Genomic DNA, 57,671 nt, shown 5'->3' with positions numbered 1-57,671 from the left:
AGATAAACTCATCCGTCCTCTCCGCCAGCTTTCCGGTGGCGAGTGGCAGCGGGTGCGGCTGGCGGCGGTGTTCGGCCAGATGGCTCAGCCAGAAGGACAACTGCTCCTGCTGGATGAGCCACTGAGCGGGCTGGACCTCGCTCAGCAGGCCGCGTTTGATCTCTATCTGCAGAGCAGAGTAGCGGCGGGGCTGACGGTGATCATGAGCGGCCACGACATCAACCACAGCCTGCATAATGCGCAGCGCGTATGGCTGCTGAAAAACGGCGAACTGGTGCAGCAGGGGAGTGCCAGTGAGGTGCTTCAGCCGGAAATACTGAGCGCAACCTATGGCGTCTCTTTCAGAAGGCTGGCCGTTGAAGGTCACGAAATGCTGACCACATTCCTCTGAGGATATTGCCTGTCAGCCTGTTTTCCAGGTAGAGTAGTCTTCTCTTCTGAAGGATCTCCTTTATGCGCTACTGGCTTCTGCTGATCATTGTTATTCTTGCGGGTTGCAGCAGCCATGCGCCGCCGCCAAATGGACGCCTTTCCGATTCTATTACCGTGATTGCCCAACTTAATGAACAGCTCAGCCAGTGGCGTGGCACACCTTACCGCTACGGGGGCATGAGCCGGGGTGGGATTGACTGTTCCGGCTTCGTTTATATGACCTTCCGCGACCGCTTCGATTTGCAACTGCCCAGAACCACGGTGGCGCAGACCGATATCGGTACCCGCATCAGCAAGGATGATCTGTTACCTGGCGACCTGGTTTTCTTCAAAACCGGAGGGGGAGATAATGGGCTGCACGTGGGTATCTACGATACCGATAACCAGTTTATTCATGCTTCTACCAGCCAGGGGGTTATTCGCTCATCTTTAAATAACATTTACTGGAAAAAAGTTTTCTGGCAGGCAAGACGCATTTAATTTCGACTTATTTATAGTCTGCTAAGCATTTGGGAAAATGCTCATTTATTCGGCATTTGATTTATGGGATGATAATAAGCAATAACCACGTTTCTCCTGCATAATTGAACCAATTGCCCTTAAGGGTGTTTCCGGAAACAACCTTATGTCAGATTTTTGTAAAGGGTGATTAAAGTAAATGTATGAATGGCTCTGAATCGCTAGTTTGTGATTTAATCGTTAAGCATCTTTCATGTGGGAGTTGTGGTAGCTTAGCGTTTTAGTCAGGGTTTTTCGCCCTGTTTCTGCATTCTGACGACAATTGAAATTTATAATGGCACTGATTGGGCCATGACAATGTCGATTCAGGCTGCGCGAATTGCCACTTCATCACGGCTGAAATAAAAATGAAAATCCATCTGGAAGCGGATTATAAGAGTTACACAGCATTCTACCCGGTCTACAGCTTCGACGGTCAATTGATCTCGGTCGAGCTGCTGACACATTTCTCGCACAGTACCGCAAACGTGGCGATCCCTCAGCATATTCTGCTGCCCCAGCTTACTACCGATCAGCGAATCACCCTGTTGCAAACGCAAATCAACAGCATTGAAAAACACCATGACTTCTTTCGTCAGCAGGGCGTTAAAGTTGCCCTGAAAATAGACGATATCCTTGCGAAAGCGATCCTGGAAAGTGAATTTCTGGCCCGTAAACTGGATGCGCTGGAATGGCTGGAACTGGAAATTAACGAAAGTTTCCCTGACCTGAAATTGGGAAAAGACAATCCCAGCCTGATGGCTCTGAGTCAGCGCTTCGACTTAAGTCTGGAAAATTACGGTGCCGGTAAGGCGCCTTCAAAAGCCGTATATGACGATCTGTTTTCCAGGATCAAACTGGACAAAGGCTTTATTCAACATAATATCAATCGCCTCTCCTTCAGGCCATTCATTAGTACAGTTCTGGATCACATTAAACCTCATTGCCAGCAGGTTATCGTGCAGGGAATTGATGATTTACCCGGGCTGGAAAAAATCAGCCATTACGATTTTGACGGTATTCAGAGTTCTCTTTTCTCTCCGGTGGGAGAAGATGCGCTTTCATCTTTGATTGATCCCCCTAAAGAGTTGGTAGGCGACCCGCACTAATACCCCCTTAATGAGTCCGTGTTTACCTCCTCTCAGGAGGTTTACACTGGGCGTCATGCCAGAGCACGGTAACCACGATGGTCGCGGCAAACGTAAGGGGAAGTCATGCAATTCAACAATACCTGGTATCAGGAACTGACGGGTTTCTATACGGCGTTGCAGCCAACGCCGCTAAAAAATCCGCGCCTGCTGTTCCACAGTCCGGCTCTGGCACAGGATCTTGGGCTGGATCAGAGTTGGTTCTCGGAACAAAAGACCGCGCTCTGGAGTGGACAGGCGCTGCTGCCTGGCATGCAGCCTCTGGCGCAGGTCTATAGCGGGCATCAGTTTGGCGTCTGGGCGGGGCAATTAGGTGACGGGCGGGGTCTGTTGCTGGGTGAGCAGCAGTTGGACGATGGTCGCAAAATGGACTGGCATCTGAAAGGGGCTGGTCTGACACCTTATTCCCGCATGGGAGATGGCCGGGCAGTACTGCGCTCCACCCTGCGTGAGTTTCTGGCCTCTGAGGCGATGCATGCCCTTGGCGTGCCGACGTCTCGTGCGCTGACGGTGGTGACCAGCGATGAGCCGGTCTACCGTGAAACTTCCGAACGTGGTGCAATGTTGCTGCGCGTGGCGGAAAGCCATGTCAGATTTGGTCATTTTGAGCATTTTTTCTATGCCGGACAGCCTGAGAAAGTGCGTGAGCTTGCTGACTATGTGATCCGCCACCACTGGCCGCAATGGCAGGAAGAGGCCGATCGTTATCTGCTGTGGTTCAGTGATGTGGTCAGGCGAACGGCACGGCTGATTGCTCACTGGCAGAGCGTGGGTTTCGCCCATGGGGTGATGAATACCGATAATATGTCGATTCTGGGCCTGACGCTGGACTACGGACCTTACGGATTCCTGGATGATTATCAACCGGGCTTTATCTGCAACCATTCTGACTATCAGGGGCGTTACAGTTTTGATAATCAGCCGGTGGTGGGGCTGTGGAACCTGAATCGCCTGGCGCATTCGCTGTCGGGGTTACTGGATATCGCACAGCTGAAGCAGGCGCTGGCAGAGTACGAACCAGAGCTGATGCGCAGCTGGGGCGAGCAGATGAGGGCCAGGCTGGGGCTGAAGACCCAGGATCGTGACGACAACGATATTCTGACCGGGCTGTTAGCGCTGATGACCAAAGAGAGCAGCGATTACACTCTGACGTTCCGAAAACTGAGCGAGACGGAGCAGCAGCAGTTGAAGTCGCCGTTGCGGGACGAATTTATCGATCGTGAGGCGTTTGACAGCTGGTACAACATTTACCGGCAGCGGTTGATTAAGGAAGATCGCAGCGATGAAGATCGCCAGCAGGAGATGAAACAGGCTAACCCGGCGATAGTCTTGCGAAATTATCTGGCGCAGCAGGCGATTGAGCTGGCGGAAAAGGATGATATCAGCATGTTAACGCGGCTGCATCAGGCGCTGAGCAAACCATTCGACGATGCGCCGGAATTTGCTGATTTGATGCGGCGGCCACCGGACTGGGGCAAGAAGCTGGAAGTGAGTTGTTCGAGCTGAGCAAATTTGGGGGCTGAGTCAGGTCGCTGAAATGTCCGGTGATAGCTGGAAGGGTTATCCGGAGTAATGTAGCTGCCATGTTCTGTGTCAGCAGGAGGGGTTATCCGGAACACGGACATGCCGTGAAATCATCCCTGATGGCTTGAGTCGCGCGTCCCTGCGCGACACAGTCCGCTTATCCGGATAACCCCTCCTGCCAATAGCTACAGAGTAGCTGTTTTGATAACCCCTCCTGCCTGTAGCTACAGAGTGGCTGTTTTGGATAACCTCATCAGCCAGCAGCAAATGAGTGGCTGTGTTGGAAAACCTCTCCGGGCAGCGGCCACGGAATGGCTGTGACAGGAAGCTTCTTCTGCCAACAACCGCAGTGTTGATGAGTAAGAGGGGGGCTTTTAAACTGGATTTTTTAACTCACCAACAACGCGGAAATTTGTGGGGGGCGGTGAGGGGGAACTCAGCCGGGTGTTTGCGGCATGGACGCCGCAATCAAGCCCCCACGGACGGGTTCACGGCGTCCCGGATGAGTTCCCCCTCACCGACGTCGATCACAGAGGCCGGTTTTGGCTTCACCAGCATCGATCATCAGAACAGGTTTTGACCTTACAGGCACCAATTACCGGGGCCGGTTTTGATCTTTTAAGAACTCACCAGCTCCGATCGCCCCTCAGAAACGTGAATCAACAGCCTCAGCCAGCAGCGCCAGCACCTCCTCGCTGTCTTCCCAGCCCAGGCACGGATCGGTAATCGACTGGCCGTAAACCAGCGGCTTACCCGCTTCAACTTTCTGCGTGCCTTCCTGCAGGAAACTCTCAACCATCACGCCCGCAATCGCCCTCGACCCGTCACGGATCTGCTGTGCAACAGATTCCGCCACGTTTTTCTGGCGGCGATGTTGTTTCAGGCAGTTCCCGTGGCTGAAGTCGATCACCAGCTGTTCCGGCAATCTACACTGGCGCAGGCTCTCTGCGGCAGCCGCGATATCTTCCGGATGATAGTTAGGCTGCTTGCCGCCGCGCATAATCACATGGCCGGAAGGGTTACCGCTGGTCTGGTAAATAGTCATCTGACCATGCTTATCCGGCGATAAGAACATATGGCTGGCACGGGAAGCGCGGATCGCATCAACAGCGATCTGAATATTGCCATCCGTACCGTTCTTAAAGCCTACCGGGCAGGAGAGAGCTGACGCCATTTCCCGGTGGATCTGACTCTCCGTCGTGCGGGCACCAATTGCGCCCCAGCTGATAAGATCGGCAATAAATTGACCCACCACCATGTCCAGGAACTCGGTGGCCGTTGGCATCCCCAGCGCATTAATATCGAGTAACAGCTTACGGGCGATCTCCAGTCCATTATTGACGCGGAAACTGCCGTCAAGATCGGGATCGGAAATCAGGCCTTTCCAGCCGACCACGGTGCGTGGTTTTTCGAAGTAGGTCCGCATGACGATTTCAAGGCGCGACTGATATTTTTCACGCAGCCCATTCAGCCTGGCAGCATACTCCACTGCGGCTTTGGGATCGTGCAGCGAGCAGGGACCAATCACCACCAGCAGGCGGCGATCTTCACCAGAAAGAATACGGGCAATCCGTTTGCGGGAGTCGGTGACGCTGGCTGCAATGGCCGGGGTGATCGGGTGCCGCTTCGCCAGCTCATCAGGCGTAATCAGGCTCTCGATGCGCGCGGTCCGCAGTTCATCTGTTTTGTTCATAACCATCTCTGAAATTTTTTTCTTCGCAGCGGCAGGAGTACCGGGAAGTGATGGGGATCACAATAAACCAAACAGCGGTGATTTCAACCCGAAACGCCCGCAATTCGGGCGCAACGGGATAAATATCACTCTTTCTGCAGAACGATCAATAAATGCACTGGCTCAGCGTCAGTACATTCTGCGGGTCAGCCCCATGATATCGAGGATTTTAGTGGCAATCTCTTCCACCGAGTAATTGGTGCTGTTCAGATAGCGGATTTGATTGGTGCGGAACAGCGCTTCCACTTCGCCCACCTCCAGACGACACTGGCGCATTGAAGCGTAGCGGGTGTTCTCTGCACGTTCCTGGCGGATCGCGGCCAGCCGTTCCGGATCGATGGTCAGGCCAAACAATTTATTCTGAAAGGGCTTCAGTGCGGGCGGCAGTTTCAGGTTATCCATATCGTCAGCAATAAAAGGATAGTTTGCGGCACGGATACCGAACTGCATTGCCAGATAGAGGCTGGTGGGCGTTTTACCGCAGCGCGAGACGCCCAGTAAAATAACCTGCGACTCTTCCAGCCCGCGTAATGAAATCCCGTCATCATGGGCGAGGGTGTAATCAATCGCCGCGATACGCGCATCATACTTACCGAGGTTGCCCGCCGTCAGCCCGTGCGTCCGGTTTGCCACCGGTGCCGGATCGATCCCCAGCTCCTGCTGCAACGGTGCCACCAGCGACTGCACGATGTCCTGGCAAAACCCGTCGCTTTGCAGAATGATTTCGCGGATCTCCGGCGTGACGATGGAAATGAACACCAGCGGGCGCACGCCGCTCTTCTGATATAAAGCATTGATCTGAGCCTTCACCGCCTGTGCTCGCTGCACGTTCTCAACAAATGGCAGGGTGACGCTGTTAATGCCCACGGGAAACTGCGACAGCACCGCGTGCCCAAGCACTTCAGCAGTGATCGCTGTGCCGTCCGAGATATAAAAAACACTTCGTTCGCTGTTCACGTCCATTTCGTCTCCCAACAGATTGTTCTTAGCAGACTAAATTAATCGGTCACGAGAAAGCAAATAGTGACTTAGTTTAAAATCAAAATAAAAACTTCATAAGTTAATGATATGGACTCTTTATTTTTATAAAATGACGCTATGGGTAAAAAAAGCCGCATTAATGAAATGATGTTTCCTTTTAGTATTCGTAAAAATAGAGCTTAATCTAAAAAGCATTCTGAATACGAATCAAGTTTGGTTGCGCAAACAGATTGCGCTGATAACGTCAGGAGTGTGAGCAGGTTGATGATAGATAAAGAGTTATATCATTCAATTTGTTGCGCAACGTCCTGAAAGCAGGCGGAGTTTTCTTAAAAGTGTTTTTTTTATCTGCTAGAACGATTCAACAGTTTCTTTCCTCCACCGTAATGTGCCAAGCTCAAAAAGTATCACTCTGTCCTCATTACTTAATTAAATCTCAAAAGGATTGCTTCAATGTCCAATAAAGGCGAACTGCCGCTTGTGCTCTGGTATAACCAGCTTGGCATGAACGATGTTGATCGGGTGGGAGGCAAAAATGCCTCTCTGGGTGAAATGATTACTAATTTGTCCTCGCTCGGCGTTTCCGTTCCGAACGGTTTTGCGACGACCTCAGATGCATTCAATCAGTTCCTCGATCAAAGCGGCGTCAATCAGCGTATCTACGACCTGCTTGATAAGACCGATATTGATGATGTTGACGAGCTGGCCAAAGCAGGCAAACAAATCCGCCAGTGGATTGTGGACACTCCCTTCCAGCCGCATCTGGAAGCCGCGATCCGGGAAGCGTATCAGCAGCTTTCCTCCGACGATGCAGAAGCCTCATTTGCCGTGCGCTCCTCCGCCACTGCAGAAGATATGCCTGATGCTTCGTTTGCCGGGCAGCAGGAAACCTTCCTTAACGTGCAGGGTTTTGATGCCGTGCTGATTGCGGTGAAGCACGTTTACGCTTCGCTGTTTAACGACCGTGCAATCTCTTACCGCGTGCATCAGGGTTATGACCATCGTGGCGTGGCACTGTCTGCTGGTGTTCAGCGTATGGTGCGTTCAGATGTGGGCGCGGCGGGCGTGATGTTCACCATCGATACCGAATCTGGTTTCAATCAGGTGGTGTTTATTACCGCGGCTCTGGGACTCGGAGAAATGGTGGTCCAGGGGGCGGTCAACCCGGACGAGTTCTACGTGCACAAACCGACTCTGGCAGCAGGCCGTCCGGCCATTGTTCGCCGCAATATGGGCTCTAAAAAAATCCGCATGGTCTATGCCGATTCGCAGGAGCATGGCGAGCAGGTGAGGATTGAGGACGTGCCGGAAGCCGAACGCGATCGTTTCTGTCTGAGCAGCGAAGAAGTGGAAGCGCTGGCGGCGCAGGCTGTGCAGATCGAAAAACACTACCAGCGTCCGATGGACATTGAGTGGGCGAAAGACGGTCACACCGGCAAGCTGTTTATCGTGCAGGCTCGTCCGGAAACCGTCCGTTCCAACGGCCAGGTGATGGAGCGTTACACATTGCAGGGCAATGGCAAAGTAGTGGTGGAAGGCCGCGCCATTGGCCATCGTATCGGTGCCGGTGAAGTAAAAGTCATCCATGACATTAGCGAAATGAACCGGATCCAGAAAGGCGACGTGCTGGTGACTGACATGACCGACCCGGATTGGGAGCCGATCATGAAGAAAGCTTCAGCAATCGTCACTAATCGCGGCGGTCGTACCTGCCATGCGGCAATCATCGCGCGTGAGCTGGGTATTCCAGCTGTGGTGGGTTGCGGCGATGCCACTGACCGGCTGAAAGATGGCCACAAGGTCACGGTATCCTGCGCGGAAGGCGATACTGGCTATGTCTATGACGATTTACTCGACTTCGAAGTGAAAAGCTCTCAGGTCGATGATTTGCCGTCTCTGCCACTGAAAATAATGATGAATGTGGGTAACCCGGACCGCGCGTTTGATTTCGCCTGCTTACCAAACGAGGGTGTTGGCCTGGCGCGTCTGGAATTTATCATTAACAGAATGATTGGCGTGCATCCTAAAGCGTTGCTTGAGTTTGATCAGCAAACGCCAGAGCTGCAGAAACAGATCCGCACAATGATGAAGGGTTTCGACGATCCGGTCGAGTTCTACATTGCCCGCCTGACCGAAGGGATTGCCACATTGGGGGCTGCCTTCGCGCCGAAGCGGGTGATTGTGCGTCTCTCCGACTTCAAAACCAACGAATACGCTAACCTGGTGGGCGGCGAACGTTACGAGCCGGAAGAAGAGAACCCGATGCTGGGCTTCCGTGGCGCGGGTCGCTACGTGGCTGACAGCTTCCGTGACTGCTTTGCTCTGGAGTGCGCCGCCGTTAAACGTGTGCGTAATGAGATGGGGCTGAACAACGTTGAGATTATGGTGCCGTTCGTCCGCACCGTGGCTCAGGCGAAGGCGGTAGTGGAAGAGCTGGAGCGTCAGGGCCTGAAGCGCGGTGAAAACGGTCTGAAAATCATCATGATGTGTGAGATCCCGTCCAATGCTCTGCTGGCTGAAGAGTTCCTGCAGTACTTCGACGGCTTCTCTATCGGTTCCAACGATATGACGCAGCTGGCGCTGGGTCTGGACCGTGACTCTGGCGTGGTATCCGAACTGTTTGATGAGCGCAACGATGCGGTGAAAGCACTGTTGTCGATGGCGATCAAAGCGGCGAAGAAACAGGGGAAATATGTCGGTATTTGTGGTCAGGGACCGTCGGACCATGAGGACTTTGCCGCGTGGCTGATGGAAGAGGGAATCGACAGCCTGTCACTCAACCCGGACACGGTGGTACAAACCTGGCTGAGCCTGGCAGAAATGCCGAATAAATAGCACAGTTGGCGGTGACATACGCTAAAGGCCAGATTATCTGGCCTTTTTACTTTTCTGCAGGCAAAAAAAAGCCCATCACATGGGATGGGCAAAGACTACACACAGCAATTCTTTACTTTACTCAGGGGAAAAAGGTTGTTTAGAAATCAGCACTTTGATCGTAAACGTAGGATTCATACTATTCAGACGGGGAGACCGAGTCATTAAGAATCCTCTTATTAGTTTAAAATCCATAATCTTTTGTGACAGAAATGTCGTCAGTTAAGCTGCGAAACTGTACTGATGGTAATCAATTCACCATAAGAGAGACTGAAAAGGGCGGAATGAGGGGATTTCTGGTAAAAGTTATTTATCAAAAGTATTTAAAACGTGACGTGAGGTTTTTTTGCAGAAAGGGCGGTCAGGCAGGCTGACCGCGCTGAAAGGATTATTTTAACGGGGTTCCTGATCGAATTCGGCCAGTTCTTCCACCACATCCTGTGGATCTTCTTCCGGTGCCCGAGCCTCATGGACCCAGACAGAGACGAGGCGGTAAGAGACTGCAAGAACCACCGGGCCGATAAACAGGCCTATCATGCCAAAAGCGATCAGACCACCGATAACGCCAGAAAGTATCAGGATCATCGGTAAATCTGCCCCCATGCGGATCAGCATTGGACGCAGCACGTTATCCAGCGTACCCACTACGCAGCTCCATACCAGCAGCACAGTGCCCCAGGTGGTGTCACCGCTCCAGTAGAGCCAGATGATCGCCGGGATCAGTACCACCAGCGGACCAAGCTGAACCAGGCAGGAGAAAATCATCAGCACCGTCAGCACCGTGGCGTAAGGGATGCCGGAGATCGCCAGGCCGATGCCGCCCAGCACGCCCTGCACCAGCGCCGTCACCACCACGCCCAATGCCACCGCGCGAATAGCCTGACCGGCCAGCAGAACCGCCGCATCTCCGCGGCGGGATGCCAGGCGATAGGCAAAATGGCGGATGCCATGACCAACCTGTTCACCGCGCCAGTAAAGCAGCACGCTGAACAGCAGCATCACGCCCAGATGCATCATAAAGCGGCCAAAGTGACCGGCCTGGGCAAACAGGAAGCCGCTGGTGCGCCCGATATAAGGTTGAATACTGGCCATCAGTGCGCTGCCGCCACCCTGCACCATGTTATGCCAGAATGAGGCGAGTTTTTTACCGACCAGTGGAATGCTTCTCAGCCAGTCCAGTTCCGGCAACTGCAGATGCTTTGAAGTGGCCCAGGCCACTACTGGCCCGCTATTTTCAATCAGGCTGTTGACCAGCACTGCGATCGGAATAATAAACAGCAGTAGCAGGATCAATGTCATGGCGACCACCGCCAGCGAGCGTCTTCCCCATAACCAACCCTGAATTTTGATCATCAGCGGCCAGGTGGCTATGACCACCATGCTGGCCCAGGCAAACCCCAGCACGAACGGCTGCACCACCCAGAAACAGGCGACGATCATCAGCGTAGTAAACAGCAGGGAGAAGACGATTTGCGGCAAATCCCATCCTTTGTGCGCATTCTTCATTTATAAACATTAACCTCTGGTAAAAAAACGGGTGGTCCCTCACGGACGCAGGCATTTCTTATGCCTGGCACCCTAAGCATGATGTATTAGACGCATTTTCGACAGAAACGGCACGTTATTCTTTTCACGTGCTTTTTTAAATCGCGGCAGGTCATAAAAAAATGTGATAAAACTTTTGCCAAAGAGCATTCGTTATACACAACATTTTGGTCACCCGATAATGATCCCACAGATTTCCCAGGCGCCGGGCCTCGTTCAACTGGTGCTGAATTTTTTGCAGGCGTTGGAGCAGCAGGGTTTCACCGGCGATACCGCTACCAGCTATGCTGACCGTCTTACGATGTCCACCGACAACAGCATTTACCAGCTTCTCCCGGATGCTGTGCTGTTTCCCCGCTCCACCGCCGATGTCACTCTGATTGCCCGGCTGGCGGGTGAAGAGCGTTTCCGCAGCCTGGTGTTTACGCCACGCGGTGGCGGTACCGGCACCAACGGACAGTCGCTGAATCAGGGCATCGTGGTGGATATGTCCCGCCATATGAACCGCATCCTGGAAATTAACGTTGAGCAGGGTTGGGTGAAAGTTGAAGCTGGCGTGATTAAAGATCAGCTCAACGCTTACCTGAAACCGTTCGGCTATTTCTTCTCTCCTGAGCTGTCTACCAGTAACCGCGCCACGCTGGGCGGGATGATCAACACTGACGCTTCCGGGCAGGGCTCGCTGGTCTATGGCAAAACGTCCGATCACGTGATGGGACTGCGTGCCGTGCTGTTGAGTGGCGAAATTCTGGACACGCACAGTATTCCTGTCACTCTGGCCGAGCAGCTCGCCGCAGAGCAGAACAGCGAAGGGAAAATCTACCGTACCGTGCTGGAGCGCTGCCGTGATCGCCGCCAGCTGATCCTCGATAAATTTCCTAAGCTCAACCGCTTCCTGACCGGTTATGATTTGCGCCACGTGATCAGCGACAACCTGCAGCAGGTCGATTTGACCCGCCTGCTGTGTGGAGCGGAAGGAACCCTGGCCTTTATTACGGAAGCTAAACTGGATATCACGCCGATCCCGAAAGTGCGCCGTCTGGTGAACATCAAATACGATTCGTTTGATTCAGCCCTGCGCAGCGCGCCATTTATGGTCGAAGCGAAGGCGTTGTCGGTGGAAACGGTCGATTCCAAAGTCCTTAATCTGGCGCGCGAAGATATTGTCTGGCACTCGGTCAGCGAACTGATCACCGATGTGCCTGACCGCGATATGCTCGGCCTGAACATTGTCGAGTTCGCCGGGAATGATAAGGCGCTGATCGACGGCCAGCTTGAGTCGCTTTGTGAGCGGCTGGAAGGGCTGATGGCAACCCAGCAAGCAGGGGTAATTGGCTATCAGCTGTGTGATGACCTGGGCGGTATAGAGCGTATCTATGCGATGCGCAAAAAGGCGGTGGGCCTGCTGGGCAATGCCAAGGGTCGCGCCAAGCCCATCCCGTTTGTGGAAGACACCTGCGTGCCGCCTCAGCATCTGGCCGACTATATCGTTGAGTTTCGTGCGCTGCTGGACGGGCATAACCTGAGTTATGGTATGTTTGGCCACGTGGATGCCGGAGTGCTGCACGTGCGTCCCGCGCTGGATATGTGCGATCCGCAGCAGGAGATACTGATGAAGCAGATCTCCGATGAGGTGGTTGAGTTGACCGCCCGCTATGGTGGCTTACTGTGGGGCGAACACGGTAAAGGCTTCCGTGCTGAATACAGTCCGGCTTTCTTCGGCGAAGAGCTGTTTAATGATTTGCGCCGGATTAAAGCCGCTTTCGATCCTGCTAACCGGCTCAACCCGGGGAAAATCTGTGCGCCGTTTGGTGTGGATGACCCGATGATGAAAGTGGATGCGGTCAAGCGCGGTACCTGGGATCGCCAGATCCCGGTCAACGTCAGAACCGACTGGCGCGGGGCGATGGAGTGTAACGGTAACGGCCTGTGCTTTAACTTTGACGTAAAAAGCCCGATGTGCCCGTCGATGAAGATCACCGGCAACCGCATTCATTCACCAAAAGGCCGTGCAACACTGACCCGCGAATGGCTGCGCCTGCTGGCGGAGCAGGGCGTTGATCCGCTTGAGCTGGAAAAGCGCCTGCCTGAAGCGAAGGTCAGCCTGCGCGGTATGATCGAGCGCACGCGCAACAGCTGGTACGCAAAGCGCGGCGAGTATGATTTCTCCCATGAAGTGAAAGAGGCCATGTCAGGCTGCCTGGCCTGTAAAGCCTGCTCCACCCAATGCCCTATCAAAATTGACGTTCCGGGCTTCCGTTCGCGCTTCCTGCAGCTGTATCACACCCGCTATCTGCGCCCGGCCAGTGATTATCTGGTTGCCACCGTGGAAAGCTACGCGCCGCTGATGGCCAAAGCGCCCAAATTCTTTAACTTCTTCCTGCGCCAGCCGTTGGTGCGGGACATGAGTCGACTGCATATCGGCATGGTCGACCTGCCTCTGCTTTCTTCACCAAACCTGAAGCAGCAGCTGGCCGGGCAGCGCGCCATCAGCATCACGCTGGAACAGCTGGAAGCGATGGCTGCCAGCGATCGCCAGCGCCATGTGCTGGTGGTACAGGATCCGTTCACCAGTTATTACGAGGCGCAACTGGTCACCGACTTCGTCTCGCTGATTGAAAAACTGGGTTATCAACCGGTGGTACTGCCGTTCTCACCTAACGGTAAAGCCCAGCATATCAAAGGATTTCTGCAGCGCTTCGCGCGCACGGCGCAGAAAACGGCTGACTTCCTGAACCGCGTGGCAAAACTGGAGCTGCCGCTGGTGGGTGTCGATCCGGCGCTGGTGCTGTGCTACCGCGATGAATATAAGGAAATCCTTGCTGAGAAACGGGGCAATTTCCACGTTCAACTGGTGCACGAATGGCTACAGCAGGCGTTGCCTGCAGCTGAAGCAGCAGCCAGCAGCCAGAGCGGCGAAGCCTGGTACCTGTTCGGACACTGTACCGAGGTCACCGCATTACCGGCTTCCGGTAAACAGTGGGAAGGCATATTCGCCAGATTTGGCGCAAAACTGGAAAATGTGAGCGTGGGCTGCTGCGGAATGGCCGGAACATATGGTCATGAGGCGAAAAATCTGGATAATTCGCTCGGTATCTATGAGCTCTCATGGCACCAGGCGCTGCAGAAACTGCCGCGTCAGCGTTGTCTGGCTACCGGTTACTCCTGCCGCAGTCAGGTGAAGCGCATTGAGGGGAACGGGATGCGTCATCCCCTGCAGGCTTTACTGGAGATTATCTGATGGCTATCTGGAAACGGAACAGCACGCTGGAGCAGATAAATCAGCGCAGCCAGGGTACAATGGTCGCGCATGTTGGCATCGTGTTCACCGCGATGGAGCCGGAGAGTCTTCAGGCCACTATGCCGGTGGATGAACGTACCCGTCAGCCATTTGGTCTGCTGCACGGCGGCGCTTCAGCGGTGCTGGCAGAGACGCTGGGATCGATGGCTGGCTACCTGTGTACCGAAGGGGATGACTACATCGTGGGGCTGGAGATTAATGCCAACCACGTCCGGTCAGCGCGGGAAGGGCAGGTGCGCGGAGTTTGTCGCGCGGTCCATCTGGGGCGTACGCACCAGGTCTGGCAGATCGAGATCTTTGATCAGCATCAGAAGCTCTGCTGTACTTCCCGGTTAACCACGGCGGTGCTGTCAGCGAAGGCAAAAGGCTGACCCTTTAAAACCGCCCTGGCTGGCCTCACATGATCCAGGATGCATGCTTAACAAAATCGCTTTGAAGGACGGCAGCTTTGTCCCACTCGCCATTCATGGCTAACTGATGACACAGCCGGGTCAGCGAGTGGCGGGCCAGTTGCCAGGCCTGCATACGGAACAGCCGATCACGTTCGGCGTTGCCCAACTCCTGCAGCAAACGCTGGTGTAATTTGCCCAGCGCGTGCAGATAACTCTGGTCATCGCCGTTGAGCTGACAGAGTTCGGCCATATCCAGACAGGTATCGTTGAATCTGCGCAGCTGCTCCAGAGTACACTCAGGCCGGTTAAGTTTGGCCTGAGCCATATAGTAATCGACGGTGATATCGCGGACGGAAAATTTGTACTCGTCAATCTTGTGTTGCAGCCAGGCACTCATCGACAGATTCATTCCTGCCCCTATTCGCGTTAATGATAATCATTATCATATTATAACTGGCGTATTATTCAACGCCGCCGCGAAGAAAATTTATCGATTTATGCTGCCTCTTAAATAAATTGGTAATAACGATACGAGGTTGAGGTTGAGAAGTTAAAATATCCATTATTCCCGGTAGCCGCGGAACTGCCGTTATTTACTGGTCACTTTTCAATGTGTTACCATTTCGTTAAATCTCGGCGTGACACAGATCGCTATCCTCTTCAGAGGGTCTAAACTGAATAAAGAGGCCCCAAAAACCACTGTTGGCGCTAATCCCTGCAAAACAAGAGGTTGAAGAGACTTTCATTATCACTAACATAGGGGTATTAGCCCGCAGGGCTATCGACTCGCGAGGTAATGTTATGCCATCAGCAACGACTGCTTCTTTTTCTCCGGACGACTATGTCTGGAAAGGCCTGACGCTCACTGACAGCGCCGCTAAACAAATTACCACCCTGGCCGCCGGCGATCCCGGTGTGCTGGGGCTGAAGCTGGGCGTGAAAACGTCGGGCTGCGCCGGTTTTGGCTATACCATGGATTTGATTAAAGAGCCTGCTGACGATGATTTGGTCTTTACCCACGAGGGCGCATCGCTGTACGTGCCCCTGCAGGCAATGCCGTTCATCGACGGGACGGAAGTGGATTTCGTTCGTGAAGGCCTGAACCAGATTTTCAAATTTAATAATCCTAAAGCTCAACACGCCTGTGGCTGTGGTGAGAGCTTTGGCGTTGAGTAAAATTTATGTCCCGAAACACTGAAACATCGGACGATGTGCAGGTCTGGGAAGGAAACCATCAGAAGTATAAAGAAGGTTTCTTCACCCAACTGCAGACCGAAGAGTTTGAACATGGCATCAGCGAAGACGTCGTACGCGCGATTTCTGCCAAGCGCAACGAGCCTGAGTGGATGCTGGAATTCCGTCTGAAAGCCTATGCTGCATGGCTGGAAATGGAAGAGCCGCACTGGCTGAAGGCCAACTACAAATCACTGAACTACCAGGACTACAGCTACTATTCAGCGCCGTCCTGCGGAAACTGTGACGACAGTTGCGCTTCGGAACCCGGCGCTCAGCAAACGTCTGGTGCTCAGGCCCCAAATTACCTGACTGAAGAAGTGGAAAACGCCTTTAAACAGCTGGGCGTGCCGGTTCGTGAAGGTCAGGAAGTCGCCGTGGATGCTATCTTTGACTCAGTGTCCGTTTCCACCACTTATCGTGGCAAACTGGCAGAGCAGGGGATCATTTTCTGCTCCTTCGGCGAAGCAATACACGATCATCCGGAACTGGTGAAGCAGTATCTGGGCACAGTAGTTCCGGCGAACGACAACTTCTTCGCGGCGCTGAACTCGGCGGTGGCCTCTGACGGCACCTTCGTTTATATCCCGAAAGGCGTGCGTTGCCCGATGGAGCTGTCGACCTATTTCCGTATCAATGCGGCGAAGACCGGCCAGTTCGAACGTACCATCCTGATCGCCGATGAAGGCAGCTACGTCAGCTACATCGAAGGGTGCTCCGCGCCGGTTCGTGACAGCTATCAGCTCCATGCTGCGGTGGTGGAAGTTATCATCCACAAAGACGCTGAAGTAAAATATTCCACCGTGCAGAACTGGTTCTCCGGCGGCGAATCCGAAGGCGGCATCCTCAACTTCGTGACCAAGCGTGCGCTGTGCGAAGGTGAGAACAGCAAAATGTCCTGGACGCAGTCTGAAACCGGCTCGGCGATCACCTGGAAATACCCAAGTGTGATCCTGCGCGGCGACAACTCCATTGGTGAATTCTTCTCCGTGGCGCTGACCAGTGGTCATCAGCAGGCTGATACCGGCACCAAGATGATCCACATTGGCAAAAACACTAAATCCACCATCATCTCCAAAGGGATCTCGGCCGGTAAAAGCCAGAATACCTATCGTGGGCTGGTGAAGATTATGCCAACCGCCACCAATGCCCGTAACTTCACCCAGTGTGACTCGATGCTGATTGGTGCCGAGTGCGGTGCGCACACTTTCCCGTATGTGGAAGCGCGCAACAACACCGCGCAACTGGAGCACGAAGCCACCACCTCGCGAATCGGCGAAGATCAGTTGTTCTACTGCCTGCAGCGTGGGATCAGTGAAGATGACGCGATTTCAATGATTGTGAACGGCTTCTGTAAAGACGTCTTCTCCGAGCTGCCGCTGGAGTTTGCGGTTGAAGCTCAGAAATTGCTGGCGATCAGCCTCGAACACAGCGTGGGTTAATCCCCGATTACGATCATTGCGACATGCCGCAGAGTATTGTTCAGGAAACACTATGTTAAGTATCAGAGATTTACAGGTAAGTATCGAAGATAAAGAGATCCTGCGCGGGCTGGATCTTGAGGTCAAACCAGGTGAAGTTCATGCCATTATGGGACCGAATGGCTCCGGAAAAAGTACCCTGTCTGCCACGCTGGCAGGCCGTGAAGAGTACGAGATCACCGGTGGTTCGGTAAGCTTTAAAGGCAAGGACCTGCTGGAACTGTCGCCGGAAGATCGCGCCGGTGAAGGGATCTTTATGGCCTTCCAGTACCCGGTTGAAATTCCGGGCGTCAGCAATCAGTTCTTCCTGCAGACAGCAGTGAACTCTGTGCGTAAGTACCGTGAGCAGGAAGCACTGGATCGTTTCGACTTCCAGGACTTTATCGAAGATAAAATTCACCTGCTGAAGATGCCTGAAGATCTGCTGACCCGTTCGGTCAACGTGGGTTTCTCCGGCGGTGAGAAAAAGCGTAACGACATCCTGCAGATGGCGGCGCTGGAGCCTGAACTCTGCATTCTCGATGAAACTGACTCCGGTCTGGACATCGATGCGCTGAAAATCGTGGCTAACGGCGTCAACACGCTGCGCGATGGCAAACGCTCATTCATTATCGTCACGCACTACCAGCGTATTCTGGACTACATCAAGCCAGACTTCGTCCACGTGTTATATCAGGGCAAAATCGTGAAGTCCGGCGACTTTACGCTGGTGAAACAACTGGAGGAGCAAGGCTATGGCTGGCTTACCGACCAGGAGTAACGATAACGCGCTGCAGCAGTGGCATCATCTGTTTGAAAGCCACGGTGAGCACCGCTCACTGCAGGCGCAGCAGCACTGGCAGCAGGTTCTGCGTCTGGGTCTGCCGACCCGCAAGCACGAGAACTGGAAATATACCCCGCTGGAAAGGCTGTTGGCACATAACTTCGTGCTGCCAACCGCTCCGGGCCTGACGTCTGCTGACGTTGCTGCCATGGCGCTGGATGTTGATGCGGTGAAAATGGTATTCGTCGATGGCCGCTTCAATGCGGAACTGAGCAACAAAGCCTTTGATCTGTTTGATGTTCAGGTGTCCCAGGCGGCGGAGCGCCGTGAGCTGAGTGCACCGGTCCAGCCGGAAGTCTTTCTGCATCTGACCGAAAGCCTGGCAGAAGAGGTGACCACCATTCATCTGCCGCGCGGTAAGTCAGCCGCCCGTGCGCTCTACATGCTGCATATCAGCAGCGGCAGCGCGCAGGAGGAGATGAACACCTCTCATTATCGCCACCATCTGCAGCTGGACGACGGCGCAGAAGCTACGGTAATTGAACATTATGTCAGCCTGAACGAAGCCACGCATTTCACCGGCGCGCGCTTTACCGTCAGCGTGGGTAACAACGCTCAGCTGACGCATTACAATCTGGCCTTCGAGCACAGCAGCAGCTACCACTTCTCACACAACGATATGGTAATTGGACGTGATGCTCGTGTGCAGAGCCACAACTTCCTGCTGGGCAGCGGCCTGGCCCGCCATAACACCAGCGTGCAGCTGAATGGTGAAGGTTCTGAGCTGGGTATCAACAGCCTGATGCTGCCAGTGGAAAAAGAAGTTTGTGACAGCCGGACCTATCTGGAGCACAACAAGGGCCACTGCCTGAGCCGCCAGATGCATAAAACCATCGTGCGTGATAAAGCCCGCGCGGTGTTTAACGGTCATATTAAAGTAGCCAGGTACGCGCTGAAAACTGATGGGCAGATGACCAACAACAACCTGCTGTTGGGACGCCTGGCGGAAGTGGACACCAAACCACAGCTGGAAATCTACGCCGACGACGTGAAGTGCAGCCACGGTGCGACCATTGGCCGTATCGATGACAAGCAGATGTTCTATCTGCGCGCCCGCGGTATCAGCGAAGAGTCTGCTCAGCGCATGATTATCTTTGCCTTTGCCGCCGAACTGACCGAAGCGATCACGGATGAAGTGCTGAAGGAAGCGGTGATGCAGCGTATCGCTCAGCGTTTTCCCGGAGGCATTAAATGAGTTTTGACCTGACGCGCGTCAGGGCTGATTTCCCGGTTCTTGCGCGAGAAGTAAATGGCCAGACGCTGGCCTATCTCGACAGCGCGGCCAGCGCCCAGAAGCCGCAGGTAGTGATCGATGCGGAGAGCCATTTTTATCAGCATGGCTACGCGGCGGTGCACCGGGGTATTCATACCCTGAGTGCTGAAGCGACGACGGAAATGGAAAACGTGCGTGAGCAGGCCGCGCGTTTCCTTAACGCGGCTTCACCGGAAGAGATTGTCTTCGTTAAAGGCACCACTGAGGCGATCAACCTGGTCGCCAGCAGCTGGGGTGGCAGCCAGTTGCAGCCGGGCGACAATATCCTGATCACGGCGATGGAGCACCATGCCAACATCGTGCCGTGGCAGATGGTTGCCCAGCGCACAGGCGCCGAAGTGCGGTTTATCCCGCTAACGGAAACCGGTGAGCTGGATCTCTCTGCACTGCCTTCGCTTATCGACAGCCGCACCCGTATGCTGGCGGTGACTCAGGTTTCCAACGTGTTGGGCACGGTGAACCCGGTGAAAGAGCTGGTGGCGCGGGCTAAGGCCGCTGGGGTAGCTACGCTGATCGATGGTGCTCAGGCTGTAATGCACGGGAAGATCGATGTGCAGGATATCGGTTGTGATTTTTACGTGTTCTCCGGGCATAAGATTTACGGTCCTTCCGGGATCGGCATCCTGTATGGCCGCAAAGCCATGCTCGATCAGATGCCACCGTGGGAAGGCGGTGGTTCGATGATTGCCACTGTGTCGCTGACGGAAGGCACTACCTATGCTGCAGCGCCGTGGCGCTTTGAAGCGGGTTCGCCCAATACCGGTGGCATTATTGGTCTGGGTGCGGCGCTGAGCTATGTCAGCGAGATTGGGCTGGAGGCGATCCACCAGCGTGAACAGGCGCTGATGCGTTACGCCATGGATAAACTCTCCTCCGTGCCGGACCTGAAGATCTATGGTCCTCAGGAACGGGCAGGGGTGATAGCCTTCAACCTCGGCCAGCATCATGCTTATGATGTCGGCAGTTTCCTCGACCAGTACGGGATTGCCATTCGTACCGGCCATCACTGCGCAATGCCGCTGATGCACCATTACGGCGTCCCGGCCATGTGCCGTGCCTCCTTTGTTCTGTATAATAGCGAAGAAGAGGCCGATCGCCTGGCGGCTGGCCTGACACGTATACACCGCCTGCTGGGGTAAACCCGGCAGCAAGGGAGGAAGAATGGCAACCCTGCCAGACAAAGAAAAACTGGTGCGCAACTTTACACGTTGCGTTAACTGGGAAGAGAAGTATCTGTATGTGATTGAACTGGGCGCGCTGCTGCCAGAATTGTCCGAATCATTACATCAGCCGGAAAACACCATTTCAGGCTGCCAGAGCCAGGTGTGGATCCTGATGGAGACCGATGACAATGGCCGTGTGGTTCTGCGTGGTGACAGCGATGCCGCTATCGTTAAGGGCCTGATTGCTGTAGTGTTTATTCTGTATCAGCAGATGACTCCGGCAGAAATTCTGGCCTTTGATGTCCGTCCGTGGTTTGCCCAGCTGGCCCTGACCCAACACCTGACGCCGTCCCGTTCTCAGGGGCTGGAAGCGATGATCCGTGCCATCCGTCACAAAGCACAGGCCCTTTCCGCGGGCTGACTTGCTACACTTCTCGACAGGCTTCCCGCCTCGCTGGTGGGAAGTTTTCTTATCCTGACACGAGAAATAAGCATGAAACCATTGTCCCAATTTGCCTCTCTGATACTGATTACCCTCTCTTTTGCGCACACTGCCCGCGCTACAGAATATCCTCTGCCGCCAGACAACGGCCGCCTGATTGGTGAGAACAGTACTTATACTGTGCCCAATGATGGCCGGTCGCTGGAAAAGGTGGCGGCGGAATACAAGATCGGGCTGCTGGGCATGCTGGAAGCGAATCCCGGTACCGATCCGTGGCTGCCAAAAGAGGGTTCGCAACTGACCATCCCCACCCAGATGCTGCTGCCGGATACCAAAAGAGAGGGGATTGTGGTGAACGTGGCAGAGCTGCGTCTCTATTACTATCCGAAAGGCGAGAACAAAGTGATCGTCTACCCGATAGGTATTGGCCAGCTCGGCGCGAATACGCCAGCGATGGTCACCAGCATCAGCCAGAAAATCCCTAATCCGACCTGGACACCCACGCCTAATATTCGCAAGCGCTATGCTGCGGAAGGGAAAAAGCTGCCGGTAACCGTGCCTGCCGGACCGGACAATCCTATGGGGCTTTATGCGATGCGCCTGGCTTACGGCCAGGGACACTATCTGATCCATGGCACGAATGCTGATTTCGGTATCGGAATGCGCGTCAGCTCCGGCTGTATTCGCCTGCGGCCTGATGACATAGAGGCGCTGTTTAGCAGCGTACCGAAGGGCACCCGCGTGCAGATTATCAACCAGCCAGTCAAATATGCCGTGGAGCCGGATGGGAAACGCTACATGGAGGTGCACCAGCCGCTCTCACACAACGATAAAGACGATCCGCAGACCATGCCAATAGCTTTGACTGCCCACGCTAAAAAGTTCGTTAAAAGCGACGACAGCGACACTGCGGTTATAAAGGAAGCAATTGCACGCCGTTCGGGCATGCCGGTGCTGGTGAATTCGGGTGAGAAGATCGATGACAGTCAGGGGATGCCTGCCATCCTGCAGTGATAGATTCAGGACAAAAAAATGGCGCACAGTGTGCGCCATTTTTATTACCAGAACTCTTACTTACGGTAAGAGTGAGCCTGGTTGTCCAGACGCTGGTTAGCACGAGCTGCGTCATCTTTAGCAGCCTGAACGTCAGAACGGATTGCGTTCACGTCGTTGCTCAGCTGATCAACTTTCGCGTTCAGAGTCTGAACGTCGGTAGACAGCTGGTCGATTTTAGCGTTGCTTGAGCAACCAGCCAGCAGAGTTGAACCCAGGATTACCGCGCCCAGTACCAGTTTAGTACGATTCATTATTTATACCCTCTAGATTGAGTTAATCTCCATGTAGCGTTACAAGTATTACACAAAGTTTTTTCTAATGAGAATAAATTTTTAGTGAGAACGTGCTTAAATTTGATCGTTCGCTCAAAGAAGCACCGTCTTTCCAGATTGGTGTAAAAAATTTAGCGAAAACAGGCGACTTTAATCGGAACCACCCACACTTATTGCCGAGTTGAATAGTTTATTTCGATTGGAAGTTTTAAGAAAAGTCTTTATAGAAGTTGTAAAAAAAGCGCCACTCAGGGCGCTTTATCAATGCGAGGCGTAATCTTCGATTACAGCACGTGCACAGAGGCAGTATTCGTGGTTCCACTTGGTACAAGCGCACCAGAAACCATCACCACCACGTCGCCACGCTGACCGTAGCCGCTGGCAACCGCTGCTTCCTTTCCAATACGGTAGAAATCATCGGTAGAGGCAATCTCTTTCACCACTGAAGTGATGATGCCTTTGCTGAGGATCAACTGACGGGCAGTCTGCTCGTTAGTGGTCAGTGCCAGAATCGTCGCGTTAGGGAAGTACTTACGCACGGATTTCGCTGACTTGCCGCCTTCGGTCGCGACAACAATCAGTGGCGCTTCCAGATTCTCGGCAGTTTCAACAGCGCCACGGCATACTGCTTCGGTAATGCGCATTTTGCGATTGTCATGCTGAGAATCAATGCGGCTCTTCATCACGCGATCGGTACGTTCGCAGATGGTGGCCATGATGGTCACAGACTCCAGCGGATATTTCCCTTTTGCACTTTCACCGGACAGCATAACTGCATCGGTACCGTCGAGGATGGCGTTAGCTACGTCGCCAGCTTCAGCGCGGGTAGGGCGCGGGTTCTTGATCATGGAATCGAGCATCTGGGTGGCGGTGATCACCACTTTACGTGCACGGTTACATTTTTTGATCATCATCTTCTGGGCGAAGATCACTTCCTCAACCGGAATTTCCACGCCGAGGTCACCACGAGCCACCATGATGCCGTCAGAAGCGTCTAGGATTTCGTCGAAGTTGTTCAGGCCTTCCTGGTTCTCAATTTTGGAGATGATCTGGATATGCTCACCGCCGTGCTGCTTCAGGTGCTCGCGAATTTCCAGCACGTCAGAACGCTTACGGATAAAGGAAGCGGCAACAAAGTCCACACCCTGCTCGCAACCGAAGATCAGATCGCGTTTGTCTTTCTCTGCCAGCGCAGGCAGCTGGATTGAAACGCCCGGCAGGTTAACGCCTTTGTTTTCGCCCAGGTCGCCGTTGTTCAGCACTTTACAGACCACGGTGTTTTCGGTGACTTCAGTGACTTCCATCCCGATCAGACCATCGTCCACCAGCACGGTGTTACCGATTTTCAGGTCAGAAGCAAAACCAGGGTAGGTTACCGCCACGCGCTCGGTGTTGCCGATCACTGACTGGTCAGTGGTGAAGGTGAAGGTCTGGCCAGCTTTAAGTGCAGCATCAGCACCGCCTTCCAGCTTCATGGTACGGATTTCAGGACCTTTGGTGTCCAGCAGAATCGCGGCCTGGTGACCGGTTTTACTCATCACCGCGCGCAGGTTCGAAATACGTTTACCGTGCTCTTCGTAATCCCCGTGTGAGAAGTTAAGACGCATGACGTTCATGCCCGCGTCCAGCAGATTGGTCAGCATTTCTTCCGATTCGGTTTTTGGACCGATAGTACAAACAATCTTGGTCTTTTTCATGACGAGTTATCTGTTAAGTTGTGATGGATGAGAGAAGCGTGAATCCGGGGCCTGGTGTTTCGCGCCGGTGAAGAATTTTTGCCTGAATGGCGAACTGCGATACAGAATAAAGAATAGGTGACAGTAGAAAAGCGTGCAGAGGAAGTTGTAACGCGGTTTCAACGCGAGCGCAAAATTCAGTTGCGCAACAAGTTATCGTTTTTGCTAAAGGGTCAACCATACGCTGAAACCATTCAAGTGAAACAACGTTCCGTATTATAGTCTCTAAGTGCGCGAAAACCAATTAAAAAGCTCAGCGGAAGCCGAAAGGTTGCGTCAGATCAGGTTGTTGCGCAAAATAAAATCTGAGAAGCCACTCACACTACTGCCTCTTGCCACCTCTAAATCCCTCTGTTGCTGATCTGCATCAAAGTTTTGCCTCCTGGGCTGGTATTGACTTAATTCGAATTGATAATCATTATCAAGTAATAAATTATCTGGATCAGTCAGAAACTCAGGGCAGAAAAATGACAGGGAAATGGAAAGTTTCGCGCTATTTCGCAGTAACGCTGTGTGGATTAAGTGTTTCTTTGCTTTCAACCACGACCGGGGCAGAGACGGTGGAAGAAACCGTGGCAGTGCGGGGTGCTGAAAAATCGGAAAAACAGACTGTAAAGGATGATGAGAATGACACGCTTATCGTCACGGCAATGGAGCAGGTGAGGCAGGCTCCTGGTGTTTCAGTGATCACCGCAGAAGATATCAGGAAGCATCCACCAGCAAACGATCTGGCGGAACTAATACGAACTATGCCTGGAGTGAATCTCACCGGAAACTCTAACAGTGGTTCCAGAGGCAATAACCGTCAGATCGATCTGCGGGGAATGGGGCCGGAAAATACGTTGATTCTGGTCGATGGTAAGCCAATATCGAGCCGCTCTGCCGTTCGCTACGGCTGGCGTGGAGAACGGGATACCCGTGGAGACACCAATTGGGTACCCGCTGAGATGATCGAGCGAATTGAAGTATTGCGCGGTCCTGCGGCGGCACTCTACGGGAATGGTGCTGCAGGCGGCGTGATAAATATTATTACCAGACAACCCTCAGATGAACTGCACGGCAGCCTGAATGCTTACATGAACTTCCCCGAGCATAAGTCCGAAGGCGCGACAAAACGAACAGATTTCAGCCTGATGGGCGGGCTGACGGATAATCTGAGTTTTCGTCTGTATGGCAATATCAATAAAACGCAGGCGGATGCAGTGGATATTAATGCAGGGCATCAGCTCAGCCCACTGGCCACCAATATTCCTGCCGGGCGGGAAGGTGTGCGCAACAAAGACATTAACAGCCTGCTGCGTTGGACATTTATGCCCCATCAGACGCTGGAGTTGGAGGCGGGGTTCAGTCGTCAGGGCAATATCTATGCCGGTGATACGGAAAACAATAACAGTAGCATTGATTCTATTTCTAAATATGGTCAGGAAACCAACCGGATGTATCGGCAGAACTATACGCTGACGCATCGGGGATATTGGGAGAGCGGGCTCAATGTTTTATCCTGGCTGCAATATGAAAACACCCATAATACACGTATCTCTGAAGCCCTGGCTGGTGGGCCTGCTGGCCGTCCACAGGGCGATAATTTTACCACCATCAAGCTCGATGCTTTCACCGGGCATAGCGAAATTAATATTCCCTTCAACGTTGGGTTTGATCAGACCGCTACCCTGGGGATGGAGTGGTCTGGTCAGAAAATGACGGATACTTCCTCTACAAAACAAAGCCAGCAGGGCGGAGTGATCCCGGGATATCCCACTGGTCAGCGAAGTGAGAGTATGTCGGCTCAAATTGCCTCTGTTTTCGCCGAGGATAATGTCGAAGTCACCAGCAGTATGATGGTCACCCCCGGGTTACGGTTCAATCATCACAGCCAGGCAGGGAATAACTGGAGTCCCTCACTCAATGTTTCGCAAGAGATGGGTGACGACTTCACCCTGAAGCTGGGGATCGCCCGGGCTTATAAAGCCCCAAACCTTTATCAGTTGAATCCGGATTATCTTCTCTACAGCCGGGGAAATGGCTGCAGCGTGGCGGGAACGAATGGCTGTTATCTGATGGGGAACAAAAATTTAAAAGCGGAAACCAGCATCAATAAAGAGATCGGTGTTGAGTTTCACCGTGATGATTTTCAGGCGGGTGTAACCTGGTTTCGCAATGATTACCGCAATAAAATTGAATCCGGTACGCATGCCGTAGGGTCAACTTCCACGCTTAACTCAAAGATCCTTCAATGGGAAAACGTGGATAAATCACTGGTAGAGGGACTGGAAGGGACACTGAATTTTCCCGTTAGCGATAAAATCAAATGGAACAATAACCTCACCTGGATGCTGAAGTCTGAAAATAAAACGTCCGGAGACTATTTATCCATTACGCCTCAGTTCACGTTGAACTCTTCAGTCAGCTTGCAGGCGACAGAAGACCTTTCATTACAGGCTGAGATGGCCTGGTACGGCCGCCAGAAGCCAAAAAAATATAATTATAAGGGTGAACCCACTTCGGGTGTGGACAGACATGAAGTTTCGCCTTATGCGGTGATAGGGCTGAGCGGAACCTACGACATCAATAAATATGCCAGCATGACCGTTGGGGTGGATAACCTCTTTGATAAAAGACAGTTCAGAGCGGGTAGCGCCCAATCGGTATCGAATACGTCAGGGGGCGTGACCAGCACGGTATATGGCGCAGGCGCTGCGACCTATAACGAGCCAGGCAGAACTTATTATGTCAGCCTGAATACCCATTTCTGAAGAGACAGTTCGGTTTATTTCTCCGCCAATCACCAGGCAACCTTTTGTAATCGATAACGATAAGGAGTCAGTACATGGCGTTAAGTCATAACAGGAAGTTGCCGCTTACCGAAGGGCAAAAAGAAATCTGGATCGCGCAGCAGGTCATTGAATTCAGCCCTCGATATAACACGGCGGAGTGCGTCAGGATCAAAGGGGAAATCTCTACGGACTGCTTTGAAAAAGCTGTGAACCAGGTCATGAAGCAGATTGAAGCGCTTAATTGTCAGTACGAATTACAGAACGGTGAACTGCTGCAAATACTGTCTGACAGGGACGGGATCAATTATGAATTTCTGGACTTCACTGAGGATAAAAACCCTGAACACAGCCTTCAGCGCTGGATAAAACATGACATCAAACAGCCCGTTAATTTGCAAAAAGGAGCGTTATACTGCGTAGCCTTAATTCAGCTGGCTACTCAGGAATATTGCTGGTATCAGCGTACACATCATATCGCGCTGGATGGATACGGTGTGGCCATGGTACTGCGTGAGATTTCCATGACCTATTCCCTGATGATGCAAGGTAAAAATAGCGCGGTGCCTGCGTTTACCGGGCTGGACTATCTGGTTAAAAAAGAGCAGAAGTACAAAGAATCTCCCCAATTTAAGCAGGACGAGCGTTTCTGGCAGGATTATTGTCAACAGCTGGATTCGCCGCCTCGCCTCAGTCCTGTTTGTGGTGAAGTGAGTGATACCGTGAACCGCAACGTAGCGATCCTCCCTGCCGGACAATTTGTCAGAATGAAAGTGCTGGCAGAAGAGGCGGGGGTTTGCTGGGTTGACGTCTGGCTGGCGGTTTTTGCCAGTTATCTGTCATGGAAAACGCAGAAGAGCGGCATTGTGCTGGGACTGCCTTTCATGAATCGTAACGAAGGCGCGTTATTTAAATTACCGGGGATGATGGTCAACATCCTGCCATTAAGTCTGCCCGTTTTGCCTGATGATGACCTTTTATCGCTGGCGCGGAAAGCTCGTCAGGAAATTGATAAAATCAAGCCGCACAGTCAGTTTCGCGGCATGCAGCTGCTGCGTCTGAGAGCTGATGACGAACCGCTTTTTGGGCCGGTAGTAAATGTTCTGCCCTTTTATGACGAGCTGGATCTGCACGGTGTGGCTGGAGTGGTTGAAAATGTTTATGGCGGCCCGGTGGATGACTGCGCGCTTCGTGTCGTTCCTGCCAGCCATGCTGATGACAGCGATTTGCATATTCATATCGATGCCAACCCTGCCGGCTACCAGCCTGAGGAGTTACAGGCCATCAGTGCAGAGCTGACGGACTGGTGCTCGTTTTGCCTGACGTATCCAAAGGCCAGTATGATCAGCCTCGCTCAGCACTCATGGTTTAAGTTAGCTGATTACGTTATACAAAGCAGCGAACCGGGAAATTTTGTCTGGCAGGATGTTATCTCCCGCATCCGACGACAGGCTACTCTCTCGCCGCAAGCTATTGCGCTGGAGTCGGACAACGCCAGCCTGAGCTATTCGCAGCTGGTCAGCAGGTTTGACAGTATTGCTCTTGCGCTCACCGGATATGGTGTTCAGCCGGAAAAAGTCGTGGCAGTCTGCCTGCCCGACAGAACCGAGACGATTATGATCATGTTGGGTATCCTGGCCGCCGGAGCGAGCTGTTTCGTACTGGATACCTCATTTCCAGACGACCGGCTGGCGCAGGCAATGACAGAGTGTAAGGCGTGCTATGTCGTAGTCACCGGATCTGAAGACGAACGCTGCGCACTGGGTGTTGAGCCTCTGTTTGCCCCGGTATTGCTGGGCAGTGGTCCGCAACCGGGCGTTAAACAGCGAGCTATTCAACCAGAGATGACCAGCTTTATCATTTTCACTTCCGGTTCAACGGGCAAGCCGAAAGGGGTGGCTATCCCTCATCAGGCGCTCAGCTGGTTTGTGGAGGCGGCTGGCAAGGCCTACAACATTCAGGCTGAAGACAAAGTCCTGCAGTTTTCAGCCTTAACGTTTGATGCATGCCTGGAAGAGATATTCATTCCTCTTTGTCGGGGAGCCTGCGTTGTCCCGCGGACGGAAGAGATGGGAGGTTCGCTTGATGCTTTTCTCACTTTCATCACTAAACACGCTATTACCATACTGGATCTGCCGACGACCTTCTGGCACACCCTCACACTTTCACTGAGCGAACAACCGGTGGCCTGGCCGTCAGCGGTGAAAACCCTGATTGTTGGCGGTGAAGCCCTTTCTCAGCAGCGCTTATCACAGTGGAAAGCATTGATGGGCGAGCGTGTCCGCTTGATCAATACCTATGGCCCAACGGAAGGGACAATTGTTTTTACCTGGAAAGTACTGGCTGGCGAAGGGTTTGATCCGGAGACATCGGATTTGCGCTCGATTGGATTACCGCTTGCAGGGCTTAGCTGCCTGATCCTTGATGATGCGCAGCGCCCGGTCAGGCAGGGTAGCGCAGGGGAACTCTATCTTGCCGGACCGACACTTTCCAGCGGCTACATTAACAGTGCTGAGATGACACAGGAAAGTTTTGTCAGGCTGGCGTTGGGTGAGGAAACCCTGCGAGCTTATAAAACGGGTGACAGGGTAAGGCAGAACCTCCAGGGGGAAATTGTTTATATCGGGCGCATTGATCGCCAGGTGAAATTCCGCGGCTATCGTGTCGATCTCAATGAAATTCGCGATTGCAGTCAGGCCGTCCCTGGGGTGAAAGAAACCCGCGCGGTCATGTGGCCTGAAGGGAATGGACGCCTGGTGCTTTATGTCCAGTTGGAGGCGGGTTCAGGGACGTCAGTCCGGCATGTCGGGGCGTACTTACAGCAGCGACTCCCGCAATATATGCTGCCAAACCAGATCGTTATTCTGGATGAGTTCCCGCTGACTCCCAGCGGAAAAATCGACGAAAAACGCCTGCCGAAATCAGAAGCCAGTCACGACAGCGCTGTCTGTCAGGCTGAAAGATCGGATTTTGAGAGGCTGGTTGCAGAGGCATGGCAAAAAGAACTTTCACTGCAGAGCGTCGGAGTTCATCAGGACTTCTACGCACTGGGCGGCAGCTCACTGAATTTATTTTCCGTGCATGCACGTCTGGTCAGTCAGGGATTATCCATAGCACCCCGGCTGCTACTTGAAAACCGGACAATACATCAGCTATATCAGGCCTGGCTGCAGGCGGGTACAGACGTTCAGCACGCCTTGCCGGAGCTGGAACTGGTGGTGAAGCTGCAAAACAACCAGCGCAGTCGAAAACTTTGGGCCTTCCATCCCTGGACCGGCCATGTTGACTGTTACAGGTTGCTGGCGGAAAAGGTCAGTCAGTATTTCGACCTGTGGGCGTTTCAGGCTCCCTTTGTAACAGGAGACGCAACGGAATACCGGACCCTTCACGATCTGGCAAAGCTCTATACCCGCGCAATCCGCCACGAACAGGAGGAGGGGCCATATTATCTGACAGGTTATTCGCTGGGCGGCAATATAGCTTATCTGGTCGCCCGGTTACTTAGTGATCGGGGGCTGGAGGTCAGCTATCTGGGGATGCTGGACTGCCGCCCTCCACAGCACATTGCAAAAATGGCGAATCCACTGCACACGATGGTGAGAGAGAGGTTCGGCAGTGAATATCTTGGCAAGATAAGCGCACTGGATGAGGAGGAGCAACTGGAGGCTGTTGCCTCTGAACTTGTGCAGAAAGGCCCCCTGCGGTTGATGACGAAGAAACAGTTACTGCCCGCGTTGCGGTTCAGCTTCAACCGGGGATCCGATCATCAGCCCGAACTCCAGCCGCTTTCCATTTCCGGACAGGTATATCACTACGGTTTTTCTGCTCCGGGTGATGAGTGGCGGGAATTGATCCCTGAAAGACTGCATTGCCATCGATTTGAGGGGGATCACGATCTGCTGATGAATGAACTGAGCCGCTCTGGTGCCATGAAAACTCTGTTAGAGGACTTGTTGCGGTCATCTCCGTCAGCTTAATCCCATTAACTTAAGGACAGCGATAATGAATATGCATACCGGACTTCCTGCTTTCACGGCGGATGAACTGAAAAGGTTCCTCACTGAAAAGCTCGATATGTCAGACGGACCCTTTGGGGATCATGAAAACTTGTTCGACTATGGTCTGAATTCCGTTGACCTGATGGCCCTGGTGGCCCACCTGAATTCGCGGGGAATAAAGGTGGGTTTCATTGATATGGCTAAAGATGCCACCTTTTCCGCCTGGGTCGGGCGACTGGGTCTCTGAAAAAGCGTTCAACGTCTGATGAGGAAACTATGAAGCATCTGCACTCCGTCAGGGAGGAAATGATCACTTCATCTGCATGCGGTGATTATCGCGTGACGATTTGCTGGCCTGATGGCGACCCTCCAAATGATGGCTGGCCGGTTATCTACATCCTGGATGGTGCTCACCATTTTCCAGTTGCAGCGACGTTAATGCGCACGTTGGGCAGACCACGCTGCTGCATGGTACCCGGAGTTATTGTTGCAATTGATTATCCTGAGGAGACCCGAAGGGACCGAGATTATCGGCCTTATGTCGCTGAATTGATTCCGGAACCGGACCCCCGTGGAGGAGTTTATCCTGCCGGAGGAGAAGGATGTGCTGAAGTTTTTCTGGCATTTATCCGGCACGAACTGAAGCCGATGATCCGCAACATGTTACCCATCGACAACAACAGAGAGGCCTTATTCGGGCACTCCTATGGGGGATTGTTTACCCTCAACACGCTGTTCACCCAGGCAGAGAGCTTCCGGCATTATTATGCTTCAAGTCCCTCCGTGTGGTGGAACGGCAGGTACATAGTTAAATCAGCACAACGTTTTATCCAGCAGAGTGCAATCAGATCCGTGCCCCCTGAACGGGTCTTGTTTCTTTCCGTAGGCGAACATGAGCAATCGCTTGAAGAGTGGGAGCTTTCTCTGCCTGCTGATACTCGTCAGTATCTTGTCGAACACCGTTGGCAACGTCGCATGGTCGATGGGGTCAGGGAACTGGCTTCGTTGTTGCAAGTTGGACACGTCAGCGCGCTTCAGGTGAAGCTGTTTATCCACCAGGGGCAGTCGCATCAGTCCGTCCCTCTGTGTTCGTTACAGAAGGCTATGATGCATCATTTTAAGCGCGGTTGAGAACAGAGAACAAAAAAGGTGAACAGGGGGAAGGATGGTGCGTTCTAGAGGACTCGAACCTCCGACCCCCACCATGTCAAGGTGGTGCTCTAACCAACTGAGCTAAGAACGCACTGATTGATGTCATGTTGACAGCGGGGACGAATATTAACGACAGCCTTACCGGCTGGCAAGAGGAAATCCGCTTTTTTCAGTGCGACTGCTGCGCATCTGTGCGAAGCGCAGCAATTTTAGGCACGAAAATGAGAAAATTACCGTAAAATTAGCGTGCTGCACGCGCCATAATCAGTTCTGCCGGTTGCCTTTGCATCCGGCGCATCCGCCACACCATCATTACCGCAGAAGAGGTGAGACCAATAATAAAACCAATCCAGAAACCGGCCGGACCCATCGCCGGTACCACCCACTCCGTCAGCGCCAGGATATAGCCGCTGGGCAGGCCAAGGATCCAGTAGGCGACAAAGGTTATAAAGAATATTGACCGCGTATCCTTGTAGCCACGCAGGATGCCGCTACCGATAACCTGGATGGAATCCGAGAACTGATAGATCGCGGCCAGCAGCATCAGATGAGCTGCTAGCGTGACCACTTCAGGGTTATCGGTATACAACAGCGCAATCTGCTGCCGGAAGGTGATGGTGAACAGGGCTGTCAGCAATGCCATGGTCATACCAACACCCTGCGCGGTCCATGAAGCGACTCGCGCGCCCTCAACCGATCCCTGCCCAAGACGGAACCCGACGCGAATAGTCGTGGCAACGCCAAGTGACAGCGGCAGGACAAACATCAGTGAGCTGAAGTTCAGGGCGATCTGTTGCCCGGCCACTTTCACGATGCCCATTGGGGAAACCAGTAGTGCAACAACTGCAAACAGTGTCACTTCAAAGAACAGCGCCAGTGCTACGGGCAGGCCCAGTTTAAACAGACGCCAGAGCGCGCTGACATCGGGTTTGCTGAAGCTTGCCGTCAGGCGAATATCACGCATAGAGCGGGCGCGGCTGACCCAGTATTTCATGGCGATAAACATCACCCAGTATACCGAAGCAGTCGCCACGCCACAGCCCACACCCCCCAGAGCAGGCATGCCGAAATGGCCATAGATGAAGATGTAGTTGACCGGAATGTTGACCAGCAGGCCGAGAAACCCCATCACCATACCGGGTTTGGTTTTTGACAGGCCTTCACACTGATTACGGGCGACCTGGAAGAACAGATACCCTGGCGCACCCCACAACAGTGCGTGCAGATAACCCACCGCCTTATCAGCAAGGGACGGATCGATATTGTGCATGGCGCGGATCATAAAGCCGGCGTTATACAGCACCACCATTACCAGAATGGCGGCAAAGGCTGCCAGCCAGTAGCCCTGACGAACCTGGTAAGCCACGCGGTCACGGCGTCCTGAACCGTTATACTGCGCGACCACAGGCGTTAGCGACAGCAGCAGGCCATGGCCGAACAGAATGGTCGGCAGCCAGATAGAGGTGCCCACGGCAACCGCCGCCATATCGGTGGCGCTGACCGATCCGGCCATAATGGTATCAACAAATCCCATGGCGGTTTGCGCAACCTGCGCAAGAATAACCGGGATTGCCAGCGCTAAAAGTTGACGCGCTTCTGTCAGGTACTTCTGCACGAATACACCTTATTATTTTCACTGTAGGGGAGAGCACTGCGATGTCAAAAAACGCTGACTTTGCAAATAAACAGCAGGGCAGGCGGCATAGTGTAATGTTCGCAGTGCAATAAGCCAATCTCCGGCGGAAAGAATAGCTCTTTGTGCCATGCAAGATTGTGCGCCGCCATTTGGTTTTATCCCCTGCCCAGGGCAAACTAGGGCAAGGATAATATTAATGAGGCCACAACTATGTTTACCGGTATTGTGCAGGGCACCGCTGAGGTGCTGGCAATTGAAGAGAAACCAAACTTTCGTACGCATATTGTTCGTTTGCCTGCGGAAATGTTACCCGGCCTGGAACTCGGAGCCTCTGTTTCTCACAATGGCTGCTGCCTGACGGTGACGAAAGTGAATGGCGACAAGGTGAGTTTTGACCTGGTTAAAGAGACGCTGCGTATTACTAACCTCGGCGATCTGCAGGTGGGGGATAAAATTAACGTTGAGCGTGCGGCGAAGTTCAGCGATGAAATTGGCGGCCATCTGATGTCGGGCCATATTATGACCACTGCCGAAATCAGTAAAATTCTGACCTCAGAGAATAACCGGGAAATCTGGTTCAAACCGCAGGACGCAGAACAGATGAAATATATCCTTCATAAAGGGTTTATTGGCATCGACGGCATCAGTCTGACCGTGGGCGAAGTCACCAAAACCAGATTCTGCGTGCACCTGATCCCGGAAACCCTGGCGAGAACCACTCTGGGTAATAAATGTCTGGGTCACAAAGTGAATATTGAAATTGATCCGCACACTCAGGCAATTGTGGAAACTGTAGAGCGCGTTCTGGCTCAGCGTGAAGCAGCATTACTGGCAGCGGCGGCGGCAGAAACTGAATCAGATTAAATGATGAAAAAAGGGCCGGTAATGTTGAAATTACCGGCCCTTTTTATTTGCGCCACTGGCGATCAGTGCGGCACGCGCAGTCCACCCTCTTTACCGTGAGTGAAGACTACCTGCCACAGCTGAATATCACGTGCGCGGAAGGCTCCGGCGCAGGCGTTCAGATAGTAGGTGAACATGCGTTTGAAGCGGTCGCCATAATTCTCTGCCAGCTGAGGCCATGCTGCGATAAAGCGTTCATACCAAGCCAACAACGTGGTGTCATAATCCGCGCCAAAGTTATGCCAGTCTTCCATCACAAAATAAGGTTCATGCGCTTCAGCAATATGCTGGACGGAAGGCAGGCAACCGTTGGGGAAGATGTATTTATTGATCCAGGGATCGACATTATCGTTGGTCTTATTGGCCCCGATAGTGTGCAGCAGGAAAATGCCATCCGCCTTAAGGTTGCGGTTAACCACGTCGAAATAAGTGGCGTAATTTTTCGGTCCGACGTGTTCAAACATCCCTACTGAAACTATCCGGTCATATTGTTGATTCAGATCGCGGTAGTCCTGCAGCAAAATTGTGACATCCAGTCCTTCACAACGTTGTTGTGCCAATTTTTGCTGCTCGGCTGAAATAGTCACGCCAAATACGCTGACGCCATAATTGCGCGCGGCGTATTCCGCCAGTCCACCCCAGCCACAGCCTATATCCAGCAGGGACATACCCGGTTCCAACTGAAGTTTTTCGCAGATCATTTTTAATTTAGCATTCTGTGCCTGATCAAGCGTTTCGGCTTCTTTCCAGTAGCCACAGGAGTACTGCATATGCGGATCGAGCATCAGAGTGAAAAGATCGTTACCCAGGTCATAATGCTCTTTACCCACTATCCAGGCACGTTTACGTGACTGAAGATTAGTCAGGCGGGCTGCCGCAACGCGAAGGGTATCTTTGAAATGATGGGGAAGTTGCTGATCCAGTTTAGCCTGCAACACGCGATGAAAAAAAGTATCCAGCCGCTCGCATTCCCACCAGCCATCCATATAACTTTCACCCAGTCCCAGTGAGCCTTCCTGCAGGACGCGCTTAAAAAACTCGGTGTTATTTACCTGGATATCCCACGGTCGGGTGCCGTTGATTTCAATATCTGCATTGCGCAACATTTCCTGGACGATTCGGTACCACTGATTCTCTCCCAGATTCACTTCTTCTATACACGATGAACTCATAGCTTCTCCATCACCCTGTGTGATTGAAACCTGAGAAATAGAATAGTCAATTTCTACAGGATTGTGAGAAAACGCACGGAGTAACCTCGCAAATATCCGGCGCTACAGAGGATTGATTTGAAACTTGCAGAGTGCTTGTGAGGATGACGCAGAAACCTGCCCTGACCACCCTGTCATGACTCGAAAAAATGCTACAAACTTGTTTTTTTTAACTGCCTGAAAATGAGTATATGCTCACGCCAGGCACAATTCAATTGTTTATTGTTAGGTTGCTAACTATATAAAATCAGACCATTAATGGTCACTGTGGGCGGTAGAAAGCGCCATCACCTGTGCCTTTGCCCGCTGTAAAATATAGCCGATGATCGCCAGAAAAACAGTCACCAGCATCACCACTGAGGTGGTCAGTAACGGGGTACTGATAAAGGAGGAGATCACCAGGCTGGCAGCACAGCAAAGCCCCAGCTGGAGCGTATTCTGCAGGGCCGCAGCCTTGCCGCTGGCCTGGGGGAAAGGCAGTAAAGCACTGGCAACCACCACCGGATAAACCGCACCATTTGCTAACGCCATGCCACAAAATGGCAACAGTAAAGCCGTCACCGAAGGCTCTTCCATTTGCGCGGCGATGAAAAATGCCACAATGCTCAGGGTATAAATAACCAGCAGCCAGGGAAGCAGTAAAGTGCCTTCAGAGCGCTTGAGTAACGTGCGACAGCCATAGCCCCCAATCAGGAAAGCCAGCGTCTGAGGGACATAGCTCAGACCGATATCGGCTGGTGACATGCCCAGTGCCCCCAGAATAAACGGCGAGCCGGTCAGCCAGGCAAAGAAGCTGGCAGAGCAGGCGGCGTAGATCAGTACGTTACCGCTGTACAACGGTGATTTCAGCAGGGTGGAGAAGCTGGTTTTCTCGCTTTTCTCTGATTTGGCCTGCCTGCCAGGCGTGGCCAGAAACAGAGTGCAAATCAGCAGGCAGACCGCAACCAGTAACAGAGCGATAAAGATCGCCCGCCAGGTAAAGTGATTCAGCAGCCAGGCACCGAGCAGAGGAGCCAGGGCAGGAGAAAGGGCGACCAGCGGCATGATAGTGGCAAATACGCGGTTAGCCTGGGCGGCAGGATAACGATCAATAACCAGTGCCTGCCAGGTCACCGCAGCGGCGCAGATCCCTACAGCCTGAAGGAAGCGCAGCGTCAGCAGGGTCACGGTAGAGTCAACCCACCACATTGCGCCACAGCTGACGGAGAACAGACCCAGCCCCATCAGCAGAACGGGTTTACGACCAATCCGGTCAGAGAGTGGTCCCCACATCAACTGGGCGCTGGCAAATCCGGCCAGGAACAGACTCAGACTGGCACTGATTGCTCCAGCTTCAGTCAGCAAATCTTGCTGCATAACACCAAAAGCTGGCAGGTACATATCAGTGGCGAGAAAACCTGCAACGCTGAGCAGCGCGAGGTAAATAATAAATCCTTTAGATGGCATTCTGTTGCTCTTTATCAGGTGAATGAAACGCTGCGCAGTGTAATTGAGTGGCAAAGCGCTTGTGAAACGGTAATATTTGCAGGTTGCGTTCAAAAAAATTGCAGGCAAATTATGTGGTCAGAACATTCCCTTGAAGTGGTCGATGCCGTGGCGCGCACCGGGAGTTTCACGGCGGCGGCGGCAGAGCTGCACCGCGTGCCTTCTGCTATCAGCTATACCATCCGTCAACTGGAAGAGTGGCTGGCTGTTCCTCTGTTTGAGCGGCGTCACCGCGATGTGGTGCTGACGGATGCCGGACGGCTTTTTAGTCAGGAAGGGCGTAGTGTTATCAAAAAAATGCTTTCCACCCGGCGTCAGTGTCAGCAGGTCGCTAATGGCTGGCGGGGGCAGATCAATATCGCTGTCGACCGCATTGTTAAACCGGCGAGGAGCCGCCAGCTGGTGGTGGATTTTTACCGCCATTTTCCTGATATGGAGCTGCATCTGACGTCGGAAGTGTTTAACGGCGTCTGGGACGCACTGGCCGACGGGCGGGTGGATGTGGCAATCGGCGCAACCCAGGCTATCCCGGTGGGGGGGCGCTTCGCCTTCCGCGATATGGGGATGCTGAACTGGCGCTGTGTGGTGAAGGCCGATCATCCACTTGCTCAGCTGGAGGGGGAGGTCAGCGATGAGGAGATTGGCGATTGGCCCTCACTGGTGCTGGAAGATACCTCCCGTGCTTTACCCAAACGGACTACGTGGACGCTGGATAATCAGCGCAGGCTGGTGGTGCCGGACTGGGAAAGTGCGTTTGACTGTCTGCTGGCCGGGCTGTGTGTTGGAATGGTACCGGGGCATTTTGCCCGGCCATTTTTGCAGAACGGGGAACTGGTTGAGCTGGCGCTTGAGTCAGTATTTCCGGACAGCCCATGCTGCGTCAGCTGGGCGGAGCAGCAGGCTTCACCAGCACTGAGCTGGCTGCTGGAGTATCTGGGGGAAACCGGCACGATGAACAGTGAGTGGCTGCGGGAAGAAACCTGAGGGGCGAATAAATTCTCCCCTCAACTGAGATCTGCACGATTGTAAGGGTGGGATTCATTCCGCCCTTAACGTCTAGCGGCGGTAATCGACAAACGGACCGTCTGCCACCGAGCGGCGTTCGATCAGGTTGGGATGCACTTCAATGGTTTGTGGCTCTTCGCGCTTGCTGGTAATGCGGTCGAGCAGCATTGCAAAGGCAGTTTCGCCCAGCTGTTGTTTAGGCTGGTGAACCGTGGTCAGCGCCGGGGTGAAATAGCGGGCATTGCGCACGTTATCATAACCGATCACCGAAATATCCTGCGGTACGCGCAGGCCCATCTCATCCGCCGCGCAGATGGCGCCCATGGCCATCACATCGCCGCCGCAGAAGACCGCCGTGGGGCGCTGCTTCTGAGACAGAATCTGCTGCATGGCACGGTAGCCAGACTCTGGTTCGAAATCTCCCTGTACCAGCCACTCATCTCGAACTGAAATTCCCGCTTCGGAAAGTGCTTTCAGAAAACCGGCATGGCGGCCACCGCCAGTATTACGTTCCATTTGTCCCGGGATCACCCCGATATCACGGTGACCGCGGTCAATCAGATAGCGGCCCGCCATATAGCCTCCTTCAAAGGCATTATCCAGCACGGTATCGGTGAAATCGCCGCGTGATTCGCCCCAGTCCATTACCACCATTGGGATATTGCGATTGTTTTCCAGCATAGTGATCAGCGGCTCCGGATATTCCGAGCACATCACCAGCAGACCATCGACGCGCTTTTGCGCCATCATCGACAGATATGCCTGCTGCTTTTGCAGATCGTTATGGGCATTGCCCAGGATCAGGGTATAACCCTGATCAAAGCAGCAGTTCTCCACTGCTTCGATGATCTCGGCAAAATAGGGCGCTTCGCTGGAAGTGGCCAGCAGACCAATGGTTTTGGTATGGTTAACCTTCAGGCTGCGGGCGACAGCGCTGGGAGAATAATGCAATTCTTTGATTGCGGCCCATACGGCTTCCTGCGTCTCTTCAGCGACAAAGCGGGTTTTATTGATGACGTGGGAGACAGTGGTGGTGGACACCCCTGCACGTTTGGCCACATCTTTTATTGTTGCCATTAACTAGCTACTCCTGCACTTATCGTAACGTACTGATAAGCATATTGTTAAACGTTTGCCTGGATACGCAAAAACCGGACGTCTGGGGGCACTTTTTGCGGTGGATTCCGGAGACGTCAGGAAGGAAAAAAGGGTATTTCAACCCGTCATTGCGCACGCGGCACGCAGTCTGCCGGGGGTTGCGCAACGAAAAAAAGAATTCTAACAAGCCTGAGCACAGAAAACGAGATTTTTACCGACAAGTATGGGAAAATCGATGACGTTATAAACTGTAAGGGTATTAAGGAGTCGTGATGGATACCGATCTGAAGTTTTCAATACTGACAACCGTTTGCGCTTTGCTGATGATTGTCGCTTTCAGTTTTACCGCAGTAATGCACTAAGCCTTACGGGCCGCTCATCAGAACGGCCCCGTCTCTTCTGCCGACCTGTTAGCGAATCGTTTTCGGCGTCATCATCCTGCGGGCACCAATATAGTGGCGCTGCCAGTAATCATCGCTCAGAGCACTAACCTGAATATCCTTGCCGGTGCGCGGTGACTGAATGAATTTACCATTGCCCAGATACACGCCAACGTGGTCAGCTGTGCCGCGACCATTGATGCGGAAAAACACCAGATCGCCTTTTTCCAGCTCGCCACGTTTGATATTAGCCGCATCGCGCAGGTGATACATTTCATTGGCAGTGCGGGGGATTTTAAACTTCACCAGGTCTTTATAGGCATACCAGACCAGGCCGCTGCAGTCGAAACCGGTTTCTGGTGAGGTGCCACCCCACTGGTACGGCTTACCCAACTGCCCCATCAGTTTGTTCATCGCCGTTTCACGAGCTTTCTGATAGCGGGCACGGTGTGCCTTGCTGAGCTTCAGCGGGGCTGCTGCACCGTAGGTCAGATCTTCAGTCTCTTCGACCGGATTGCCGCGATGGCGACCGTAGCGTCTTTTGTACACCAGCTTTTCACGTTCTGCCGGGGCCGTTTTAAGAGAGTCTCGTTTTTTGAGTTTAAATTTCTGAACAGAGGTTAAGCGGGACTTTTTCGGGCTGGACTCTTTAACTTTCTTGCCGGAAATGACTTTAACGGGCGTTTTCTTGGTAGAGCTGGCTTTAACCGGACGTCGCTTGCGACGCTGGTCTTCACTGGCTGTCGTAGGGTTGTCGACTTTGTGGTGGTTTGCATTAATAGGGGCATGTGGCGATGCGTGCGCCATATTCAGGAACAGCTGGGCTGTGGTCAGCATGATGAGCGTGATAAGTAAACGCATCGTTACCATTAACAGTTTGTGCTCCCGCCGGGGCCAGAGCGTGATTAATTTAAGGAGATCTGCTAAAAGGCAGACAGTTCAGACGATTCTAATCGAACTTTCCGATAAAAGGTTAGGCCTTTTTTGTTTCAATGATCCAGAACAAGTAAAACCTGTAAAAATAAGCCTAATCAGCTGGTTATCTGCACAATTTTGGAATCCATTTGACAAGTCGGGGCAGCGCAAAGCACAGGAAAATGTTATTTTGGTCTTACGCACTCCGCTGTGGCACCAGAACCGGGCAGTTACTCTGCTGAAAATGTCATTTTCATCGGCGGTTCAGAGTCGCTACAATAAATAGACACGAAGTATCCGATTAAGGAAGCCATTTATGAGTACTGTTGAGAAAATTGAGCGCCAGATAGCAGAAAATCCGATTCTGCTGTACATGAAAGGCTCACCAAAACTGCCAAGCTGCGGCTTCTCCGCACAGGCTGTTCAGGCACTCTCTGCCTGTGGCGAACGCTTCGCTTATGTTGATATTCTGCAGAATCCGGAAATTCGTGCCGAACTGCCGAAATACGCAAACTGGCCGACTTTCCCTCAGCTGTGGGTGGATGGCGATCTGGTTGGCGGCTGCGACATCATTATCGAAATGTATCAGCGCGGCGAATTGCAGCAGCTGATTAAAGAGACCGCGCAGAAGTATCCTTCAGACGCTGCCGAATAAGCCGCGTTATCGTTCTGAAAGGGCAGAAGTCTGATGATTTCTGCCCTTTTTTGTTGCCTGATTTATGGCAGTGACTTCCGCTGATCCGCCTGTAAGAAGGCATCCAACAGGAAGACAAAATCCCCGTCACGCTGCTGATCCTCCGCCATCTGACGGCAAAAGGTGGCCAGCGCCTGATACAGAGCCTCACCGGAAAGCTCACCTGCATTCAGGCTGGCTATCTCTTCCATTTCCGGTGCCCACCGCCAGGCTTTACTGTACATATCAGGAATGCTTTTTCTCAGGCGCGCCAGCAAAGCAGGCTGGCTTTCTTCCATCTGCTGCAGCAGTGCGTCAGCTGCACCCACCCGGCTGGCGTTGATCAGCATCAGAGTGCACATCAGGGTGATCCCTTTATTTATCCCGGCATAGGACATCTTCAGAGCCGAAGCCGCGCCTGTTTCCGCCTGCATAATGCTGACCTGCAGACCAAAATTCTCCAGCTCCTTTAGCTGGCTTGCCTGCTCACCGGCAAACCACAAACGCGGAACGCTGCCCTGCGGTGTGGCAGGTGGCAGGCCAATAATCGCGCCGTCGACAAATCCGGCACCGGTGGCGGTAATCACCGTTTTCACCTGATCAACGTTCTGTTCACTGATGGTATTACAATCCACATACAGCGGCTTGTGGGCTGCCGCGCTGAGAGCCGGGGCCAACTGCTCAGCCAGCGATATGGCAAAGGCGGGTGGCACCACAGACAGCAGCACTTCTGCCTGCATCAGCTCCTCAGCGCTGACCGGCATCATCCCGGCTTTTTTTGCCCGCTCAGCCGAAGCAAATGAACGCCCATCCAGCAAAGTCAGTACCTCCAGGTGATGATGATTCAGCACCCTGGCAAGGGCTGAGCCCATTGCGCCAGGCGCAACGATAGCAATGGTTTTCATTGGGTTTCACCAGGTTAACTGAAGCTGAGTATGGCTGAAGGGAATTAAAGTGGGGCGGGAAAGCGTAACAAGGGTTAACAGGTTACGCTGTCACTTATTATCACGGGCACCGGACAACAGAGATCAGTTGCCACCAGCAATGTCAGGCAGCGGCCAGCCGCCGAGACGTTTCCAGCGATTCACCAGCTCGCAAAACAGGTCTGCGGTCTGCACCGTATCGTAGAGCGCTGAATGCGCCTGCGTATTGTCAAAAGGCATCCCGGCGGCCGTACAGGCTTTGGCCAGTACCGTCTGACCAAGCACCAGCCCGCTGAGGGCTGCGGTATCAAAGGTGACAAAGGGGTGGAACGGGTTACGCTTGAGGCCAGCCCTTTCCGCTGCGGCATTCATAAAATTGAGATCGAAAGTGGCGTTGTGCGCAACCATAATGGCGCGGTTACAGCCCTGGTCCTTGATGCCTTTGCGCACCAGCTTAAAAATGGCATGCAGCGCTTCATATTCACTGACTGCACCGCGCAGAGGGTTGTGCGGATCGATACCGTTAAACGCCAGCGCTTCAGGTTGCAGCACGGACCCTTCGAACGGCTCAACGTGGAAATGGAGCGTTTCGTCTTTCTCCAGCCAGCCCTGCGGATCCATTTTCAGCGTGACGGCGGCCACTTCCAGTAATGCATTGGTCTTCGCGTCAAACCCGGCGGTTTCCACATCAATTACAACCGGATAAAAACCGCGAAAACGGCTGCTGAGGGCGTTCAGTTCGTTCGATTCAGACATCAGGATCTCATAGGCGAAAAAATGCAGCGCGTATTATGGCAAATTTCACCACGGGATGCAGCAGGGGAAAGGAGGAATGAAGGGTGCCTGTGGCACCCTGAACATTATGCACCCAGGCCGTGGCCCGCATGTTTTTTCTCGATGAGCTCGATTTTATAACCGTCAGGATCTTCAACGAAGGCAATGATAGTGGTGCCGCCTTTAACCGGACCCGCTTCGCGAGTCACGTTGCCGCCATCTTTTCGGATACGGTCACAGGTGGCAGCCACGTCATCCACGCCCAGCGCGATATGACCATAGGCATCGCCGAGGTTGTATTTGTCCACGCCCCAGTTCCAGGTCAGCTCGATCACCGCACCTTCGCTCTCTTCGGTATAACCCACGAAAGCCAGAGTGTATTTGTATTCGGTGTTCTCGCTGGTACGCAGCAGGCGCATCCCCAGAACTTTAGTATAAAAATCAACGGAGCGTTGCAGATCGCCAACGCGCAGCATGGTGTGGAGTAAGCGCATAACATCCTCTTTGTGAAAGCGTCACCGGCTGGTGACGCAAAAAAAAACAGTATAGATTAACCCGCGAGAGTCGGGTAATCAGTATAGCCTTCAGCGCCGCCGCCGTAGAACAATTCAGGACGCTGCTCGTTCAGCGGAGCGTTCTGCTGCAAACGCTCCACCAGGTCCGGGTTAGCAATATACACACGGCCAAAGGCAGCGGCATCAATCAGCCCTTGTTCAATCAGATCTTCGGCTTTTTCAGCAGTATAAGCGCCTGCACCGACGATCACGCCAGGGTACACGGCGCGGATTGCTTTGCGGAACTCCAGGCTGTAAGGCTTGCCACCAGCCCAGTCCGGCTCCGAGATATGCAGGAAGGCCAGATTACGTTTCGCCAGCTCAGCGATGTAATAGAGCGCGGCGGCTTCCTGATCTTCGCCATTATCCAGGCCATTGAACGGCCCCAGAGGAGAGATACGGATGCCGATACGGTCGGCGCTCCAGCCGTTAATGGCGGCATCGACAACTTCCAGTGCAAAGCGGGTACGGTTTTCCACGCTGCCGCCATAGGCGTCAGTACGCTGGTTGGAAGCAGGAGACAGGAACTGATGGATCAGGTAACCGTGGGCAGAGTGCAACTCCACCAGGTCAAAATCGGCTTCACGGGCATTGATCACTGCCTGGCGGAAATCGTTTACCACAGAACCAATTTCACTCAGCTCAAGCTCGCGAGGCGTGGAGGTGGCTTCGCGCACAGGGTTGCCATTGGCATCACGCAGCGAGGTGCGGGTTTCTGCGTTAATAGCAGAAGAGGAGACCGGTGCTTTACCATCCGGCTGTACGCTGGTGTGCGAGATACGGCCGGTATGCCACAGCTGAACCGCACTGTGACCGTTAGCTTCATGGATACCCGCATTGATCGCTTTCCAGGCGGCAATCTGCTCAGGGGAGTGCAGACCCGGCGCCCCGGCATAGCCTTTGGCCTGGAAAGAGATCTGGGTGGCTTCGGTGATAATCAGACCGGCGCTGGCACGCTGGCGGTAGTATTCGCCCATCAACGGAGTGGGGATGTCTCCCGGCTCAATGCTGCGCAGACGTGTCAGCGGGGCCATAAATACGCGGTTCGGTACGGTGATTGCCCCGGTTTTTAATGGGGTAAACAGCTTTTTCAATTCCATGCTTCACTCCTGGTAGACCGGTCGACTAGTAACGGTGATTTTTTTAAAGTGGCTCAGGCAGCATCCGCGTCATCTCCTGCCAGGCATTCACCAGCGGCGTGCTGTCACGGGAGATTTTGCTTTGCAGGCTGGCGCCCAGCCACAACATATAGAGATTCTGCGCGCAGGCTTCGGGAGTATTGACCAGCCGTAAGCTCCCCTGTTGCTCAGCACGTTCCAGCGCTGCGGTCAGCGTGGAGATCAGCGCTTTTGACCCTGCGTCGAGCGCGATACGCATTGGTTCCGACAGGTCGCAAACTTCCGCAGAAAGTTTTACCGACAGGCAGCCAGCAAAAGCATGTTCCTGGCAGAAAGTGTTCAGTGACTGCTGATAATAATCAAGGATGCGTTGACGCTGATTACCCTGGCTCTCTTCCAGATACTCGCGAAGTCGCTGATGGTAAAGGGCAAAATAACGTTCAAGCATCGCTACCCCAAACGCCTCTTTCGACGAGAAGTAGTGATAAAACGACCCTTTCGGCACCTCAGCCACTTTCAGCAGCTCGATCAATCCCATACCGTTGAAGCCGCGCTGCACGCACAGCTGCTCACCAGTCATCAGGATATGTTCTCGGGTGTCGTATCGGGTCGTTTTCATGGCAGTTACCATAACAGACCGATCGGTCTGATACAAATCGCCGGGATTAAACCTGGCACAATTTGATTAAATCCAGTGACGGCTGATACTCCTTCGTCTGTACGTTCATCATGCCCAGCAGGGTATGGAAAACATTGTCCTGCGAAACCGCGGAAGTTTTCGCCGACTGCTGCAAACATTGCTGATTAATGCCGTAAGTGCTGGCGTAATCCGGTGACATCCATAGCAGCAACGGAATGTGCGTCTGCTGGGTCGGGGCGAAAACGTAAGGTGTGCCGTGCAGATACATGCCGTGCTCGCCCAGCGATTCACCGTGATCGGACAGATAAACCAGCGCCACGTTAAATTTGTCGCTGTAAGATTTCAGCAGGCTGATGGTGTTATCGACCATTGAATCGGTGTACAGGATCGAGTTGTCATAGGTGTTCACCAGCGCCTGATGGTCGCAGTCCTGAATCTGGTTGCTGTCGCAGGTAGGCGTAAACTTACGCATCTCTGCGGGATAGCGCAGGTAATAAGCGGGGCCATGGCTGCCCATCTGGTGCAGCACAATCACCGTGTCATCCTTCACGCTGGCGATGTAATTATTCAGGCGGTGCAGCAACACATCGTCCAGGCAGTAATTGCTCCTGCACAGCTCGCTGACCTTCCATTTGGTCATATCGGTGTGCGGTACGCGGTCGCATGCACCTTTACAGCCACCGTCGTTTTCACGCCACAGCACGTTCACGCCGGCATGGGCCATCACGTCCAGCACGCCTTCCTGGTGGTGTGCCAGGCTGGCATCGTAATGCTCACGCGGCATGTTGGAGAACATGCAGGGCACCGAAATAGCCGTTTCCGTGCCACAGGAGCTGGCGTCAGGATAATAGATGACGTTGTCCTGCTTCAGCTTCGGATTGGTTTCCCGAGCGTAGCCACCCAGCAAAAAGTCTTTTGCCCGACCGGTTTCACCCAGTACGAAAATCACCAGCGTTTTTTTCTTTTCAGCTTTGATCCGCGGGCCTTTTTTCGCATCCATGCCAATTTGCACCAGCGTCTGGTCACCGGCAAACCAGCGGTTATCCGCATAGTGACACACGCTACTGACCACGTTGGTCGGAGTGATCATCTTCACCAGGCCTTTGTTATTGCGCACCAGCGAGGCGTAATCTTTATAAAACAGCGCTGCAACCAGTAACACCAACAGCACTGAAGCCAGCGCGGTCACTGCGCGAAAGGCAATATTCATCCACCATGGCCGGTTGGTGCCGATACGGATCAGAGCGATAAAGACCGCCGGGATCACACCAATCACGGTCATCCACACCAGATAGCGCAGGCTGAACAGGGCGGTGGCTTCCTGCGCATCAGTCTCGAACACGTTCTGAATCATATTGGTGTCGATGACCGTGCCGAAACTGTAGATAAAGTCGTTAGCGGCAGCGCTGGCAAGCACCAGAATGATAAGCAGGGGTTTACGAAGCCAGGGAACGGCGGCCACGCTGAAGATAAAGAGGAAGGCGCTGAACAGCACCACGGGCAGCGTGGCGGCAAAAATATAGTCCCGCGCTGAAGTGTAGGGAATGGTCTCCCAGGCACGGCTGGAGAAAGACAGCATTAAGAATAAAAGTGAAGAACAGCGCAGCAAAGAGATTAAAAGTGTTTTCGTTACAACGTAACTTATTCAACAGGTTCATGGCTTTCCAGAGACAAATAATTCTGCCTGGAGAATAGCTTTGTAACCTTAGTGAAACCTTAACCGGGGTTCAACAATGAGAAGTTACTAACACTTATGTTACAATCTTTGCATGAATAGCTTACAGTTTGTTCATTATGAGTGTCAGCTGAAGAAGAGCAAATAATCCCGGCGGCAACTTGCGCAGAAAGAATAACCGATCTTCAATAAAGAGCTGTGAAAGGATCAGGAGTAACGGTGGCTGAGCAACTTGAATTTTTCCCGGTTCCAAGTCCCTGTCGGGGGATTTGCCAGTCTGATGACCGCGGCTATTGCCGGGGCTGTATGCGGAGTCGCGATGAGCGTTTTAACTGGATGAAATTCAGTGACGCGCAGAAGCGGGACGTGCTGCGGCTGTGTCACCAGCGTTTTCTGCGCCTCCAGCGCGCCGGGAAAAAAGACCTTCCCGACGAGCCGGATCAGCCTTCGCTGTTTTAACTAGTTGACCACGCGGATATGGTCGACATCGATTTCGGTGTGACCGTCATCTCTGTCCGTGTCGCCTACCACGCGGACGGTCTTGCCAATAGCGACGTTTTCGTCATCCCAGTCATCATCGTCAACATCAATCCTGATGCGACCGGTACTGTCCTGTAGCCAGTATTTATCATCATCACCCGCATGGCCGGTGATTTTTCCCGTCAGCGAAACGTGGCTGTCATCACGCATCGATTGAGCCTGTTTAACCGTAACTGATTTAGCTCGTTCATTGGCGGACGCCGTGAAAGAGCAGGCCACCAGGCAGGCAGTAATAACCAGTTTCTTCATTGTGTATCCTTACAAATCAAAGTCCATTGATGCGCAGGTCTGAAACTATAAATCAGATCCGGAGCATTATGTAGTCTCATGTTTGTAAGAAATACGCAATCCGGATTTTTGCTCATAACAGCCATGCTCCCGCTGCGGTTTGATGGAAATCAGCGGGCTTCCCGGGCTTCTTCAGGCAGCGCTTGTTTGAGCTGCGCCAGCGAGCAGTAAAGCCGCCAGATGATGCCCGCCAGCTCGGTTCCTCGCACGTTGTCCTCCGCTGCAAGCACCGTCACCATATCCTGCAATTCATCAAGCGTTGCATTCAGCGAACTGTGTTTAACGCCGCGTTCGCTGATGATTCGGTGCAAATCTTTCAGGGTTGCGTCGCGCATTCTGGCCAGTGTCGGGGAGTCGGTTTTCCAGTCACGCAGTTGCCAGACGATATGCGAACAGTTCAGCAGCACTACTCCCCAGCGCAGCAGCCAGACCCTTGCGGATTCATCGCGGCTGGCCACCAGCTGATTAATTCGGTGATAAATCCGCGACTCAAACCGGCTCTGGCTCAGGTGAGGATGGCGGCTGAGCTGATCGAGAAATTCGCGGCGCAGGGCGCGGATATGGCGGCGACTGCGGCGCTTGTCGGAGCTGGGACGCAGGATCTGGAATGCCAGCCACACCAGCATCACGCCGCAGACTTTAGCGATATTGTCATTGAGAAAGCTTTGGTAGTCATAGGTGGGCGGGTTGGTCACCGCCAGAAAAGAACCGCCGAAGACGATCAGCTGTGCCCAGAGACTGGCGCGCTTTTTCTGCTGTAGCTTAAACAGCTGCAAAGTGATCAGCAGTGGGAACAGGAAGATCAGGAACTGCCACAGCACGCTGATCTGCACCATCAGGCCAAATTTGATCAGAAATGTGGCGACCGACAGCAGCAGCAGCGTCTTCAGCAGCAGGGACACGCTGCTGGTCGGGGAAGGCACCGACGAGTAGAGCACGCAGCTGATCGCTGCCAGCGTGAGAGCCGCATCGCCGGAATCCCACTGGGTGGCGATGGTGAAAGCACAGCCCAGCAGGATCACCACAAAGGTACGGAATGCGCTCCAGCTCGCTTCGGCGCTGTCGCTGTGTCTTGCCAGCGCCGGAACCGGAGGAGGAGAGAGCGTGGTATCGGCATCGGCCCGCTCAAACTGGCGCAGCCAGCGGCTGATGTTCAGGTACATCCAGCAGAAGTAACGCAGGCGGTGCCAGAAAGCCTGATGGCGAAAGTCACCTTCATCCAACGGGGCGGCACTTCTCAGAATTTGCGCCAGCCGGTATTTGTCACAGTCGCTTTTTGCCAGCTCACTGAGCAACTGCTGCAGGGCAGTAAATAAAATTTCCGGAGGATCGGGCCAGTTAAGCAACATCCGGCGCAGACTGGAGATCACGCTGGTCAGCCGCAGCTGCTGGTGGAGCACATAATTCAGCACGTTGTTCTGGCGACGAAAGCGGTAGTGGCTCCAGAACGCCTGGATACGCAGCAGATTCATGGTCAGGATCTGACTGATGACCGTTTCATGAGCGCTGCGCACGTTATCAGTGGTTTCCTTCTGCAGCAGCAGGCCCGCATGTTCCAGCAGCCGGGTGTGCATATCCTTCAGGGATTTGATCAGCGTGTCGCCGTCAGAGGTGCTGGGCAGGATCATCATCATCAGCCCGCCACACAGAATACCGGAGATCACTTCACAGACCCTCGCCTGAGTAATGTCCCACAGGTCGCTGATATCAGTGATATTTACCGTGGTAAATGCGATGATCGCGGCGGTGTAACCCGCCAGCGAGAAAGCGTAGGCGACATTGTTCTGATAATGATTGGCGATATAAGTGCAGAGTGCCAGCCATGAGGCTATAGCCAGCGCGAACAACCAGGGTTCATTCAGCGTATGACCGGCAATCAGCAGCGCCGCACTGGCCCCGATCAGGCTGCCAGCGATTCGGCCCAGGCTTTTACTGATCACACCGCCCACCGTGGGGAAACTGACCACGGCCGCCGAGGTCATTGCCCAGTACGGCTCATCCAGATCCAGCCCGTAAGCGATGCTCAGCGCCAGACACATCGCAATCGAGTTGCGCAGGGCATAGCGCCACTGGCCGCCGGTCGCTTTGATCCACGGCAGCTGCTGCCACTCCAGCCAGCTCAGATTCATGGGTGGATTGAAACAGTGCAGGTGGTACCAGCGACCAGCGGCAGATCCTGCGGCACATTAGTCAGGCGAATGCGTACCGGCACGCGCTGCGCAAGGCGCACCCAGGGCACGTTAGGTTTGATATCCGGCACCAGTCCGCTGTCGGTTTCCACGCTCTGGTCGTAAATCGCCCGGCCAATACTTTCCACTTCTCCCGTTAACTGACGGTTGTCGCTGTACAGACGGATAGTCGCTTTATAACCGGGACGGATATGGCGCAGCTTGGTCTCTTCGAAATAGCCCATCACGTAAAAAGAGTGGCTGTCGACGAGCGCGAAAATCGGTGTGCCGCTGGTAGCATAATTACCGGGACGCACCACCAGGTTGCTGATCCAGCCATCGGTCGGCGCGTAAATCTGCGTCTGGGAAAGATTCCACTTCGCCTGATCCAACTCTGCCTGAGCGGCTTTCGCCGCTGCATCCATCGATTTGGCATTGAGATCGGCGGCGTCCAGGTCTTCAGCGGAAATCACGTTGCGCGGCAGATTCTGACGACGGCGGGCTTCATGCTGCGCTTTCAACAAATCCGACTGAGCCTTAGCCAGCTGCGACTCGGCGTTGAGCACCGCGATACGGTAAGGCTCATCATCCAGTACCAGCAGTTTGGTTCCTTTAGTGACAAACTGGTTGTCTTTAATCGGCAGCTGTTCAATACGACCCGACACCTGAGGGGTGATATTGACCAGCTCGGCGCGGACCTTGCCGTCACGAGTCCACGGAGACTGCATGTAGTAATTCCACAACCACCATCCGGCACACAGCGCTGCGGCGAAAAAAATCAGGGTGGAAAAGTATTTTAACGTGCTGAATTTCATGAGATCACCAGGTGATAAGCAGCCACAGCGAAGCGCTGACGCAAAGAATAAAGAGAGAGAGATCCAGAAGGGTGGGATGCCAGATTTCGCCGGAGTAGATCCAGTTCCTCAGCAGAGGATGGATCAGCAGCCAGAAGAAAAATCCCAACAGCACGGCTTTGAACAGCGGTGGAAAATAGACCGATGCGCCGAAAATCAGATCGGTCAGCGGTGTTGAAGAGGTGTGGACTGAATGGCTCACTGATAAATCCTTCTTGCCTGGCCGCCAGTTGCGGGCAGGGTTATCAATACGGGTTCATAACTGATGAATTTGTATTTTGTCCTGTAAACTCGCAGAATAGTCTAGAATGAGGCTTGATAGGTAGCAAGCTAATTATAAGGAGATGAAATTGGATACCCCACTAGGAACGGATCTCGCAAGATTAGTGCGCATCTGGCGGTCGTTGATCGATCAACGCCTGAAGCCGCTGGAACTGACCCAGACTCACTGGGTAACGCTACATAACATTCATCAGTTGCCACCGGACCAGTCGCAGATTCAGCTGGCCAAGGCTATAGGTATAGAACAACCATCACTGGTTCGCACGCTGGATCAGCTGGAAGAGAAGGGGTTAATCACCCGCACCACCTGTGTCAGCGATCGCCGTGCAAAGCGGATTAAGCTGACAGAGGAAGCTGCGCCGATTATCACCGAGGTTGAGCATGTGATTGATGCCACCCGGGATGACATTCTGTCCGGAATCTCTCAGCAGGAGATCGACAAGATGGTGACGCTGATTGCCCGGCTGGAAAAAAACATTCTCGAGCTGCAAAATCGCGACGAATAAAAAAACCGGCATCAGCCGGTTTTTTTATCTTTTAGCGTGGTGAAACAGTCACCTGGCTGCCGTTGGAGGCCATCGCCACGCGCATCCCCACGGAGAAACGGCTGGCGGCTTGTTTCTGCACCACCATAATGGTATTGCCGTCATCCTTACGGATTTCCAGTTCTACACCCTGGGTTTTATTCATCGCGCCCTGAACACCCTGTCCGGCTACGCCACCCGCCACTGCACCAGCTGCGGTTGCCAGGCTGCGGCCTGTACCGCCACCGAGAGTGTTACCGAGGAAGCCACCCAACACTGCACCACCGATTGCGCCGATCACATTGCTTTCATCGCCGCCCTGAATCTGAACCGGACGAACAGAGACCAGCGTACCGTAGGTCACGTTCTGTATCTGGCGCGCTTCAGAAGCACTGTAAACATCGCCGGAAAGTGTGCTCGTATTGGTGCATCCTGCTAATGTCACACCGGTCAGTGCCACGATTAAAATACGCTTAAACATCGTCAGAACTCCTTTTTTTCTCATTGCTGCAGTCAATTGCGCAGCGATCAATAACTTAATTATATGGCACAAGCAATGCTTGTCGCTTAATTCCAGCAAAAAAACGTTGTTCAAAAGATAGCGCAGCGGGCTTAAACCGGTACTCAATCAGCTGAAAAAAGCCGTTAAAGAAGCACGCTGTTTGAAAATGCACAGTTAATTATAGAATTGCACAAACAATTTTGCGACGCTGTAGGGAAAGAGTGGAAAAAACCTTGCGGTTAAGGCAGAAAACATGAAATCAGGACGCTATATCGGGGTAATGTCAGGGACCAGTCTGGACGGTGTGGACGTGGTGATGGCAGCCATTGACAGCCAGATGGTGGCGCAGCAGGCCAGCTACTGCCACCCGATCCCTGCGGCTCTGCGGCAGGACATTCTGGCCATCTGTCAGGGCCAGTCGCTGACGCTGTCCCAGCTTGGGCAGTTGGATACCCGTCTCGGACGTCTGTTTGCCGAGGCAGTAAAAACGCTCTTGCAGCGCGAAGGGCTGGTTAAAGAAGATATCACGGCGATCGGCTGCCACGGGCAGACCGTGTGGCATGAACCGCAGGGCGAAGCGCCTAATACGCTGCAGATTGGTGACAATAACCAGATCGCGGCTGCCACCGGTATCACTGTGGTGGGAGATTTTCGCCGTCGTGATATGGCCCTTGGCGGGCAGGGCGCACCGCTCGTACCAGCCTTTCATCAGGCGGTCCTGATGCATCCGGTCGAACGTCGGATGGTACTGAATATAGGCGGCATCGCTAACCTGTCCCTGTTGATCCCCGGTAAGCCGGTTGGCGGCTATGATACCGGGCCGGGTAATATGCTGCTGGATGCGTGGATCTGGCGAAATAAAGGCCAGAGCTACGATCTGGATGGCGCATGGGGCAGCAGCGGTACGGTAGCTTATCCGCTATTGCAACAGATGCTGGCCGATCCCTGGTTCTCGCTGCCCGCGCCCAAATCAACTGGCCGCGAGTATTTCAATCTGGGGTGGGTTGAACAGCAACTGGCCCACTTCCCTGGCCTGCTTCCACAGGATGTTCAGGCCACGCTGGTGGAACTGACCGCCACCACCATTGCCGAACAGGTGATGCTGAGCGGTGGTTGCGAGCGGTTACTGGTTTGCGGTGGCGGCAGTCGCAACCCCCAGCTGATGGTGCGGCTGACCAGCCAACTGGCCGGAACCGAAGTCAGTACTACCGATAGCGTCGGCATCAGCGGCGACGATATGGAAGGGCTGGCCTTTGCCTGGCTGGCCTACCGGACCTTATCCGGAGAGCCCGGGAACCTGCCGTCGGTTACGGGGGCACTCGAAGCGACGGTGCTCGGGGCGATCTACCCGGCAAACACGCCGCGCTATCGCTGAGTGCATCACGACGAATCTTTAGCGGTTTGCTAAAGTTACCCTTCACCTCAAGGAGACAGTATGAAAAAAATTGTGATCGCTTCCAGCCTGGTGCTGCTTTCCGGCTGCAGTTTGTTCCACTCTGAGCCGGAGAAGCCTAAAACGCTGCATTACACTTGCGGCACTCTGCCACTGACGGTGATTCTGGATAATTCACGACGGGAAGTTAACCTTATTCTGGACGGCAATCCGCTGATCCTGAAACAGCAGGAAGCGGCTTCCGGCACGCGCTACAGCGACGGTAACTACGTATTCTGGTCCAAAGGCGACGGGGCTTTTATCGAGCGTAACGGCAAATTGATCATCAATGACTGCCGTCTTAACGCAGGTTAACCCGTTGAGATCCATCGGGATGAGGAGCACAATGTTTTATCCCCTTCCAGCAGAAGCCTGAGCGATGAACGAGAGCGATAACCTGCAGCAGATTGCCCATCTGCGCCGTGAATATACCCGTGGCGGCCTGCGCCGTAACGATCTTCCAGACGACCCGCTGGCGCTGTTTGAACGCTGGCTGGGCCAGGCCGTAGAGGCGCAACTGCCTGATGCAACTGCAATGAGCGTGGCGACGGTTGATGAGCGCGGCCAGCCCTATCAGCGCATTGTTTTGCTGAAGCACTTTGACCAGCGAGGGATGGTGTTCTACACCAACCTGGGCAGCCGTAAAGCTCAGCATCTGGAAAAAAATCCGCGCATCAGCTTACTGTTCCCGTGGCACATGCTGGAACGACAGGTGATGGTGCTGGGCACGGTGGAGAAGCTGTCGATGCTCGATGTGGTGAAATACTTCCACAGCCGCCCGCGCGAAAGCCAGATTGGCGCGTGGGTGTCGAAGCAGTCCAGCCGGATTTCCGCTCGTGGCGTGCTGGAAGGCAAGTTCCTGGAGCTGAAGCAGAAGTTCCAGCAGGGCGAAGTTCCCCTGCCGAGTTTCTGGGGCGGCTACCGCATCAAAATAGACTCAATGGAGTTCTGGCAGGGCGGCGAACACCGGCTGCATGACCGTTTTTTCTACCAGCGTGAAGATGAAGCCTGGAAAATTGATCGTCTCGCCCCTTAAATCCGCGAAATAATCCCGTTAAGCGCTGGCACAGAGTGCGTCAGCGCTTTATTCTATATGCCTTATTTTTTCGTCCGCGAGTAGCGGAAAGCTGTGTACCAGCAAAGGTGCAGACTTTTCTACATGGAGTCACAGATGGCCAGCAGTAACCTGATCACACAATTGCAAGAGCGGGGCTTAGTCGCCCAGGTAACGGATGAGACCGCGTTAGCAGAACGACTGGCGCAAGGGCCAATCGCACTCTATTGCGGCTTCGATCCGACTGCCGACAGCTTGCATTTGGGCCATCTGGTGCCGTTACTCTGCCTGAAGCGCTTCCAGGATGCGGGTCACCGCCCGGTGGCGCTGGTGGGTGGAGCGACCGGCCTGATTGGCGACCCGAGCTTTAAAGCCGCTGAGCGCAAGCTGAACACCAACGAAACCGTCAACGAGTGGGTGGAGAAAATCCGCCATCAGGTGGCACCGTTCCTCGACTTTGACTGTGGCGACAACAGCGCCATTGCGGCCAACAACTACGACTGGTTCGGCGGCATGAACGTGCTGACCTTCCTGCGTGATATCGGCAAGCACTTCTCGGTCAACCAGATGATCAATAAAGAAGCGGTTAAGCAGCGTCTGAACCGTGACGATCAGGGGATCTCCTTTACCGAGTTCTCCTATAACCTGCTTCAGGGGTACGACTTTGCCTGCCTCAACGAGCGTCATGGCGTGGCGCTGCAGATCGGCGGCTCCGATCAGTGGGGCAACATCACCTCCGGTATCGATCTGACCCGTCGTCTGCACCAGAACCAGGTATTTGGCCTGACCGTTCCGTTGATCACTAAATCTGACGGCACCAAGTTCGGTAAAACCGAAGGTGGCGCAGTGTGGCTGGACGCGAAGAAAACCAGCCCGTACAAGTTCTACCAGTTCTGGATCAACACGGCAGATGCTGACGTCTACCGCTTCCTGAAGTTCTTCACCTTTATGAGCATTGAAGAGATCAATGCGCTGGAAGAAGAAGATAAAAACAGTGGTAAAGCGCCACGTGCCCAGTCTGTGCTGGCCGAGCAGGTGACCCGCCTGGTTCACGGTGCAGAAGGGCTGACCGCGGCCGAGCGTATCACCAAAAGCCTGTTCTCCGGCAGCCTGAGCGAGATGACCGAAGCGGACTTTGAGCAGCTGGCGCAGGACGGTATGCCATTTGTCGAGCTGGCACAGGGTGAAGATCTGCAACAGGCGATGGTGGCAGGCGATCTGGCTCCTTCCCGTGGGCAGGCCCGTAAACTGATTGAGTCAAAAGCGGTCAACATTAACGGCCAGGTGCAGTTAAATACGGAATACGCTTTCGATGCAGCAGACCGCCTGTATGGTCGCTTTACGCTGCTCCGTCGTGGTAAGAAAAATTACTGCCTGCTCGTCTGGAAATAAGCTCACCCAACAGGCCGGTCTGACCGGCCTCTTTTTTGGCAAAGTTCGGGTTTCGCTATGAAAAATATTCTTTCTGTTCAGTCGCATACCGTTTACGGTCATGCGGGCAACAGTGCGTCTGAATTCCCTATGCGCCGCATGGGGGCAAACGTCTGGCCGCTCAATACCGTGCAGTTTTCTAACCACACGCAGTACGGACACTGGACCGGGATGGTGATGCCGGCCAGCCACCTGACGGAGATTGTTAAGGGGATTGCGGACATTGACCGCCTCAGGACCTGTGATGCGGTGCTGAGCGGCTACCTTGGATCTGCTGAGCAGGGTGAGCAGATCCTCGATATCGTTCGTCAGGTGAAGCAGGCTAACCCGAATGCATGGTTCTTCTGCGATCCGGTAATGGGCCATCCTGAAAAAGGCTGCATCGTGGCACCCGGCGTGGCGGAGTTTCACAGCCGTTCGGCGCTGCCAGCCAGTGACATCATCGCGCCCAACCTGCTGGAACTGGAAATGCTCAGCGGTCATGCCGTGAGCAATGTGGAGCAGGCAGTTGCCACTGCGCGTGAGCTGATTGCCCGTGGCCCGAAAATCGTACTGGTCAAGCATCTGGCTCGCGCCGGTCAGCGCATCGATCGCTTCGAAATGCTTCTGGTCACCGCTGACGAGGCCTGGCATATCAGCCGCCCGCTGGTGGATTTCGGTGTGCGACAGCCGGTTGGCGTGGGCGATCTGACCAGCGGACTGCTGCTGGTGGACCTGCTGCATGGTAAACCGCTGAAAGAGGCGCTGGAGCACGTGACGGCGGCAGTTTATGAAGTGATGCTGAAAACCCATGAATTGGGTGAGTATGAGTTACAGCTGGTTGCCGCTCAGGAAGGCATTGCTAACCCGCAGCAGCACTTTGATGCGGTAAAACTGTAACGCTTTTTCCCTGTGCGACAGATCCGCACAGGGAATCATTCTCTCAAATTCCTTCGGCTCTGAGCGCTTCAGCCACAGCAGGGCGCGCGGCGACCCGATCAAACCACGCCTGCAGGGTTTTCATCTCTGAAAGATCCAGCTGAATAGCTTTTGCCCAGCGCACCACTGTAAACAGATAAGCATCCGCGACGGTGAAATGCAGGCCCATCAGCCACTGTTTCTCCTTCAGCTCTTCATCCACCCAGCCAAATTTCTGTATCAGCTGGCCGCGCAGCACCTCTTTAAATTCGTCTGGCGTAGTGGGGCGAAACAGCGGGCTGAAGGTCTTGTGCAGCTCGGTGGCAATGTAATTAAGCCACTCCAGCGTGTGATAGCGCGTCATGCTGCCAACAGGTGCCAGCAGTTTACGGTCCGGCTTCAGGTCCGCCAGATACTGGGCGATAGCCACGCCTTCAGTGAGGATCGTTTCATCATCGAACTGCAGCGTGGGCACCTGCCCTTTGGGATTGATTAGCAGAAAATTATCGCCCAGCTCCGTGATTTTGGTCTGCAAATCCACCCTAATCAACGTAAAGTCCAGCCCGGTTTCCCGCAGAATGATATGCGGAGAGAGTGAGCAGGCCCCGGGTTTAAAGAACAGTTTCATTACTTGCTCCTTTGATTTACTGGCAAAACATCCTGTCAGCTTACTGCCGCCGGGCGGAAAAGTCAGCGACTTCAGGAGAGACGGAGAGGGATTATTTCTCCATCATCTGATACTTAACAAACTCTCAACCCGCAAGCTGCTCAGCTCCGGTAACGTTGTGCGGGCCAGATCCCAGAATGCACGGACTTTAGCAGGCATATATTTTACGTTTTGCGTCACCAGCTGGACCGGTACCGCTGGCGTGCGGAACTCTG

Annotated in this window: 52 protein-coding genes, 1 tRNA gene, 1 other RNA gene and 1 pseudogene (2 of these 55 cut by a window edge); 29 read left to right on the top strand and 26 right to left on the bottom strand. The window is 53.6% G+C overall.

Annotation, left to right across the window (positions count from 1 at the left end; translation table 11 throughout):
- From btuD to AC3Y5R_RS12895, 4 genes are all read left to right on the top strand, one after another.
- Positions 1–391, top strand: partial view of a vitamin B12 ABC transporter ATP-binding protein BtuD gene (gene btuD, locus AC3Y5R_RS12910; protein ID WP_489921670.1) — the 3' portion only. 350 nt of this gene lie to the left of the window's left edge; only the last 391 of its 741 coding nucleotides appear in the window; its start codon lies beyond the left edge, outside the window; it ends in the stop codon at positions 389–391.
- Positions 392–453: 62 nt separating this feature from the next.
- Positions 454–912, top strand: coding sequence for a C40 family peptidase (locus AC3Y5R_RS12905; RefSeq protein ID WP_489921669.1), 459 nt, complete (start codon positions 454–456; stop codon positions 910–912).
- 386 nt (positions 913–1,298) lie between these two features.
- Complete coding sequence (locus tag AC3Y5R_RS12900) at positions 1,299–2,039, top strand: EAL domain-containing protein (protein WP_489921668.1); 741 nt, start codon at positions 1,299–1,301, stop codon at positions 2,037–2,039.
- Positions 2,040–2,144: 105 nt separating this feature from the next.
- Complete coding sequence (locus tag AC3Y5R_RS12895) at positions 2,145–3,584, top strand: protein adenylyltransferase SelO (RefSeq protein ID WP_489921667.1); 1,440 nt, start codon at positions 2,145–2,147, stop codon at positions 3,582–3,584.
- Between the two features lie 664 nt (positions 3,585–4,248).
- Here the strand turns inward: AC3Y5R_RS12895 and AC3Y5R_RS12890 are convergent.
- Complete coding sequence (locus tag AC3Y5R_RS12890; RefSeq protein ID WP_489921666.1) at positions 4,249–5,295, bottom strand: 3-deoxy-7-phosphoheptulonate synthase; 1,047 nt, start codon at positions 5,293–5,295, stop codon at positions 4,249–4,251.
- 168 nt (positions 5,296–5,463) lie between these two features.
- The gene (gene ppsR / locus AC3Y5R_RS12885; RefSeq protein WP_489921665.1) at positions 5,464–6,297 is read right to left on the bottom strand and encodes a posphoenolpyruvate synthetase regulatory kinase/phosphorylase PpsR; all 834 of its coding nucleotides are present in this window, start codon (positions 6,295–6,297) and stop codon (positions 5,464–5,466) included.
- A gap of 471 nt (positions 6,298–6,768) precedes the next feature.
- Between ppsR and ppsA the strand changes: the two genes are divergently transcribed.
- Positions 6,769–9,150, top strand: a complete 2,382-nt coding sequence (ppsA, locus tag AC3Y5R_RS12880; RefSeq protein ID WP_489921664.1) for a phosphoenolpyruvate synthase — start codon at positions 6,769–6,771, stop codon at positions 9,148–9,150.
- 60 nt (positions 9,151–9,210) lie between these two features.
- On the opposite strand, the gene rprA is transcribed toward ppsA, so the two are convergent.
- An RNA gene (gene rprA, locus AC3Y5R_RS12875) (antisense sRNA RprA) lies at positions 9,211–9,318 on the bottom strand.
- A gap of 264 nt (positions 9,319–9,582) precedes the next feature.
- Entirely contained in the window at positions 9,583–10,695 is a 1,113-nt protein-coding gene (ydiK, locus tag AC3Y5R_RS12870; protein ID WP_489921663.1) for an AI-2E family transporter YdiK, read from the bottom strand.
- A 220-nt stretch (positions 10,696–10,915) separates the two neighbouring features.
- Here ydiK and ydiJ point away from each other — a divergent pair, with 220 nt between their 5' ends.
- Entirely contained in the window at positions 10,916–13,975 is a 3,060-nt protein-coding gene (gene ydiJ / locus AC3Y5R_RS12865) for a D-2-hydroxyglutarate dehydrogenase YdiJ (RefSeq protein ID WP_489921662.1), read from the top strand.
- Positions 13,975–14,406 (top strand): hotdog fold thioesterase, encoded by a 432-nt coding sequence (locus AC3Y5R_RS12860; protein WP_489921661.1) that lies wholly within the window; start codon positions 13,975–13,977, stop codon positions 14,404–14,406. The genes ydiJ and AC3Y5R_RS12860 overlap by 1 nt, the downstream gene beginning before the upstream one ends.
- Positions 14,407–14,431: 25 nt before the next feature.
- Here AC3Y5R_RS12860 and AC3Y5R_RS12855 read toward each other — a convergent pair whose 3' ends face one another.
- The gene (locus AC3Y5R_RS12855) at positions 14,432–14,836 is read right to left on the bottom strand and encodes a hypothetical protein (protein ID WP_489921660.1); all 405 of its coding nucleotides are present in this window, start codon (positions 14,834–14,836) and stop codon (positions 14,432–14,434) included.
- Positions 14,837–15,228: 392 nt separating this feature from the next.
- Here AC3Y5R_RS12855 and sufA point away from each other — a divergent pair, with 392 nt between their 5' ends.
- The 7 genes from sufA to AC3Y5R_RS12820 all read left to right on the top strand — a co-directional run bounded on the left by sufA (position 15,229) and on the right by AC3Y5R_RS12820 (position 21,856).
- Positions 15,229–15,603 (top strand): Fe-S cluster assembly scaffold SufA, encoded by a 375-nt coding sequence (gene sufA / locus AC3Y5R_RS12850; RefSeq protein WP_158782925.1) that lies wholly within the window; start codon positions 15,229–15,231, stop codon positions 15,601–15,603.
- A 5-nt stretch (positions 15,604–15,608) separates the two neighbouring features.
- Entirely contained in the window at positions 15,609–17,102 is a 1,494-nt protein-coding gene (gene sufB / locus AC3Y5R_RS12845; protein ID WP_158782926.1) for a Fe-S cluster assembly protein SufB, read from the top strand.
- 52 nt (positions 17,103–17,154) lie between these two features.
- Positions 17,155–17,901 carry a Fe-S cluster assembly ATPase SufC gene (gene sufC, locus AC3Y5R_RS12840; protein ID WP_489921659.1) on the top strand — a complete coding sequence of 249 codons (747 nt, stop codon included), beginning with the start codon at positions 17,155–17,157 and terminating at the stop codon, positions 17,899–17,901.
- Positions 17,876–19,159 carry a Fe-S cluster assembly protein SufD gene (gene sufD, locus AC3Y5R_RS12835; protein ID WP_489921658.1) on the top strand — a complete coding sequence of 428 codons (1,284 nt, stop codon included), beginning with the start codon at positions 17,876–17,878 and terminating at the stop codon, positions 19,157–19,159. Before sufC ends, sufD begins: the two co-directional genes overlap by 26 nt.
- Positions 19,156–20,376, top strand: coding sequence for a cysteine desulfurase SufS (sufS, locus tag AC3Y5R_RS12830; protein WP_489921657.1), 1,221 nt, complete (start codon positions 19,156–19,158; stop codon positions 20,374–20,376). Before sufD ends, sufS begins: the two co-directional genes overlap by 4 nt.
- Positions 20,377–20,398: 22 nt before the next feature.
- Positions 20,399–20,821, top strand: a complete 423-nt coding sequence (gene sufE / locus AC3Y5R_RS12825; RefSeq protein ID WP_489921656.1) for a cysteine desulfuration protein SufE — start codon at positions 20,399–20,401, stop codon at positions 20,819–20,821.
- Positions 20,822–20,893: 72 nt separating this feature from the next.
- A complete protein-coding gene (locus AC3Y5R_RS12820) occupies positions 20,894–21,856 on the top strand; it encodes a L,D-transpeptidase family protein (protein WP_489921655.1) in 963 nt (320 codons plus the stop codon).
- Between the two features lie 56 nt (positions 21,857–21,912).
- Here AC3Y5R_RS12820 and AC3Y5R_RS12815 read toward each other — a convergent pair whose 3' ends face one another.
- On the bottom strand, positions 21,913–22,149 hold the full coding sequence (locus AC3Y5R_RS12815; RefSeq protein ID WP_016169824.1) for a major outer membrane lipoprotein: 237 nt from the start codon (positions 22,147–22,149) through the stop codon (positions 21,913–21,915).
- Between the two features lie 305 nt (positions 22,150–22,454).
- Positions 22,455–23,867, bottom strand: coding sequence for a pyruvate kinase PykF (pykF, locus tag AC3Y5R_RS12810; RefSeq protein ID WP_158782932.1), 1,413 nt, complete (start codon positions 23,865–23,867; stop codon positions 22,455–22,457).
- Between the two features lie 506 nt (positions 23,868–24,373).
- On the opposite strand from pykF, the gene AC3Y5R_RS12805 reads away from it, so the two are divergent.
- The 4 genes from AC3Y5R_RS12805 (at position 24,374) to AC3Y5R_RS12790 (ending at position 31,806) form a co-directional block, all read left to right on the top strand.
- Positions 24,374–26,659 carry a TonB-dependent siderophore receptor gene (locus AC3Y5R_RS12805; RefSeq protein WP_489921654.1) on the top strand — a complete coding sequence of 762 codons (2,286 nt, stop codon included), beginning with the start codon at positions 24,374–24,376 and terminating at the stop codon, positions 26,657–26,659.
- A 74-nt stretch (positions 26,660–26,733) separates the two neighbouring features.
- Positions 26,734–30,654, top strand: a complete 3,921-nt coding sequence (locus AC3Y5R_RS12800; protein WP_489921653.1) for an amino acid adenylation domain-containing protein — start codon at positions 26,734–26,736, stop codon at positions 30,652–30,654.
- Positions 30,655–30,679: 25 nt separating this feature from the next.
- A complete protein-coding gene (locus AC3Y5R_RS12795) occupies positions 30,680–30,922 on the top strand; it encodes a phosphopantetheine-binding protein (protein ID WP_489921652.1) in 243 nt (80 codons plus the stop codon).
- 29 nt (positions 30,923–30,951) lie between these two features.
- Positions 30,952–31,806 (top strand): alpha/beta hydrolase, encoded by an 855-nt coding sequence (locus AC3Y5R_RS12790; RefSeq protein ID WP_489921651.1) that lies wholly within the window; start codon positions 30,952–30,954, stop codon positions 31,804–31,806.
- Between the two features lie 35 nt (positions 31,807–31,841).
- Here AC3Y5R_RS12790 and AC3Y5R_RS12785 read toward each other — a convergent pair.
- Positions 31,842–31,918, bottom strand: a tRNA-Val gene (locus AC3Y5R_RS12785).
- Between the two features lie 150 nt (positions 31,919–32,068).
- Entirely contained in the window at positions 32,069–33,442 is a 1,374-nt protein-coding gene (locus tag AC3Y5R_RS12780) for an MATE family efflux transporter (RefSeq protein WP_489921650.1), read from the bottom strand.
- A 231-nt stretch (positions 33,443–33,673) separates the two neighbouring features.
- Here AC3Y5R_RS12780 and AC3Y5R_RS12775 point away from each other — a divergent pair, with 231 nt between their 5' ends.
- Positions 33,674–34,327 carry a riboflavin synthase subunit alpha gene (locus tag AC3Y5R_RS12775; protein WP_489921649.1) on the top strand — a complete coding sequence of 218 codons (654 nt, stop codon included), beginning with the start codon at positions 33,674–33,676 and terminating at the stop codon, positions 34,325–34,327.
- Positions 34,328–34,389: 62 nt separating this feature from the next.
- Here AC3Y5R_RS12775 and cfa read toward each other — a convergent pair whose 3' ends face one another.
- Positions 34,390–35,538: a cyclopropane fatty acyl phospholipid synthase gene (gene cfa, locus AC3Y5R_RS12770; RefSeq protein WP_158782938.1), complete on the bottom strand. Its 1,149-nt coding sequence runs from the start codon at positions 35,536–35,538 to the stop codon at positions 34,390–34,392.
- A 294-nt stretch (positions 35,539–35,832) separates the two neighbouring features.
- Positions 35,833–37,023 carry a purine nucleoside transporter PunC gene (gene punC / locus AC3Y5R_RS12765; protein ID WP_489921648.1) on the bottom strand — a complete coding sequence of 397 codons (1,191 nt, stop codon included), beginning with the start codon at positions 37,021–37,023 and terminating at the stop codon, positions 35,833–35,835.
- 111 nt (positions 37,024–37,134) lie between these two features.
- On the opposite strand from punC, the gene punR reads away from it, so the two are divergent.
- Complete coding sequence (gene punR, locus AC3Y5R_RS12760; protein ID WP_489921647.1) at positions 37,135–38,046, top strand: DNA-binding transcriptional activator PunR; 912 nt, start codon at positions 37,135–37,137, stop codon at positions 38,044–38,046.
- A gap of 72 nt (positions 38,047–38,118) precedes the next feature.
- Here the strand turns inward: punR and purR are convergent, their stop codons facing one another.
- Positions 38,119–39,144 carry an HTH-type transcriptional repressor PurR gene (purR, locus tag AC3Y5R_RS12755; RefSeq protein ID WP_489921646.1) on the bottom strand — a complete coding sequence of 342 codons (1,026 nt, stop codon included), beginning with the start codon at positions 39,142–39,144 and terminating at the stop codon, positions 38,119–38,121.
- A gap of 293 nt (positions 39,145–39,437) precedes the next feature.
- On the opposite strand from purR, the gene cydH reads away from it, so the two are divergent.
- Positions 39,438–39,527 (top strand): cytochrome bd-I oxidase subunit CydH, encoded by a 90-nt coding sequence (gene cydH / locus AC3Y5R_RS12750; protein ID WP_158782942.1) that lies wholly within the window; start codon positions 39,438–39,440, stop codon positions 39,525–39,527.
- A gap of 48 nt (positions 39,528–39,575) precedes the next feature.
- Here the strand turns inward: cydH and AC3Y5R_RS12745 are convergent, their stop codons facing one another.
- Positions 39,576–40,406, bottom strand: a complete 831-nt coding sequence (locus AC3Y5R_RS12745; RefSeq protein ID WP_489921645.1) for a C40 family peptidase — start codon at positions 40,404–40,406, stop codon at positions 39,576–39,578.
- A gap of 370 nt (positions 40,407–40,776) precedes the next feature.
- On the opposite strand from AC3Y5R_RS12745, the gene AC3Y5R_RS12740 reads away from it, so the two are divergent.
- Complete coding sequence (locus AC3Y5R_RS12740; protein ID WP_489921644.1) at positions 40,777–41,115, top strand: Grx4 family monothiol glutaredoxin; 339 nt, start codon at positions 40,777–40,779, stop codon at positions 41,113–41,115.
- Between the two features lie 62 nt (positions 41,116–41,177).
- Here AC3Y5R_RS12740 and AC3Y5R_RS12735 read toward each other — a convergent pair whose 3' ends face one another.
- The 6 genes and pseudogenes from AC3Y5R_RS12735 to eptA form a co-directional block, all read right to left on the bottom strand.
- A complete protein-coding gene (locus AC3Y5R_RS12735) occupies positions 41,178–42,038 on the bottom strand; it encodes an NAD(P)-dependent oxidoreductase (protein WP_489921643.1) in 861 nt (286 codons plus the stop codon).
- A 123-nt stretch (positions 42,039–42,161) separates the two neighbouring features.
- Complete coding sequence (gene rnt / locus AC3Y5R_RS12730) at positions 42,162–42,812, bottom strand: ribonuclease T (protein WP_489921642.1); 651 nt, start codon at positions 42,810–42,812, stop codon at positions 42,162–42,164.
- A gap of 104 nt (positions 42,813–42,916) precedes the next feature.
- Positions 42,917–43,324 (bottom strand): lactoylglutathione lyase, encoded by a 408-nt coding sequence (gene gloA, locus AC3Y5R_RS12725; protein WP_489921641.1) that lies wholly within the window; start codon positions 43,322–43,324, stop codon positions 42,917–42,919.
- Positions 43,325–43,380: 56 nt separating this feature from the next.
- Positions 43,381–44,484: an alkene reductase gene (locus AC3Y5R_RS12720; protein ID WP_489921640.1), complete on the bottom strand. Its 1,104-nt coding sequence runs from the start codon at positions 44,482–44,484 to the stop codon at positions 43,381–43,383.
- A gap of 43 nt (positions 44,485–44,527) precedes the next feature.
- Positions 44,528–45,121: a TetR/AcrR family transcriptional regulator gene (locus AC3Y5R_RS12715; RefSeq protein WP_489921639.1), complete on the bottom strand. Its 594-nt coding sequence runs from the start codon at positions 45,119–45,121 to the stop codon at positions 44,528–44,530.
- Positions 45,122–45,167: 46 nt separating this feature from the next.
- Positions 45,168–46,800 (bottom strand): annotated as a pseudogene (gene eptA, locus AC3Y5R_RS12710) (phosphoethanolamine transferase EptA).
- A gap of 236 nt (positions 46,801–47,036) precedes the next feature.
- Between eptA and AC3Y5R_RS12705 the strand changes: the two are divergent.
- The gene (locus AC3Y5R_RS12705; RefSeq protein ID WP_489921638.1) at positions 47,037–47,276 is read left to right on the top strand and encodes a DUF1289 domain-containing protein; all 240 of its coding nucleotides are present in this window, start codon (positions 47,037–47,039) and stop codon (positions 47,274–47,276) included.
- Here the strand turns inward: AC3Y5R_RS12705 and AC3Y5R_RS12700 are convergent, their stop codons facing one another.
- The 4 genes from AC3Y5R_RS12700 to AC3Y5R_RS12685 form a co-directional block, all read right to left on the bottom strand.
- The gene (locus tag AC3Y5R_RS12700) at positions 47,277–47,606 is read right to left on the bottom strand and encodes a NirD/YgiW/YdeI family stress tolerance protein (protein WP_489921637.1); all 330 of its coding nucleotides are present in this window, start codon (positions 47,604–47,606) and stop codon (positions 47,277–47,279) included.
- Positions 47,607–47,755: 149 nt separating this feature from the next.
- On the bottom strand, positions 47,756–49,774 hold the full coding sequence (locus AC3Y5R_RS12695; protein ID WP_489921636.1) for an FUSC family protein: 2,019 nt from the start codon (positions 49,772–49,774) through the stop codon (positions 47,756–47,758).
- Positions 49,771–50,628, bottom strand: a complete 858-nt coding sequence (locus AC3Y5R_RS12690; protein ID WP_489921635.1) for an efflux RND transporter periplasmic adaptor subunit — start codon at positions 50,626–50,628, stop codon at positions 49,771–49,773. Before AC3Y5R_RS12690 ends, AC3Y5R_RS12695 begins: the two co-directional genes overlap by 4 nt.
- Positions 50,629–50,632: 4 nt before the next feature.
- Positions 50,633–50,869 carry a DUF1656 domain-containing protein gene (locus tag AC3Y5R_RS12685; protein ID WP_158782953.1) on the bottom strand — a complete coding sequence of 79 codons (237 nt, stop codon included), beginning with the start codon at positions 50,867–50,869 and terminating at the stop codon, positions 50,633–50,635.
- 142 nt (positions 50,870–51,011) lie between these two features.
- Between AC3Y5R_RS12685 and slyA the strand changes: the two genes are divergently transcribed.
- A complete protein-coding gene (slyA, locus tag AC3Y5R_RS12680) occupies positions 51,012–51,455 on the top strand; it encodes a transcriptional regulator SlyA (protein ID WP_489921634.1) in 444 nt (147 codons plus the stop codon).
- A 31-nt stretch (positions 51,456–51,486) separates the two neighbouring features.
- Here the strand turns inward: slyA and slyB are convergent, their stop codons facing one another.
- On the bottom strand, positions 51,487–51,954 hold the full coding sequence (slyB, locus tag AC3Y5R_RS12675) for an outer membrane lipoprotein SlyB (RefSeq protein WP_158782955.1): 468 nt from the start codon (positions 51,952–51,954) through the stop codon (positions 51,487–51,489).
- A gap of 274 nt (positions 51,955–52,228) precedes the next feature.
- Here slyB and anmK point away from each other — a divergent pair, with 274 nt between their 5' ends.
- The 5 genes from anmK (at position 52,229) to pdxY (ending at position 56,771) form a co-directional block, all read left to right on the top strand.
- The gene (anmK, locus tag AC3Y5R_RS12670) at positions 52,229–53,350 is read left to right on the top strand and encodes an anhydro-N-acetylmuramic acid kinase (RefSeq protein ID WP_489921633.1); all 1,122 of its coding nucleotides are present in this window, start codon (positions 52,229–52,231) and stop codon (positions 53,348–53,350) included.
- 60 nt (positions 53,351–53,410) lie between these two features.
- The gene (locus tag AC3Y5R_RS12665) at positions 53,411–53,722 is read left to right on the top strand and encodes an MliC family protein (RefSeq protein ID WP_489921632.1); all 312 of its coding nucleotides are present in this window, start codon (positions 53,411–53,413) and stop codon (positions 53,720–53,722) included.
- Between the two features lie 64 nt (positions 53,723–53,786).
- A complete protein-coding gene (pdxH, locus tag AC3Y5R_RS12660) occupies positions 53,787–54,443 on the top strand; it encodes a pyridoxamine 5'-phosphate oxidase (RefSeq protein WP_489921631.1) in 657 nt (218 codons plus the stop codon).
- Positions 54,444–54,578: 135 nt separating this feature from the next.
- Positions 54,579–55,853, top strand: a complete 1,275-nt coding sequence (gene tyrS, locus AC3Y5R_RS12655; RefSeq protein ID WP_489921630.1) for a tyrosine--tRNA ligase — start codon at positions 54,579–54,581, stop codon at positions 55,851–55,853.
- Between the two features lie 57 nt (positions 55,854–55,910).
- Positions 55,911–56,771 carry a pyridoxal kinase PdxY gene (gene pdxY / locus AC3Y5R_RS12650; protein WP_489921629.1) on the top strand — a complete coding sequence of 287 codons (861 nt, stop codon included), beginning with the start codon at positions 55,911–55,913 and terminating at the stop codon, positions 56,769–56,771.
- Positions 56,772–56,814: 43 nt separating this feature from the next.
- Here the strand turns inward: pdxY and gstA are convergent, their stop codons facing one another.
- Together gstA and AC3Y5R_RS12640 are read right to left on the bottom strand one after the other, a co-directional pair.
- Positions 56,815–57,417: a glutathione transferase GstA gene (gene gstA / locus AC3Y5R_RS12645; protein ID WP_489921628.1), complete on the bottom strand. Its 603-nt coding sequence runs from the start codon at positions 57,415–57,417 to the stop codon at positions 56,815–56,817.
- Between the two features lie 102 nt (positions 57,418–57,519).
- A protein-coding gene (locus AC3Y5R_RS12640) for a LysR family transcriptional regulator (RefSeq protein ID WP_489921627.1) crosses the window boundary here: on the bottom strand, positions 57,520–57,671 show its 3' portion. 766 nt of this gene lie beyond the right edge of the window; 152 of the gene's 918 nt are visible here — the last part of the coding sequence; its start codon lies off the right edge, out of view — the gene reads right to left on this strand; its stop codon occupies positions 57,520–57,522.

This window comes from Erwinia sp. 009765445 (assembly GCF_058137865.1).
The sequence above is the reverse complement of the archived record's forward strand: the minus strand, read 5'-3'. Positions and strand labels throughout refer to the sequence as shown.

Bases quoted from the DNA above. Each gene is read 5' to 3' on its own strand.
- AC3Y5R_RS12905 (WP_489921669.1), top strand. From the start codon at position 454: ATGCGCTACTGGCTTCTGCTGATCATTGTTATTCTTGCGGGTTGCAGC.
- cfa (WP_158782938.1), bottom strand. From the start codon at position 35,538: ATGAGTTCATCGTGTATAGAAGAAGTGAATCTGGGAGAGAATCAGTGG.
- ydiJ (WP_489921662.1), top strand. From the start codon at position 10,916: ATGATCCCACAGATTTCCCAGGCGCCGGGCCTCGTTCAACTGGTGCTG.
- AC3Y5R_RS12745 (WP_489921645.1), bottom strand. From the start codon at position 40,406: ATGCGTTTACTTATCACGCTCATCATGCTGACCACAGCCCAGCTGTTC.
- cydH (WP_158782942.1), top strand. From the start codon at position 39,438: ATGGATACCGATCTGAAGTTTTCAATACTGACAACCGTTTGCGCTTTG.
- sufD (WP_489921658.1), top strand. From the start codon at position 17,876: ATGGCTGGCTTACCGACCAGGAGTAACGATAACGCGCTGCAGCAGTGG.
- AC3Y5R_RS12720 (WP_489921640.1), bottom strand. From the start codon at position 44,484: ATGGAATTGAAAAAGCTGTTTACCCCATTAAAAACCGGGGCAATCACC.
- AC3Y5R_RS12805 (WP_489921654.1), top strand. From the start codon at position 24,374: ATGACAGGGAAATGGAAAGTTTCGCGCTATTTCGCAGTAACGCTGTGT.
- pykF (WP_158782932.1), bottom strand. From the start codon at position 23,867: ATGAAAAAGACCAAGATTGTTTGTACTATCGGTCCAAAAACCGAATCG.
- purR (WP_489921646.1), bottom strand. From the start codon at position 39,144: ATGGCAACAATAAAAGATGTGGCCAAACGTGCAGGGGTGTCCACCACC.
- slyB (WP_158782955.1), bottom strand. From the start codon at position 51,954: ATGTTTAAGCGTATTTTAATCGTGGCACTGACCGGTGTGACATTAGCA.
- AC3Y5R_RS12795 (WP_489921652.1), top strand. From the start codon at position 30,680: ATGAATATGCATACCGGACTTCCTGCTTTCACGGCGGATGAACTGAAA.
- AC3Y5R_RS12790 (WP_489921651.1), top strand. From the start codon at position 30,952: ATGAAGCATCTGCACTCCGTCAGGGAGGAAATGATCACTTCATCTGCA.
- AC3Y5R_RS12775 (WP_489921649.1), top strand. From the start codon at position 33,674: ATGTTTACCGGTATTGTGCAGGGCACCGCTGAGGTGCTGGCAATTGAA.
- AC3Y5R_RS12740 (WP_489921644.1), top strand. From the start codon at position 40,777: ATGAGTACTGTTGAGAAAATTGAGCGCCAGATAGCAGAAAATCCGATT.
- AC3Y5R_RS12715 (WP_489921639.1), bottom strand. From the start codon at position 45,121: ATGAAAACGACCCGATACGACACCCGAGAACATATCCTGATGACTGGT.
- AC3Y5R_RS12735 (WP_489921643.1), bottom strand. From the start codon at position 42,038: ATGAAAACCATTGCTATCGTTGCGCCTGGCGCAATGGGCTCAGCCCTT.
- sufB (WP_158782926.1), top strand. From the start codon at position 15,609: ATGTCCCGAAACACTGAAACATCGGACGATGTGCAGGTCTGGGAAGGA.
- ppsA (WP_489921664.1), top strand. From the start codon at position 6,769: ATGTCCAATAAAGGCGAACTGCCGCTTGTGCTCTGGTATAACCAGCTT.
- AC3Y5R_RS12800 (WP_489921653.1), top strand. From the start codon at position 26,734: ATGGCGTTAAGTCATAACAGGAAGTTGCCGCTTACCGAAGGGCAAAAA.
- sufE (WP_489921656.1), top strand. From the start codon at position 20,399: ATGGCAACCCTGCCAGACAAAGAAAAACTGGTGCGCAACTTTACACGT.
- AC3Y5R_RS12900 (WP_489921668.1), top strand. From the start codon at position 1,299: ATGAAAATCCATCTGGAAGCGGATTATAAGAGTTACACAGCATTCTAC.
- AC3Y5R_RS12695 (WP_489921636.1), bottom strand. From the start codon at position 49,774: ATGAATCTGAGCTGGCTGGAGTGGCAGCAGCTGCCGTGGATCAAAGCG.
- ppsR (WP_489921665.1), bottom strand. From the start codon at position 6,297: ATGGACGTGAACAGCGAACGAAGTGTTTTTTATATCTCGGACGGCACA.
- AC3Y5R_RS12665 (WP_489921632.1), top strand. From the start codon at position 53,411: ATGAAAAAAATTGTGATCGCTTCCAGCCTGGTGCTGCTTTCCGGCTGC.
- punR (WP_489921647.1), top strand. From the start codon at position 37,135: ATGTGGTCAGAACATTCCCTTGAAGTGGTCGATGCCGTGGCGCGCACC.
- AC3Y5R_RS12815 (WP_016169824.1), bottom strand. From the start codon at position 22,149: ATGAATCGTACTAAACTGGTACTGGGCGCGGTAATCCTGGGTTCAACT.
- sufC (WP_489921659.1), top strand. From the start codon at position 17,155: ATGTTAAGTATCAGAGATTTACAGGTAAGTATCGAAGATAAAGAGATC.
- ydiK (WP_489921663.1), bottom strand. From the start codon at position 10,695: ATGAAGAATGCGCACAAAGGATGGGATTTGCCGCAAATCGTCTTCTCC.
- rnt (WP_489921642.1), bottom strand. From the start codon at position 42,812: ATGTCTGAATCGAACGAACTGAACGCCCTCAGCAGCCGTTTTCGCGGT.
- AC3Y5R_RS12890 (WP_489921666.1), bottom strand. From the start codon at position 5,295: ATGAACAAAACAGATGAACTGCGGACCGCGCGCATCGAGAGCCTGATT.
- slyA (WP_489921634.1), top strand. From the start codon at position 51,012: ATGAAATTGGATACCCCACTAGGAACGGATCTCGCAAGATTAGTGCGC.
- AC3Y5R_RS12690 (WP_489921635.1), bottom strand. From the start codon at position 50,628: ATGAAATTCAGCACGTTAAAATACTTTTCCACCCTGATTTTTTTCGCC.
- AC3Y5R_RS12895 (WP_489921667.1), top strand. From the start codon at position 2,145: ATGCAATTCAACAATACCTGGTATCAGGAACTGACGGGTTTCTATACG.
- sufA (WP_158782925.1), top strand. From the start codon at position 15,229: ATGCCATCAGCAACGACTGCTTCTTTTTCTCCGGACGACTATGTCTGG.
- tyrS (WP_489921630.1), top strand. From the start codon at position 54,579: ATGGCCAGCAGTAACCTGATCACACAATTGCAAGAGCGGGGCTTAGTC.
- AC3Y5R_RS12855 (WP_489921660.1), bottom strand. From the start codon at position 14,836: ATGAATCTGTCGATGAGTGCCTGGCTGCAACACAAGATTGACGAGTAC.
- sufS (WP_489921657.1), top strand. From the start codon at position 19,156: ATGAGTTTTGACCTGACGCGCGTCAGGGCTGATTTCCCGGTTCTTGCG.
- pdxY (WP_489921629.1), top strand. From the start codon at position 55,911: ATGAAAAATATTCTTTCTGTTCAGTCGCATACCGTTTACGGTCATGCG.
- gloA (WP_489921641.1), bottom strand. From the start codon at position 43,324: ATGCGCTTACTCCACACCATGCTGCGCGTTGGCGATCTGCAACGCTCC.
- anmK (WP_489921633.1), top strand. From the start codon at position 52,229: ATGAAATCAGGACGCTATATCGGGGTAATGTCAGGGACCAGTCTGGAC.
- AC3Y5R_RS12700 (WP_489921637.1), bottom strand. From the start codon at position 47,606: ATGAAGAAACTGGTTATTACTGCCTGCCTGGTGGCCTGCTCTTTCACG.
- gstA (WP_489921628.1), bottom strand. From the start codon at position 57,417: ATGAAACTGTTCTTTAAACCCGGGGCCTGCTCACTCTCTCCGCATATC.
- AC3Y5R_RS12820 (WP_489921655.1), top strand. From the start codon at position 20,894: ATGAAACCATTGTCCCAATTTGCCTCTCTGATACTGATTACCCTCTCT.
- AC3Y5R_RS12860 (WP_489921661.1), top strand. From the start codon at position 13,975: ATGGCTATCTGGAAACGGAACAGCACGCTGGAGCAGATAAATCAGCGC.
- punC (WP_489921648.1), bottom strand. From the start codon at position 37,023: ATGCCATCTAAAGGATTTATTATTTACCTCGCGCTGCTCAGCGTTGCA.
- pdxH (WP_489921631.1), top strand. From the start codon at position 53,787: ATGAACGAGAGCGATAACCTGCAGCAGATTGCCCATCTGCGCCGTGAA.